Here is a 57,671-nt window from a genome sequence, read left to right on the forward strand (position 1 = left end):
CAACATCACGTTGCTCGTTAGCGGGAGGCGAATTCTACAGCGTTACAACCTGCTGTCAACTGCCTTTTTTCACCGCTTTCGATCAACTTCATCGAAGCCTCTTCCGAGCCAACTGAATCGTCCAACTCATTGATTATCAAGGAGTTTTTCGTTCTGTCTGCGCCAGAAGAGGTGCGAATTATAGAGAGATTAGAGAGGCCGTCAACCCCTAATTCACGCTTTTGTTGGAACTTTTGCCTTCGCACCCATTACACGCGGGATTCGCCTCGCAATCATTGGGATCCTGAGACTCAGCAACAGCACACCGATCACCGCATATAAAGACCACTCCTTCAGATCCGCTCTGACAATCCAGAACATATGCAGCAGGCCCAACCCCAAAATTACATAGATAAGCCGATGAAGTTTTTTCCAGCGACTCCCTAGCCGCCTCTGACTGTAGCGATTGGAGGTCACGGCCAAGGCCAGCAGGCATACAAAGGCAAGGCTGCCGACAATAATGTACGGACGCTTCACCAGCTCCACACCCAACTGCGACCAGTCCAGTCCCAATATGAAAACGGCGTACGCGCTCATGTGCATGAATACGTAAGCAAAGCACCAAAGCCCCAACTGGCGCCTGACAGCAATCCAGCCTGCCCACCCCGTCAATTTTTGCAGTGGCGTCATTGCCAGCGTAATCAGTAGCAATATCAGAGTGCCCAGGCCGAGCCTGTCGACAAGCACCTTCCCAGGATCAGGCCCCAACGCAAAGATCCAGGCCTGATAAAGCCAGAGCACCGGTGCAACACATGCAGCCAAAAAAACGCCGAAGCGCCAGATCGGGTAACGCATCAATAATTCTTCCGCAAATCCAGGCCTGTATATAAGGAGGCAACCTCCTCCCCATACCCATTGAACATTTCGGTCTGTCGCACATTCGGACTGAACAAGCCGCTCGGCAACCTGCGCTCATGTGCCTGCGTCCAACGAGGATGGTCGACGGTCGGGTTCACGTTGGCATAAAAGCCATATTCGTTAGCCGCGATACTTTGCCAGGTCGTCTTGGGCTGCTCACTGACCAGACTGATTCTCACAATGGACTTCACGCTTTTAAAACCGTACTTCCATGGCACGACCAAACGCAGCGGCGCACCGTTCTGGTTAGGCAGCTCACGCCCATACATGCCAACTGCAAGAATCGCCAGAGGATTCATTGCTTCGTCCAGTCTCAGCCCTTCAACATAAGGCCAGTCGATCAATGCAAAACCCGAACGTTGCCCCGGCATGGTCTTTGGGTCCTGCAGCGTTTCAAAACGGATGTACTTCGCCTTGGCAGTAGGTTCGACCTGTTTGAGCAAAGCAGAGATTGGAAAACCAATCCAGGGAATGACCATCGACCAGGCTTCTACGCAACGCAGCCGATAAATGCGCTCTTCCAACTGATAGGGCTTCATGAAGTCTTCGAGCGCATAACGACCAGGCTTGCCGACTTCGCCATCGATGACGACAGTCCACGGCTCGGTTTTCAGCGACCCGGCATTCTGCGCAGGATCGCCCTTGTCGGTGCCAAACTCATAGAAGTTGTTGTAGTGCGTCGCGTCCTTGAAAGGGGTAATCGCTTCCCCCTTTACGTTGACCGCCTGCCACTTGGTGTCGGGAAGCTTCTCGGCAAACCAGCCAGGCGCCTTGCCAGGCTCAACATTCGGGTAAAGAGAAGGATCGGCAGCACTCGCCCAGCGCGGCATGGCACTGACGGCCAACCCGGTAAGGGAAGCGCCCAAGAGGGCACGACGAGAGAGATAAATAGATTCGGGGGTAACGTCCGACTCTTTGCAAGCGGACGCTGTTGGAATTTTGATTAGCATGATGACTCCACAATCCAGAGGAACTAATGCACCAATAGACTGTGGAGTATGGGGGAAATTACATCATTCGCCCGTTTTGTGACGACGCAGGCGTAACAAATATTGAATAGGGCCGGATGCCGCATAAGCGAGGAATATCAGCAGCAAAATGCGCGGCGGGTCGCTGAACACGACAGCGAAGACCAGCACAACTGCCAGAATCGCGACAAACGGCACACGCCCTTTCAGGTCCAGCTCTTTAAAGCTGTTGTACTTGATGTTGCTGACCATCAGCATGCCCGCCGCGGCGACCAGCAAGGCCACCAGAAATGACAGCTTGGAGCCCTGAATGCCGTAATCGCTGAACGCCCAGACCGTACCGGCAACAACGCCCGCCGCAGCAGGACTCGCCAGACCGATGAAATAGCGTTTGTCAGCCTTGCCAACCATGGTATTGAAACGCGCCAGACGCAACGCTGCACCTGCCACATAGATGAAGGCGACCATCCAGCCGACCTTGCCCATGTCCCCCAATGCCCAGCCAAAAGCCAGGAGCGCCGGAGCGACACCAAATGCGACCATGTCGGACAGAGAGTCGTACTCCGCGCCGAACGCACTCTGGGTATTGGTCATGCGTGCCACGCGGCCATCTAGACCGTCGAGCACCATGGCGACGAAAATGGCGATTGCGGCAAAAGCAAAATACTTGCTCGCCCCGGCGCTGTCCCCTGCCGCCAAAGCGCTCTGTGCGCTCATGGAGCTGATAATGGAATAAAAGCCGGCGAACAGGTTCGCAGTGGTAAACAGATTGGGCAGCAGATAGATACCGCGATGCCGGACCTTACGGCCTTCGGCATCATGCCCTTCTTCAATGTGCTCATCGATCGGTAGCAGGCTTTCGGCGTCAGAGGCCTTGTTTGGCTCTTCAGGACGTTCGCTCATAGACTTTACCTTGCAACGGTGTGGAAAGTTTCGACAGATGCTTGCGACGAGTGTTCGTCTGCAAACGATGCAGCTTTATACCAGAAGCGTCTGCGCATAACGAAAAAACGCGGCCAATTGGCCGCGTTTTTTCTAGCGCAGAGCTATGTCGCGGGGACTTAGTTCTTGGCTTTGTCGACGATTTTGTTGGCACCGATCCACGGCATCATCGAGCGCAGTTGCTCGCCGATGATTTCGATACCGTGAGCGGCGTTGTTACGACGCTTGGCGGTCATCGATGGGTAGCCGGTAGCGCCTTCGCTGATGAACATCTTCGCGTATTCACCGTCCTGAATGCGCTTCAGAGCGTTGCGCATGGCCTGACGGGATTCAGCGTTGATCACTTCAGGACCAGTCACGTACTCGCCGTATTCGGCGTTGTTGGAGATCGAGTAGTTCATGTTGGCAATACCGCCTTCGTACATGAGGTCAACGATCAACTTCAGTTCGTGCAAGCACTCGAAGTACGCCATTTCTGGAGCGTAGCCAGCTTCAACCAGCGTCTCGAAACCAGCTTTAACCAGCTCAACAGTACCGCCACACAGAACAGCCTGCTCGCCGAACAGGTCGGTTTCAGTCTCGTCCTTGAATGTGGTTTCGATGATACCGGTACGGCCGCCGCCCACGCCCGAAGCGTAAGACAGTGCAACGTTTTTGGCGTTGCCCGAAGCGTCTTGGTAAACAGCGATCAGGTCAGGGATACCGCCGCCTTTGACGAATTCAGTGCGAACAGTGTGACCTGGCGCTTTTGGCGCGATCATGATCACGTCCAGATCGGCGCGTGGCACAACCTGATTGTAGTGAATCGCGAAGCCATGGGAGAAGGCCAGGGTAGCGCCCTTCTTGATGTTCGGCTCAACTTCGTTCTTGTACAGCGCGGACTGGAATTCGTCCGGGGTCAGGATCATGACCAGGTCAGCAGCAGCAACAGCCGAAGCAACGTCAGTCACTTTCAGGCCATGGGCTTCAGCCTTGGCGACAGTAGCCGAACCTTTACGCAGACCAACAGTGACATCAACGCCGGAGTCTTTCAGGTTGCACGCTTGTGCGTGGCCTTGGGAACCGTAACCGATGATGGCAACTTTCTTGCCCTGGATGATCGAAAGGTCGCAGTCTTTGTCGTAATAAACTTTCATGGAATTCCCCTGTTATCGTGGCCTTCAGGCCATTTTGCAAAATGAGATTAGATGCTCAGCACTTTGTCGCCACGGGCAATGCCCGTCACGCCGCTGCGTACTGTTTCCAGGATTGCGGCAGTGCCGATGGCCTGAATGAAGCTGTCCAGCTTGTCGCTCGTACCGGTCAGTTGCACGGTATAAACGCTGGCTGACACATCAACGATTTGCCCGCGGAAGATATCCGTGGTGCGCTTGATCTCGGCGCGCTGGGCGCCCGTAGCCTTGACCTTGATGAGCATCAGTTCACGCTCGATGTGAGCGCTCTCCGACAGATCAACCAGTTTGACTACTTCGACCAGCTTGTTGAGGTTTTTGGTGATCTGCTCGATCACCTCATCCTGGCCGACAGTGGTCAGCGTCAGACGCGACAGGGTCGGGTCTTCAGTCGGGGCCACGGTCAGGCTTTCGATGTTGTAGTTGCGCTGCGAAAACAGGCCGACGACGCGAGACAGTGCACCCGGTTCGTTTTCCAGCAAAAGGGAAATGATGTGCCGCATGATTAAGTCCGCTCCGTCTTGCTGAGCCACATATCGCGCATGGAGCCGTCTTTGATCTGCATCGGGTAAACGTGCTCGGTGACGTCAACCTGGATATCGATGAACACCAGACGGTCCGTCATGGCGAACGCTTCTTCCATCTTCGGCTTCAAATCTTTCAGATCAGTGATCTTCATACCGACATGGCCATAAGCTTCGACCAGTTTCACGAAGTCAGGCAGCGACTCCATATAGGAGTGCGAGTGACGACCGCTGTAGCTCATGTCCTGCCACTGACGGACCATGCCGAGCACGCCGTTGTTAAGCAGGATGATTTTCACAGGCAGACCGTACTGCAAGCAGGTCGACAGCTCCTGGATATTCATCTGGATACTGCCTTCACCCGTTACACACGCAACATGCGCTTCTGGGAAGCTCAGCTTGACACCCATCGCAGCCGGGAAGCCAAAGCCCATGGTGCCCAGACCGCCAGAGTTGATCCAGCGATTAGGCTTGTTGAAGCGGTAGTACTGCGCAGCAAACATCTGGTGCTGACCAACATCGGACGTCACGAAGGCATCGCCATTGGTCACTTCGCAAAGGGTCTCGATGACTTTCTGCGGCTTGATGACGCTGCCGTCGCCCGGGTTGTACGGGAACAGATCACGATCACCACGCCATTCGTCAATCTGCTTCCACCAGCTGGCAACCAGCGCTTTGTCTGGCAGCTCGCCGATTTCCTTGAGGGTCGCGACCATTTCAGTCAGAACGCTCTCAACCGGCCCCACGATAGGCACATCAGCCTTGATGGTTTTGGAGATGGAAGCCGGGTCGATATCGATGTGAATGATCTTGGCATTCGGGCAGAACTTCGCCGCGCCGTTGATCACACGGTCATCGAAACGCGCGCCAACAGCCAGGATCACGTCAGCGTGGTGCATCGCCAGGTTGGCGGTGTAGCTGCCGTGCATACCCAGCATGCCGACAAACTGACGATCCATGCCTGGATAACATCCAAGACCCATCAGGGTGTTGGTCACGGGAGCGTTGAGCTTTTGCGCCAACTCGGTCAGCGGCTCGGAGCCATTGCCCATGATCACGCCGCCACCGGCATAAATGATCGGACGCTTGGCCGCCAGCAGCATTTCGACTGCCTTGCGGATCTGGCCTGAGTGACCACGAACAGCCGGGCTGTAAGAGCGCAGCTTGGCTTTCTTGGGGAATACGTATTCGAACTTCTCGGCCGGGTTGGTCATATCCTTCGGAATATCGACAACCACGGGACCGGGACGACCGGACTGCGCCAGGTAGAAAGCCTTTTTCAGCACTTCAGGGATTTCCGACGGATGCTTGATCATGAAGCTGTGCTTCACGATCGGCCGGGAAATACCGATCATGTCGGTTTCCTGGAATGCATCGGTGCCGACCAGTGTGCTTGCGACCTGACCGGACAGCACGACCATTGGAATCGAGTCCATATAAGCCGTGGCGATACCGGTGATTGCATTGGTAGCACCTGGACCTGAAGTGACCAGTACCACACCGGCCTTGCCGGTAGCGCGCGCATAACCGTCAGCCATGTGCGTCGCCGCTTGTTCGTGACGAACAAGAATGTGGTTCACGGCAGGCTCTTTGAACAGGGCGTCGTAAATGTGCAGGAGGGCACCGCCTGGGTACCCGTAGATATGCTTAACGCCTTCGTCACGCAAAAAGCGGACGACCATTTCAGCGCCGGATAAGAGCTCCACGTTGTTCACCTCTAAAACGCCAGAATACCGTCCACAAACGAGGACGGGTCTTAATAGGTTTTACTGCCAAGCAGAGCATGAGCGACGGTGGTCGCCGACTACGTCAGCACTGACTGAGCAAGTATTGGGTAACCCCTGAGTGTTTCGGGGCGTTCCCACCCAGCGCGAGGTAACGCGTTGCGGGTGTTACAGGTCGGCGCGGGTGTGCGCCTCATGATCTACCGAGATGGTCTGCTTCTGGCAGTCCCTTCACAGCGAACTTTGGATTGTTGTGATTCGCCTGCCCCAAGTCAAGTCATCCGTGAGCTTTCTTCCAATTAACCGCACCAAAGTGCGCCGGATAAGGTCATGAAGGCGGCCTTGTGATAGTTTTCAGGACAAACGTACCTGGAAGGAAGCAGCATGCGTTGCATGATTATCGCCGCCATAGTTGCGCTGGCTCTCGGCACAACCGCCCAAGCGGCTCAGATTTATAAATGGGTCGACGACCAGGGCGTGACCCATTTCGATGCTCAGCCCCCCGCAGGGCGACAAACCCAGCAGATCGATACCCAGAAACCGCCCGCCGTGCCCACAACCGGCAACTCAAAGGCAGCAATTGACGAAGAGGCAGAGCAGCGGGCTGTCGATGACGTGGTCAAGAAGAAAATCACTCAGGAAGAGGGTCGACGCGCCGAGGATTGCAAGATTCTAAGGACCAATCTTTCCCAGCTACAGAACAATCCTCGCGTGCGGGAACAGGTTGAGGGTGGGCTGAAACGCCTTTCGGAAGATGAACGGCAGGTGCGTATTACCGAGACCCAGCAGGCGATTAAAGATTATTGCCTTTAAACCTGCCGGGCCTGAGGCATGAATTACCGGTTCTGGCTGATCAACTGATCAAACTGCGCAAGCAACTGCTGCAACGGCCGGGTTTCGCGCTGGCGGGTGGCGTAGACCATCTCGGCCATTTCCAGGATGCCTGAGGCATTCGGCAGCGGCAGGTCATTCTCAAGAATGAGCTTCATTCTTGGCAGGAAAATCCATTGCAGCCATTGCTCGAACTCCAGCGTATCGACACAAAACGGTTCGCCACTGGAGAGCGCCTCTTCACTGGGCGGTAGATCGCTCCACCAACCCAATGCCCGCAACTCGCGCTCGATCAGCAGCAAATGCTCGGCCACTTCAGGAAAGCGCTGATCCATCAAGCGCCGACCTTGGCTTTCTGACGAGCCAGGGCTGCACCGGACGCATCGCCCTGCTTCTCACGTGCCTGAGCGATGATCTCCCACAGGCTGGCCTGCAGACTTGGGCGACCATTGGCGTAAGTCAGACCACGACGCGCCAGTTGCTCGGCCTGAGCGGAATCGCCCTGAGCCAGTCGCACTTGTGCCAGTCGATAGATAACTTGCGGCTCCCGAGGAGCAACACGTTGCGCACGCTCAAGGCTCGAAGACGCGCCATTGAGGTCGCCGCCGTTCTGCTGCTGCTGAGCGGTGGTCAACAGCGCCAGGACCGGGCCATCAAGTTGTTCATCGGCAGACAAGCCGCTACCGGAAGACGGGATGCCACTTGGCGCACTGGACGCAGGCATGTTGTAAGTGTTGCTGGTAACCGGTGCGCTGACCGACGAAGTGTCGATCGGCGGACTGACGCTGATCGGAGCCTGCCCAGCCGGAGCAGCATACGTATCGATAGGTGCGGAACTACCGCCACCGCCACCCGGAATCATGACCACGACGCCAGAATCCTGCGGTACGGACTGAGCTTGCGCAGGCGCCTGAGCAACGCTTGCCCGAGAAGCGCCGTTGCGCGACACGCGCTCGCTATTGGAAACCTTCGAACCCGAATCCACCACGGGAATCGAGCCACGTTCTACGCTGGCACAACCATTGAGCAGAGCAACAGCTGTCAACGCTGGTATTAACCACTTGTTCACTTTAGATCCTCTTTGGGGCGCTCAATTAATCTAGTTCAGCCAACCCTTGACCCAATCCATCACTTCCTGGGCCGGAGCCGCAGGCCCACCACAAGCAGCGCCGGGGGCAGGTTCACTGCCGCGAATATACGGCATCTGCACGGCGTTCGGGCAACCGGCATCGGATCCCTCGCCTGTCGCGGCATTGACCCACACCTGCACGACGTTATCAGGCTGCGCCATGTCCAGCGGCAGCGGATCAGCCTTGCTCATGAAACTGGTCCAGACCTGCAACGCACCGGTTGCACCGGTAAACGGCGTTTTGCCGTTGTCATCGCGACCCAGCCACACCACCGCCAGCAGATCCTGACTGAACCCGGCAAACCAGCTGTCGCGGGAATCGTTGGTCGTCCCGGACTTACCTGCAAGATTCAGCGAGCTTGGCAATACGTTGTAGACAGAGCGACCGGTACCTTCGCGCATCACCCGCTGCATCGCATTTTGCAGAAGATAGATCGAGCCCGGATCGAAGCGCTGCTGAATCTGGAACGGGTAACGCTTGAGCGGCTCACCTTCAGCAGTCAGCACGCTGCGGATACCGCGCATCGGCGTGTTGAAACCGCCGTTCGCGATGGTCTGGAACATCGTTGCAACCTGGATCGGACTCAACGCACCGGCACCCAGCAACATCGACGGATACGCAGGCCAATCAACGTCAACACCCAGTTTGCCGATGGTTTTGAATACGTTCGGCACACCGACTTCCAGGCCGATTTTAGCGCTGGACAGGTTGTAGGAATGCGCCAGGCCCTGATACAGGAAAATATTACCGTGAGCCTTGTGATCGAAGTTTTGCGGCTTCCATATCTGGCCGTCGGCACCCTTGACCTGGAATGGCTCATCGGCCACCCAACTGGTCAACGTGTACTTGCTCGGACGCTCAAGGGCGGTGAGGTAGATGGACGGCTTCACCAATGAGCCAATCGGTCGTACTGCATCAATGGCCCGGTTGAAACCGGCATAACCTGCCTTGCGGCTACCGATCAGCGCCTGAACCTCACCTGTTTCCGGGTTGGTCACGACCATGGCAGCTTCAACGTCGTCTACACCCTTACGACCCGACAGACGCTTGAACGTCTCGCTCATGGCCGACTCGGACTTCATCTGCAGGATTGGATCAAAGCTGGTGAAGATGCGCAGACCTTCTTCAGTCAAGTCTTCGTCGCGATAGTCTTCGCGCAGTTGGCGTTTGACCAGATCGAGGAAGCCCGGGAAGGAGCTGTCGGCCAGGCTACCGGTCTTGGTCACGCCCAGAGGCATCTTCTTGGCTGCCGCTACTACTTCAGCCGTGGCCACGCCCTGTTGTTCAAGCAAGTCGAGCACCAGATTACGTCGCTCAAGGGCACGTTCCGGGTTACGACGCGGGTTGTAATAGGAAGGCCCTTTGACCAGACCGACCAACAACGCGACCTGATGCAACTTGAGCTCTGACAACGGCTGGCTGAAGAAATACTGACTGGCAAGGCCAAAGCCGTGCACCGCGCGCTGACCGTCCTGACCGACGAACACCTCGTTGAGGTAAGCCTCAAGGATTTCCTGCTTGCTGTAATGGATCTCCAGCAACACAGCCATCATGGCTTCGGTCAGTTTGCGGGTCAGGCTGCGCTCATTGGTCAGGTAGAAGTTCTTGACCAACTGTTGCGTCAGCGTACTCCCACCCTGACGCATCTGCCCGGCAGAGGCATTGATCCAGAATGCACGGGCAATCGACTTGGGCGACACGCCAAAGTGATGGTAGAAATCGCGATCTTCAACGGTTACAAGTGTATCAAGCAGATACGGTGGAGCCTGATCGAGCTTGATCAGGATCCGGTCTTCGAGATTCTTCGGGTACAGCCCACCGATCATCAGCGGTTCCAGACGGGCAACTGCCAGCTTGGCGCCATTGGCCGAAGAAAGGTCCGCAACATAGTCGCCGGAGAAACGGACACGGATCTGCTGGGCAGGATCGGTGCCTTCATAGAACTGAAAACCCCGGGTATTAAGGTCTACGGTATTGCCGCTCACAGCAGCTGCGCCCGGACCATTGGCAACGCTTTCGCGCCGATAACCCAGCGCATCAAGCTCAATCAGGAAGTCATCCTTGCTCAGCTTCTGCCCGACAAACAGCTCCAGAGGCCGCGCATATACTTTGGCCGGAATCATCCAGCGCTTGCCGGAAAACTTCTCTTGAACGATGGCATCAAGGTAAATGGCGAAGCCAGCCAGCACGACGAGCCCGACAATGCCGAGCTTCAACCCCCAGCCTAACCAGGTACGAAGTCCGCCAGAGGCAGGTTTTTTTGCTTTGCGAGAGGATCGAGTACGAGTCATGGCGGCGGATTATACGCACTTTGCCGGGGTTCGAAAGACACCCTTACCGGAGGTTTGCAGCCTCGCGCCAAGCGGCCATAATGCCCACCTTGAAGCATTTAATGAAACATCACTATTGAAGGATCGTCCGTGAGCCAGTCACTGATTGCAGCCCTGCAGAACCCCGCGCTGTTTCCGCATCCGGTCGAGGGCTTTCAGCTCATCGAAACGCACATTTCGTGGGTACTGCTCACCGGTCCATTCGTTTACAAATTCAAGAAACCGGTCAACTTCGGTTTTCTGGACTTCACGACGCTTTCAGCGCGTGAACACTTCTGCAAGGAAGAGCTGCGTCTCAACCAGCGTCTGACCGAAGACCTGTATCTGGAAGTTATCCCGGTGACCGGCAGTGCCGAGGCACCGCAACTGGGTGGCGAAGGCGAAGTCATCGAATATGCGCTGAAAATGCGCCAGTTCTCGCAAGACGGTTTGTTGAGTACGTTGCAGGCCAATGGCGAGTTGACGTCGACGCACATCGACAACATCGCCACGCAGATCGGCCAGTTCCATATTGATGCGCCAAAGGTGGGTGCTGAAAATGAGCTGGGGTCGCCTGACACCGTCATGGCCCCGGTCCTGCAAAACTTCGAGCAGATTCGCCCGTTAATCAGCGAAAAATCAGACCTGCTGCAACTCGATGCCCTGCAAGCATGGGCTGAATCGAGTTTCGAAAGGCTCAAGCCCCTGCTCGCCCAGCGTAAAGCCGACGGTTTTATCCGTGAGTGCCACGGCGACATTCATCTGGGCAATATGACCCTGATCGATAACAAGGTCGTGATCTTCGACTGCATCGAGTTCAACGAACCGTTCCGCATGACCGACGTCTATGCCGATATCGGCTTCCTGGCTATGGACCTGGAAGATCGCGGTCTGAAATCCCTGGCTCGTCGTCTCATCAGCCAGTATCTGGAACTGACCGGAGACTATCAGGGGCTTGAGCTGCTGAACTTCTATAAAGCCTACCGTGCGCTGGTTCGCGCCAAGGTTGCGCTTTTCAGCATGCCAGCAGGCGCCGATGCGGTTCAGCGCGGCGCGACCCTGCGTCAATATCGCAATTACGCAAACCTGGCAGAAAGTTACAGCGCTATTCCTTCGCGCTTCCTGGTTATCACTCACGGCGTATCTGCTGTGGGCAAGAGCCATGTTGCCAAACGTCTTGTGGATTCCCTGGGCGCCGTACGCCTGCGTTCGGACGTAGAACGTAAACGCATGTTTGCCGGGCAGGACGCCAACCTTTATGACGCTGACGCAAGCCAGGCGACTTATGCACGTCTGCATGAATTGGCCGCAGTCGTCCTGCGTGCCGGGTTCCCGGTTGTTATAGATGCAACGTACCTGAAACAGGCTCAGCGCGAGTCGGCGGCAAAAGTTGCCGAAACCACTGGCGTGCCGTTCCTGATCCTTGACTGTGATGCCCCCGAAGCAGTCATTGCAGGCTGGCTCGCCCAGCGTCAGGCAGAAAACACAGACCCTTCCGACGCAACGCTGGAAGTTATCCGGGCACAGCAGGCTAGCCGTGAACCGCTGACTGCGGAAGAAACCCTGCACAGCAAGCGCGTCGAAACCAACAAAAGCAGCGACCTCGACAACCTGATCGAAAACCTTCGTCAGCGCCTTCCCGCGCTCTAAAACAATGTTTTGAGCCGTTTAGCAGTTAGTGCTTCACGGCTTCAAAATAGTGGCGATATACTGGCGTCATAATTCTAACGGAACGGAAAAGCGAGGCGCTTATGAGTCAGCCCAAAGTACTGGATTCCCCGCTGTACGCGATGCTGCGCAATGATGATGTTGCGGGGTTCAACCAAGAGAAACCCAAGTCAGGCACCATTGATTTCCGGGGTGGCGACTTCCGCGGGCTGGACTTGCGCAATCTCGACACCGACGGCATCGACTTCACCAATGCCTATTTCCGATCCGCTGACTTGCGCGGCCTTGACCTGAGCAGCACCCCACTGGAAGGCGCAAGCATCGCCCACGCACAGATCTCGGGGACATTCTTCCCTCGCGAACTGAGCGCTGACGAAATTCTGATGTCGGTCAACTTCGGTACGCGTCTGCGTTACCGTACGCACTGATTTCAGCGCACGTCCCGCCTCGATCAAGCCCGCATGCGCAATGCATGCCGGGCTGGCTCTGCGCAGCCTCCCGCCCACTGATCACCTGACGCTATCTACCCGATCACCTGCCCTGCACCTTTTCCTCCGAACGCTACAATTCCTTAAGACTTGCCAGGTTTTCACCCACAGTCATAGCTCAGCATCGCACGGAGGCATGATGAACGATGAACTGCAACACCTGAAAAACGTCGGCAAGACTTCAGCCCAATGGTTGCACGCCGTGGGCATACACAGTGCTTCTGATTTACGTCGTATGGGCGCTGTAGATGCTTATCAGGCAGTTCGAAAGCGGGGATTTCGAGCAACCAAAGTGTTGTTGTATGCGATTGAGGCAGCTTTGATGGATATTCATTGGATTGACCTGCCCATAGATCGCAAGGACGCTTTGAACAGACAGGTCAACCACCGCAGAGGTCTTGGAAAGGGGCTGATTGAGCCCGCTCAGAAAATAGATGAAAAGAAGTCATTGACTTGCAAATGAGAATCGATATGATTATCACAACCGGTCGCGAGACTGGCCGATAACTGAAAGACCTTGGTTCGGACTTTCAGATTATCTCCTCATCAGGCTAATCACGGTTTTTGACCCGGCTTTTTGCCGGGTCTTTTTTTGCCCGCGATTTCTTCTCGACGGGCAAAAAAAGCAAACCGTTTATTAGTAGCCGTCACCACGCGAACCCGGTTCAGCAACCCCGAGCTTTGACAGGATGTCGTCCAGCAGGCTCGACCCCACCAGCCTGACGCGTTCATCACTGACCCACTGCGGACCGAAGCGCGCGCGAGCCATTTCGATAAATTGTCTGGCGTCATCGAGGGTCCGCAAGCCGCCACAGAACTTGAGCCCTACCTGCCCACCGACCTCTACCAGACTTTCAAGCATGACTCGCACAGCCTGTATAGTCGGAGGCGTCACCAGCTTGCCGGTGCTGGTCTTGATAAAGTTGGCACCCGCAATGATTGCCGCCAGACAGGCGTCACGAATGATCTGCGGATCGCGCAGATCGCCAACTTCCAGAGTCACTGTGAGCACCATGTCCGGCCCGCACGCTGCACGACATGAAGCAACCATATTTGCCCCGGTCTGCTGATCGCCTGACAGCAGCGTGCGGAACGGATAAACCAGGTCGATCTCGTCGGCCCCGGACATGACTGCGGCGCGCGTTTCCGACATCACAGCTTCTTCATTCGCAGAACCGTAGGGGAAATTGACCACGGCGACTACGCGAATATCGCGGTGCTGAAGTCGATCCAGGGTCGTGCGAGCCAGCAACACGAATCGCGGATACACACAAATTGCCGCGATCGGCCCCAACGGTGTCATCGCCCGATGACACAAGCCAACGATGCGCGACTCGGTGTCGTCAACATCCAGCGCCATCAAATCAAACAGGCTGATCGCCTGGCGTGCCAATTGCTCATCTTCAGTGGAGATGTCCATGCTCATGTGCCGTCCTCGAACGCTTCAAAATGAAAGCGAGAACATATAGGAGCGAGGGGCATGCAGGTGCCCGACAAGGCAGAGAGAGAGGAGTACTACGTGATTACAGGAAATTTCCGAAGTAAAAGTCGGTGTCTGAGTTTGGTATGCGGCATCAGGAGTCTGGATTGAAATGCAGCACCCTGTGGGAGCCGGGTTGATCGCGATAAGGCTGGACGCAATTCACTTTAGACGCGTCCAACCGTATCGTCGGAATGCCGCCCAGACCAAGCACCGCTCCCAGGTTCCACAATCCCGTAGGACCGGCTTTAGCCGGGAGGGCGTCGGTACATTCGCTAAATTTTCTTCGTCAGAAATACCGCTCTCCCGGCTAAAGCAAGTCCTACAAGATCAAGCTTGAAGACAAACATAGATCTCCCACAGCGTCCGCCGCATCTAAAGATATCCCCAACCCCGAAAAGAACTGCCACAATTTGCCGCTTGAGAAACAACGTCACGAGCCCCAACGGAGGCCCAGGTGAAATTGCTCTGCACCGGAGATCAACTGCCGGAAGCCCAAAGCCGCGGGTTTGAAATCAATGGTCGCAAGCTGTTTGCCACAAGGCGTAACGGGCAGGTGTTCGTCTATGACAACCGCTGCCCGCATCGTGGCATACCGCTGGAATGGCAGCCGGACCAGTTTCTGGACCCAAGCGCCAGCCTGATTCACTGCGCCACTCATGGAGCCTTGTTCCTGATTGAAAGCGGCGAATGCGTCGCAGGCCCCTGTGAAGGAAGATCTCTGACCGGAATTACCAGCCACGAAGACCATCAAGGCATCTGGATCGACATACCCGGCGGCAACTGATCAGGCTCTTTTGCCCAGCGAAGCTGCAATGGCCGATCAATGAAGATTTCTTCGGGCGTCAACTGCACGCCATACGCCAAAACTTCAACGCCCGCCGCGACTGCCTCGCGCAATGCAGCGGCGTAGCCTGGGTCAACTTCCTCGGCAGGCCGCACGGCCTCGATGTCGGTCAGGTTCACGCAATACAACAACACGGCACGTACACCCTCGCGCGCCAGGTTCGCCAACTCCCGCAAGTGTCGTGCGCCACGCTGGGTGACCGCATCCGGAAACGCGGCCACCGCTGAGCCATCAAAACCCAGGGTGACACTTTTGACCTCGACGTAGGCTGGACCCTGCGGGTAATCCAGCCGGAAATCCACCCGGCTTTTTTCCTGACCATAGGCCACTTCGCGCTTGAGAGCGGTAAAGCCGTTCAACTCGGTGATCACCCCGGCGCGTAACGCTTCTTCCACCAGGGCGTTGGCACGTCCGGTGTTGACGCACGCCAGACGTCCCTGTGGGGTTTCGCTGATTTCCCAGGTGCCCGGCAACTTGCGCTTAGGGTCATTGGAGCGGCTGAACCACACACGCCCGCCCGGCATCATGCAATTGAACATCGAGCCGGTATTAGGGCAATGGATGGTCAGCAACTCACCGCTGTCGGTTTGAATGTCCGCGAGAAAGCGCTTGTAGCGCACCAACAACACACCTTGTTCAAGATTCGGAGAAAAACGCATCAGCCTTGCCAGCTCCTTAGCCCGCGAGCAATTCGCTCAACCGCCTCCTGCAAACGCGGCAGGCTCTGGGTGTAGGCGAAGCGCACATGGTGCCCCGCCTGGAAGCGCCCGAAGTCCAGTCCCGGCGTGATTGCAACGTGCTCGGTTTCAAGGAAGTGCTGGCAAAACGAGTAGGCATCGCCCCCGAACGCGGTGATGTCGGCATACAAATAGAACGCGCCTTCTGGCTCAACCGCGATACCGAAGCCCAACTCGCGCAAAGCTGGTAACAGATAATCCCGGCGCAAGCCGAACTCGGCACGGCGCTGCTCAAGGATTTCCAGCGTCTGCGGCTCGAAGCAGGCGAGTGCCGCGTACTGCGCCATGCTTGGCGCACTGATGTAAAGATTCTGAGCCAGCTTTTCCAGATCAGCGACCGCATCGTGAGGCGCGACCAGCCACCCAAGACGCCAACCGGTCATGCCGAAATATTTCGAAAAACTATTCAACACGAATGCATCATCGTCGACTTCCAGCACGCTGGCTGCATCGGTGCCGTACGTCAGGCCGTGGTAAATCTCGTCCACTACCAGATGACCGTTCCGCACCTTGAGCGCCGAGGAAAGCCCAGCCAATTCATCGCGACTCAACAATGTACCCGTCGGGTTTGCAGGCGATGCGACCAGCGCGCCGACACTGTCTTTATCCCAATGCCTTGCCACCAGATCCGGGGTGAGTTGATAACGCTCCTGAGGACCGACCGGCACCAATTGCGCCGCGCCTTCAACAAGGCGCAGAAAATGCCGGTTACACGGGTAACCAGGGTCTGCCAGCAGCCAGTGCTTACCGGGGTCGACCAGCAAACTGCTGGCCAGCAGCAGCGCGCCGGAGCCGCCAGGCGTGACCAGAATCCGGCCGGGGTCGACGTTCACGCCATAACGCTGGGCATAAAACCCGGCAATGGCTTCGCGCAATTCAGGCAGGCCGCGAGCTGCGGTGTAACGGGTTTTACCGGCCGCCAACGCAGCCTGTCCAGCCGCAATAATGGGCTCGGCCGTCGTGAAATCGGGCTCGCCAATCTCCAGATGAATCACGTCATGCCCGGCGGCCTGCAGCTCGTTGGCACGCGCCAGCAGCGCCATGACATGAAAGGGTTCGATGGCGCGACTGCGCGCACTGTAGGGCTGAGCCATTGACCTTCCTTTAAATCTGATCGAGGTCGGATGCCTGTCAGGCATGCGAAAAGTGATGAGCGATTCTACCCAAGCACCCGCCCCTACAGGAAAGTTAATAAACCCCGAAAAACAGTGGATGGTGAGCAATAAGCCATTGAAAAGAGTGTGATCCTCTCAAGGCGTTGAACGTTTTAATCAGCCTTGCGTCTGTAGCAACGGCCATTCACCGCCCAGCTCGAATGCACGCTCGACAACCGGGAGTAGCGCGCTCCGATTCGATCTGGTAAGTTCGCCCGCTTGCAGCCGCAGGGCCGGCAGGTGCCGGTGATGGATATTTTCCTGCGCAATGGATTAAAGAGTGAGAGGCGGTCCATTCATGCCCACCCAAGAAAAGCAGCAGACCAACCAGCTGGACGGTGACTTCAAGCCTTACGAAAGCAGTAAGGGTGAGGAGTACATGGGCAAGCCCATGCGCGAACACTTCACAAAAATCCTCACCAACTGGAAACAGCAGTTGATGAAGGAAGTTGATCGCACCATGACTCACATGAAGGACGAAGCTGCGAACTTTCCTGATCCGGCCGACCGTGCCAGCCAGGAAGAAGAGTTCAGCCTTGAACTGCGTGCTCGTGATCGCGAACGCAAACTGATCAAAAAGATCGACAAGACGCTGCAACTGATCGAAGACGAAGAATACGGCTGGTGCGAGTCCTGCGGCGTAGAGATCGGCATCCGCCGCCTCGAAGCCCGTCCGACAGCCGACCAGTGCGTCGACTGCAAGACATTGGCAGAAATCAAGGAAAAGCAGGTCGGCAAGTAACACGACCCGCAACCTTGCATACACAAAGGACGCTCCGGCGTCCTTTGTTGTTTTTGAGCTCAACCAATCCCCCCACCACATCGATTGAATTGGAATGCTCACCCTCTGGGGTTGCGCTCTTCTGTTGGAGCGAGGCTTGCCCGCGAAGAACGATTACTCGGTAAAGCTGATACACCGCAGCGCCTGATTCGCGGGCAAGCCTCGCTCCAACAGGTGAACGGACGCAGGCATATATAAAGTCTCCTGAGGTTTGGCGTCTTTTCAGTCTCGAAGCAAACCCCAATCTCCAGTAACATCCGCCCCATGAAATCCCCCTCCTACATCGGGCGCTTTGCGCCAACGCCCAGCGGTTATCTGCACTTCGGCTCACTGGTCGCGGCGCTGGCGTCTTATCTTGACGCGCGCTCAGTGGGTGGGCAGTGGTTGATGCGCATGGAAGACCTCGATCCACCGCGGGAAGTCGCGGGCGCACAACGGGCAATTATTGAAACGCTCGAACGCTATGGCTTTGAATGGGATGGACAACTGGTTACCCAAAGTCATCGCCACGATGCCTATCAGGAAATCATCAATCGCTGGTTCAGCCACGGTCTTGCCTACGCTTGTACCTGCTCGCGCAAACAGCTTGAACCCTTTCAGGGTGTTTACCCGGGTACCTGCAGAAATGCCGGGCACTCGCCTGATAACGCAGCCATTCGTATTCGCGTACCCGAACTGCTGTACCGGTTTGAAGATCGTGTTCAAGGCTCGTTTCAGCAACACCTTGGCCGTGAAGTGGGTGACTTTGTGATCCGTCGTCGCGACGGGTTTTACGCGTATCAACTGGCGGTCGTCATCGACGACGCCCTGCAGGGTGTGACCGATATTGTCCGCGGTGCCGACCTGCTCGACTCCACGCCGCGCCAGCTGTACCTCCAGGAATTGCTCGGCGCACCACAGCCGCGTTATCTGCATGTGCCGCTCATCACCCAGCCCGACGGTAACAAGCTGGGGAAAAGCTACCGCTCGCCGCCACTGGAGGCCGATCAGGCAATTCCACTGTTGTTGCGAGCCTTGCGCGCACTCGGCCAGGAACCAGAATCGGCGCTCGCTTACGGCACGCCCCAGGAGGTTCTGAAATGGGCAATCGAGCGCTGGAACGTTTCCGCCATTCCGCGCGTACGGAACCTTGAAGAAGCCCGGATAGACTGAGATAGAGCGCTCGCCGCAAACTGGCATGGATGGCAGCTTACGCGACACTTGCAGGTTGCCCGCCATCCGTTACCATGCCGCTCCTCAACTGCCGCAACGCGAATGAATCGTGAAGGAGGCCAAATGTATATTTACCGCTTGGTCCTGTTGCTGGTAGTCGGCATTTATCTGTTTTCGCCGGCCATCATGGATTGGTGGATCGACGCCACCGGCGCGTGGTATCGGCCTTACCTGCTATGGCTGATCCTGATCGTGGTGACCTTCATTCTGCAGAGTCAAAAAGATGCCGATGAGCTTTAGCCTGACCCAGATGATTCTGGTCAGCGCCGCTTATCTGCTTGTGCTGTTTGGCGTCGCGTGGATCAGCGAACGCGGCGTCATCCCGCGCTGGATCATCCGTCACCCGCTGACCTACACCTTGTCTCTGGGTGTTTACGCCAGCGCTTGGGCCTTCTACGGCACGGTCGGCCTGGCGTACCAGTACGGTTATGGCTTCCTTTCCAGTTATCTCGGTGTATCCGGCGCCTTTCTGCTGGCGCCCGTTCTGCTCTATCCGATCCTGCGCATCACCCGCACCTATCAACTGTCGTCTCTGGCGGATCTGTTCGCGTTCCGCTTCCGCAGCACTTGGGCGGGCGCGCTGACCACGATCTTCATGTTGATTGGGGTGCTACCGCTCCTGGCGCTGCAAATCCAGGCGGTGGCCGACTCGATTGGCATCCTGACCCGCGAGCCCGTGCAGGATCGCGTCGCTATCGCGTTTTGTGCGCTGATTACCCTGTTCACGATTTTCTTCGGTTCGCGTCATATCGCCACCCGCGAAAAACATGAGGGTCTGGTATTCGCGATTGCCTTCGAGTCGGTGATCAAACTCGTGGCCATTGGCAGTATCGGTCTATATGCCCTGTATGGCGTGTTCGACGGTCCGCAGCAACTTGAGCTGTGGCTGCTGCAGAACCAGACCGCCCTAGCCGCCTTGCACACGCCTTTGCAGGAAGGTCCGTGGCGCACGCTGCTGCTGGTGTTCTTCGCCTCGGCCATCGTCATGCCGCACATGTACCACATGACCTTTACCGAGAACCTCAACCCGCGCGCACTGGTCAGCGCCAGCTGGGGCCTGCCGCTGTTTCTGTTGTTGATGAGCCTGGCGGTGCCGCTGATTCTGTGGGCGGGGCTCAAACTGGGCGCTACCACCAGCCCCGAGTTCTTCACCCTGGGCATTGGCATCGCGGTCAACAGCAAGTCACTGGCGTTGCTGGCCTATGTCGGTGGTTTGTCTGCCGCCAGCGGTTTGATCATCGTGACGACACTGGCGCTGTCCGGCATGGCGCTGAACCACCTGGTGCTGCCGCTTTATCAACCGCCAGCCGAAGGCAATATCTATCGCTGGCTGAAGTGGACCCGCCGCGCGCTGATTGTGGCGATCATAATGGCCGGTTACGGCTTCTATCTGCTGCTGGGCGCGCAACAGGATCTGGCCAATCTGGGCATCGTTGCTTTCGTCGCGACTCTGCAATTCCTGCCGGGCGTGCTGTCCGTGCTGTATTGGCCCGCCGCCAATCGCAGAGGGTTCATTGCCGGATTGCTGGCGGGTATCAGCGTCTGGATCGTCAGCATGTTGTTGCCACTGATTGGTGACTTCCGGGGCTTCTACATTCCGCTGCTGAACATGATTTACGTACTGGACGACACCAGCTGGCACATGGCGGCCATTGCTTCGCTGGCCGCCAACGTCCTGGTGTTCACTCTGATCTCACTGTTCAGCAACCCGAGCCCCGAAGAAGCCAGTGCTGCCGAGGCCTGTGCGGTGGACAACGTTCGTCGCCCGCAGCGCCGCGAGCTCCACGCCGTATCCCCTCAGGAATTCGCCACGCAACTGGCCAAACCCTTGGGCGCGAAAGCCGCCCAGAAGGAAGTCGAACAGGCCCTGCGCGATCTCTACCTGCCATTCGACGAACGTCGGCCTTACGCCTTGCGACGTTTAAGGGACAGAATCGAGGCCAATCTTTCCGGCTTGATGGGCCCCAGCGTGGCGCAGGACATGGTTGAAACATTCCTGCCCTATAAGTCCAGCGGCGAAAACTATGTCACCGAAGACATTCACTTTATTGAAAGCCGGCTTGAGGATTACCACTCGCGCCTCACCGGTCTGGCAGCCGAACTGGATGCCCTGCGCCGCTATCACCGGCAAACGCTTCAGGAATTGCCGATGGGTGTGTGCTCGCTGGCCAAGGATCAGGAGATCCTGATGTGGAACAAGGCCATGGAAGAACTTACCGGGATTGCTGCCAAGCGCGTCGTTGGCTCTCGGCTCGAGACCATCGGTGAACCCTGGAAAGAATTATTGAGCGGCTTCATTAATTTGCCCGACGAACACTTGCACAAACAACGCCTGCCACTGGATGGCCAGATCCGCTGGCTGAACCTGCACAAAGCTGCGATCGACGAACCATTGGCACCGGGTAACAGCGGGCTGGTGTTGCTGGTTGAGGACCTGACTGAAACGCAGATGCTCGAAGACAAGCTGGTGCATTCCGAACGCCTTGCGAGCATCGGTCGCCTGGCCGCCGGTGTGGCTCACGAAATAGGCAACCCGATCACCGGCATTGCCTGCCTGGCGCAGAACCTGCGCGAAGAGCGCGAAGAAGATGGCGAGTTGAAGGAAATCAGCAGCCAGATTCTCGAACAGACCAAACGCGTTTCACGCATCGTGCAATCGCTCATGAGCTTTGCCCACGCAGGCAGCCATCAGCACTCGGACGAAGCTGTCTGTCTGGCTGAAGTGGCGCAGGACGCTATTGGTTTGCTTGCCCTGAACCGACGTAATTTCGAAGTCCAGTTCTATAATCTGTGCAACCCCGAGCACTGGGTCGATGGCGACCCGCAACGGCTTGCTCAGGTACTGATCAACCTGCTCTCCAACGCCCGTGACGCCTCGCCGGCAGGCAGCGCAGTCAGGGTCAGGAGCGAAGCATCCGAACACACTGTCGATCTGATCGTAGAAGACGAAGGCAGTGGAATTCCCAAGGCAATCATGGATCGATTGTTTGAACCGTTCTTCACCACCAAGGACCCGGGTGAAGGGACCGGACTGGGCCTCGCGCTGGTCTATTCCATCGTTGAAGAGCATTATGGACAGATCACCATCGACAGCCCGGTTGATACCGAGCACGAGCGCGGTACCCGTATTCGGGTAACACTTCCGCGCCATGTCGAAGCGACGTCCGCCGTGAACTGAGCCCGTCGAGAGAATTGAATAAATGCCCCATATTCTGATCGTCGAAGACGAAACCATCATCCGCTCCGCCCTGCGTCGCCTGCTGGAACGTAACCAGTATCAGGTCAGCGAAGCAGGTTCGGTGCAGGAAGCCCAGGAACGTTTCAGCATTCCCTCGTTCGATCTGATCGTCAGCGATTTGCGCTTGCCCGGGGCTCCCGGTACTGAGCTGATAAAGCTTGGCGAGGGCAAACCGGTGCTGATCATGACCAGCTATGCGAGCCTGCGCTCGGCTGTCGACTCCATGAAAATGGGCGCTGTCGATTACATCGCCAAGCCGTTCGATCACGACGAAATGCTCCAAGCGGTTGCGCGCATCCTGCGTGATCGCCAGACCGTGCAAAGCATCCAGGCTGATCGCACCGCGGCCAAAGCGGCAAGCCCGGATAAAGCGGGCGCGGATAACAGCAACGGCGAAATCGGCATCATCGGCTCCTGCGGCCCGATGCAGGATCTCTACAGCAAAATTCGTAAGGTCGCCCCTACCGATTCGAACGTGCTGATTCAGGGTGAATCAGGAACGGGTAAAGAGTTGGTGGCGCGTGCCCTGCACAACCTGTCGCGTCGCGCCAAGGCACCGATGATTTCGGTCAACTGCGCGGCGATTCCGGAAACCCTGATCGAGTCCGAACTGTTCGGCCACGAAAAAGGCGCGTTCACTGGCGCAAGCGCCGGTCGTGCCGGACTTGTGGAAGCGGCCGATGGCGGCACACTGTTCCTCGACGAAATCGGCGAACTGCCGCTGGAAGCCCAAGCGCGTCTGTTGCGCGTGCTGCAGGAAGGCGAAATTCGTCGCGTGGGCTCCGTGCAATCACAGAAAGTGGATGTCCGCCTGATCGCGGCAACCCACCGGGACCTGAAAAGCCTGGCCAAAGTCGGCCAGTTCCGCGAAGACCTTTATTACCGCCTGCATGTCATTGCCTTGAAGCTCCCGGCATTGCGCGAGCGCGGTAACGACGTACTGGATATCGCCCGTGCCTTCCTGACCCGTCAAAGCCTGAAAGCCGGTCGTAACGACCTGCGATTCGCCCCCGACGCAGAGCTCGCCATTCGCCAGTACACCTGGCCCGGTAACGTGCGTGAGCTTGAAAACGCCGTGGAGCGAGCGGTCATTCTGTGTGAAAGCCCGGAAATCTCTGCCGAATTGCTGGGCATCGACATCGAGTTGAGCGATCTGGACGACGACTTCATCGGCCTCGCCCCGCAGCAAGGCTCGTCCAGCTCCACCAGCCATGAGCCCACAGAAGACCTGTCTCTGGAAGATTACTTCCAGCACTTCGTTCTTGAGCATCAGGACCACATGACCGAGACCGAGCTGGCGCGCAAGCTGGGCGTGAGTCGTAAATGCCTGTGGGAACGCCGTCAGCGCTTGGGCATTCCTCGCCGCAAGGGCGTTGCCAGCGAAACCTGACCACAAGGCTCTGGCCTGCGCCTTCCGGTCAGGCCAGAAACTGTTACCTTCACACGATGCACGTAACAAAAGCCGGGGTTTACGGTAACGAAAACCCCGGCTTTTTTGTGTCGGCAAAACAGTAAAACCTCTGCAGCCCCCGTTTTTAAAGGGTTTTCAAAAGTTGGCACAGGTCCTGCTATATATCCAGTACAAGAACAACAAAAACACGCAGTGCTAAACACCATAATAAAAACAATACGAATCGACTCACGCATAACAAGAACAACACGGCGGAGGCGCAGCTAACTGATTCTTTTGGAGAGGCGTTGTATTTGGGGCTTGCCCCGCAACCAGGCTGAGAACAACAAAAACTACCCTTAGGTAGCGCCTGAACTGGTTGGATCGAATGATCATTGCAACACAGCGACCAAAGCAATCCGTTTGCTCTTGACTCCCGATTGGGAGGTTTCACAGATGAAAGTCTCGTGAATGGGCACTCAACAAAAACAAGAAGCCCACAGACAAAATAAAAATAAGAGCACACACTTTGGGGGAGCTTCGGCTCCCCCAGTAGCTTCTGCGATTTATCCCTGCTCGCCCCCCCTCTGAAATCAATGTATCTCCCGTAGGACCGGCTTTAGCCGGGAGAGCGTTATTTCAGACGACGAATTTGTGGCGACTGGGCCCTCTCCCGGCTAAAGCCGGTCCTACGGGTTCTGTTTGCTGATCGCGCAGCTTCCTACACCATCCCCTGACTAAATGCTAGAATCCCCGCCCATCATGCGGTCATTCCTCATTTATGGCCGAATATTCCTTCAAACAGTGCATCCCATGCTGAAGAAGCTGTTCCAGTCATTTCGTACTCCACTGCGTAAACCGCAGCAACATATCCGCAGCACGCCTGAAGTGCTCAACAGCAGCCAACACTCGCTGCAACGCGGCCAATTCAGCCGTTATGCGGTGAATATCGTTGAGCGTCTGCAAAATGCGGGCTATCAGGCTTATCTCGTCGGCGGCTGCGTTCGCGACCTGATGCTGAACATCACGCCAAAGGATTTCGACGTCGCCACCAGCGCCACGCCGGAGCAGGTCCGTGCTGAGTTCCGTAACGCCCGTATCATCGGCCGTCGTTTCAAGCTGGTTCACATCCACTTCGGTCGTGAAATCATCGAGGTGGCGACGTTCCGCGCCAATCATCCCCAAGATGATGAAGAAGAGGACAGCAACCAGTCTTCGCGTAACGAAAGCGGCCGGATTCTGCGTGACAACGTTTACGGCACCCTTGAAGACGATGCCCAGCGCCGCGATTTCACGATCAACGCCCTGTATTACGACCCGGTCAGCGAGCGCATCCTCGATTACGCCAACGGCGTGCACGACATTCGCAATCGCCTGATCCGCCTGATTGGCGATCCGGAGCAGCGTTACAAGGAAGACCCGGTCCGCATGCTGCGCGCCGTGCGTTTCGCCGCCAAGCTGGACTTCGGCATCGAGAAGCACAGCGCCACGCCGATTCGTCCGCTGGCACCGATGCTGCGTGATATTCCGTCGGCACGTCTATTCGAAGAAGTGCTCAAACTGTTCCTGTCCGGCTACGCCGAACCCACCTTCGAAATGCTGGTGGACCTGGAACTGTTCGACCCGTTGTTCCCGGCCAGCTCCCAGTCTCTGGAATACCGTCCGACCTACACCCACACGCTGATCAGCCAGGCGTTGCGCAACACTGACCTGCGTATCAAGCAGAACAAGCCGGTAACGCCGGCATTCTTGTTCGCAGCCTTGCTGTGGCCTGCGCTGCCAGCCAAAGTGCTGCGCCTGCAGGAACGCGGCATGCCGCCGATCCCTGCCATGCAGGAAGCGGCCAACGAGCTGATCATCGAGCAGTGCCAGCGTATTGCGATTCCGAAGCGCTTCACCATGCCGATTCGGGAAATCTGGGACATGCAGGAACGTCTGCCGCGCCGCTCCGGCAAGCGCGCCGACCTGTTGCTCGACAATCCACGCTTCCGGGCCGGTTACGACTTCCTGCTCCTGCGTGAAAGCGCGGGCGAAGAAACCGATGGCCTGGGCGAATGGTGGACTGATTACCAGGACGCCAACGACAGCGAACGTCGCACGATGATCAGCGAGCTCGGCAGCAAGCCCGAAGCGGGTGCCCCGCGCAAACGTCGCCGCAGCAGTGGCGCCAAACGCAAACGTGCCGGTGGCGAACCGGCCGCATCGGGCGAGTAACACGTGGAACGCGTCTATATAGGCATGGGCAGTAATCTGGCTGCCCCCGCCGAGCAACTGCGTCATGCCATAAGGGCATTGGCCCGGTTGCCGCAGAGCCAGTGGGTCGGTGTCTCTTCCTTCTATGTAAGCGACTCGCTGCTGCCCAATCAGCCGCGTTACACCAACGCCGTTGCAGCGCTGGACACCACCCTCGAACCGCTTGCCCTGCTTGACGCGCTACAGGCTATCGAACTGGATCAAGGCCGTGAACGCACCGAACGCTGGGGCCCACGCACACTGGACCTGGACATTCTGGTATTCGGTGAGCGATTGATCGACGAACCCCGTCTCAAAGTGCCGCATTACCACATGCAGGCCCGGGCTTTCGTGCTCTACCCACTGGCCGAACTTGCGCCGGATCTGCAACTGGCCGATGGTCGCTCCCTGAGCAAATTGCTGACCCGCTGCCCGTTTGAAGGCATTGAGCGTTTAGTGCCACAGGCGTAATAGCCAGATGCCCGGTAACACAGTGCTCAACCGGTAACTCACCGGTAACACAGGCAATTGACTTAATCCCCCCTCGTCACGAAGATAGGCGTCCCGCCAGCCTGTTCGCTGGCTTATGGGCGCAAGCCGGCTGCTTTTAAACACCGCACATGACGGTGTGCCTGCCTGAAACGGATGAATTCACGAGCCGCTCGCCGTAGTGTTCACCGCGCCTGACAGAGGACTTTTCCATGCCAGATATCACCGTAACGTCGTTGCAGGCTCTCAAGCAGAAAGGTGAAAAGATCACCATGCTGACGTGCTATGACGCGACCTTTGCCCATGCCGCCAGCGAAGCAGGCGTCGAAGTGCTGCTGGTCGGCGACTCGTTGGGCATGGTCCTGCAAGGGCATGACAGCACACTGCCCGTGACCACCGCCGACATGACCTATCACGTCGCGAGCGTGAAACGCGGTAATCAGGGCGCGCTGATCATGGCCGATCTGCCTTTCATGTCCTACGCCACCCTTGAGCAAACCTACGCCAACAGCGCTGCGCTGATGCAGGCCGGTGCGCACATGGTCAAGATTGAAGGCGCAGCATGGCTAGCGGAGTCGATTCGACTGTTGGCAGACCGTGGTATCCCGGTCTGTGCACACATGGGCCTGACTCCGCAATCGGTCAATGTGCTGGGCGGTTACAAGGTTCAAGGTCGCCTGGAATCCCAGGCACGGCAAATGCGTGCAGACGCCATCACTCTGGAACAGTCCGGTGCGGCAATGCTCTTGCTGGAATGCGTGCCGAGCGAACTGGCTCAGGAAATCAGCCATGCCGTGAAAATCCCGGTCATCGGCATTGGTGCGGGCAGTGCCACTGACGGCCAGGTGCTTGTCATGCACGACATGCTTGGCCTTTCCATTACCGGACGCGTGCCCAAATTCGTGAAGAACTTCATGGTCGGCCAGCCAGACATTCAGGCGGCCTTGCGCGCTTATGTCAGCGCCGTCAAAGACGTCAGCTTCCCCGGCACTGAACACGGATTCTCGGCATGAACACAGTAAAAACCGTACGCGAATTACGCGCTGCCATCGCTCGCGCCCGCAGTGAAGGCAAGCGGATCGGCCTGGTGCCGACCATGGGCAACCTGCACAGCGGCCATGCGGCCCTGGTCACCAAAGCAGCGCAGCGCGCGGACTTCGTGGTAGCGACTATTTTCGTCAACCCCATGCAGTTCGGCCCCAACGAAGACCTGGCGACCTACCCTCGCACCCTGGCTGCCGATCAGGAAAGGCTGCTTGAGGCTGGCTGTCATTTGCTGTTTACGCCCAACGTCGAAGAGATGTATCCCCATGGCATGAAGGATCAGACCGTGGTCAGCGTGCCGGTTATCTCTGAAGGTCTGTGCGGCGCCAGTCGTCCCGGCCATTTCGATGGCGTGTCAACGGTGGTCAGCAAGCTGTTCAACATGGTCCAGCCTGATCTGGCGGTGTTCGGTGAAAAAGACTTTCAGCAACTGGCGGTCATTCGTGCGCTGGTTCGCGACCTGAACATGCCGATCCAGATCATTGGTGAGCCGACCGTGCGCGCCGACGACGGCCTGGCGCTGTCCTCGCGTAACGGTTACCTCAATGAAGAACAACGCGCGATCGCGCCTGTGCTGTACAAGGTCATCCAGCAGATCGGTGCAGCCGTTGATAGTGGCGACAAAAACTTCGTCACTTTGCTGGACGCCGGTAAGCGCCAGCTCGAAGCAGCAGGGTTGCGCCCGGACTATCTGGAAATCCGCGAAGCCACCAGCCTGCGCCCTGCAACGGCTCAGGACGACGATCTGGTTATTCTGGCAGCGGCTTTTCTGGGCAAGACCCGTTTGATCGACAACCTGCATTTGAATCGAGAGCAGCACTAGAGCCATAGCCGGTCCCACGGTTATGAGCCACATTCTCCTGGCGGAGGATATGCGGCGAATGTACCAGTCCGACGGTCATGCGCCATCCGTAGGAGCGGCTTTAGCCGCGAGCACATTGCCCCGACAGAGGATACGTGGCGAATGTGCCGGACCTCTCCCGGCTAAAGCCAGTCCTACGCCTACGCGCCATCCGTAGGAGCGGCTTTAGCCGCGAGCACCTGCCCCGACAGAGGATACGTGGCGAATGTGCCGGACCTCTCCCGGCTAAAGCCAGTCCTACGCCTATGCGCCATCCGTAGGAGCGGCTTTAGCCGCGAGCATGTCAGTTCATATTCGTTATGTAAAAACGGCGGGCTTATAATCAGGCAATGAACTTAGCACCACCCGCAATGCCCTATTCGTACCGGTTTCATCGCGTCTGTTCATCCAACAGACAGCAACATGTGAAATAGTACCGGGCACCGAGCAGTTCAGGCGCAGACACAGCCGCACATAATGTTTAGTCTTGGTGTCACGATTAAAAAGTCTGCTTATCTTCGCTTTCAGTGTTTAGCCAGTTCCAAGTACAAGGAAACCCGCAGCGATGGCGTACTACCGCACCCCTTCTGACGTGACCGCTCTGCCTGCATGGCAAGCGCTCAACCAACACCGCCAAGCCATGCAGGATTTCAGCATGCGCGAAGCCTTCAATGCTGATCCGCAGCGTTTCGACCAGTTCACCCTCAGCAGCTGCGGACTGTTTCTCGATTACTCGAAAAACCTGATCAACGCCGAAACGCGTGACTTGCTGGTCAAGCTGGCCAACGAAGTAGGCCTCAAAGACGCCATCAAGGCGCAATATGACGGCGAACTGGTCAACTCTTCCGAAGGTCGCCCTGCGCTGCACACCGCGCTGCGCCGCCCAGTGGGCGACAAGCTGAACGTCAATGGCGTCAACGTGATGCCGGATGTGCACAAAGTGCTGAACCAGATGACCGATCTGGTCGGCCGCATTCACGATGGTCTGTGGCGCGGTTACAGCGAAAAGCCGATCACCGACGTGGTTAACATCGGCATCGGTGGCTCGTTCCTCGGCCCTGAGCTGGTGTCTGAAGCGCTGTTGTCCTACGCGCAGAAAGGCGTGCGCTGTCATTATCTGGCTAACATCGACGGCAGTGAATTCCACGAACTGACCATGAAGCTACGTGCGGAAACGACGCTGTTCATCGTTTCGTCGAAGACCTTCACTACTCTGGAAACGCTCAAGAACGCCACCGCGGCGCGTGCCTGGTATCTGGCACAAGGGGGTTCCGAGGCCGAGTTGTATCGCCACTTCATCGCTGTTTCCAGCAACAACGCCGCAGCCGTGGCGTTTGGCATCCGCGAAGAGAACATCTTCCCGATGTGGGACTGGGTCGGCGGTCGTTACTCGCTGTGGTCGGCCATTGGTCTGCCTATTGCGCTGGCCATCGGCATGTCCAACTTCAAGGAGCTGTTGTCCGGCGCGTATTCCATGGATCAGCACTTCCTGACCGCACCGTTCGAACAGAACATGCCGGTGCTGCTGGGCTTGCTGGGCGTCTGGTACGGTAATTTCTGGGGTGCGCAGAGCCACGCGATCCTGCCGTACGATCACTACCTGCGTAACATCACGAAGCACTTGCAACAGCTGGACATGGAGTCCAACGGCAAAAGCGTTCGTCAAGACGGTACGCCTGCGCTGACCGACACTGGCCCGGTAATCTGGGGCGGCGTAGGTTGCAATGGCCAGCATGCTTATCACCAGTTGCTGCATCAAGGCACCCAACTGATTCCGGCTGATTTCATCGTACCGATTGTCAGCTTCAATCCGGTGTCCGATCACCATCAGTGGCTGTACGCCAACTGCCTGTCCCAGAGCCAGGCCCTGATGATTGGCAAGACCCGCGCCGAAGCCGAAACCGAATTGCGCGACAAAGGCCTGAGCGAAGAAGACGTGCAGAAGCTTGCACCACACAAGGTCATTCCGGGTAACCGTCCGAGCAACACCCTGGTGGTCGAGCGCATCAGCCCTCGTCGCCTGGGTGCGCTGGTGGCGATGTATGAACACAAGGTGTTCGTGCAAAGCGTGGTCTGGGGCATCAATGCCTTTGACCAGTGGGGCGTGGAGCTGGGCAAGGAAATGGGCAAAGCCGTTTACCAACGCCTGACCGGCGGCACCGAAACGCCAGCCGATGATGCTTCGACTCAAGGTCTGATCAACTACTTCCGCGGCCGTCACCGCGGCTGATCGATCTCAAGCGCCACCTAAACCCGCTGTTCTCGCAAGAGACGGCGGGTTTTGTGTTTTAGGGTGTAAATGCAGATTAACAAGGGCGAAACGCAAGGCCTAACGATTCTGCTTTCATCCCGTAGGACCGGCTTCAGCCGGGAGGACTTCGGGGCATTCACCGAATCTCTTTCGGCAGAAATACCGCCCTCCCGGCTAAAGCCGGTCCTACGAAATCAAAAGCGGAGGATTGCACTCCTGCGCCCGGCTCAGTGCGCCTCCACCCGCGCCAACGAGCGATCCAGTTCGGTTCTGGCCATGCCAATCAAGTGCACCACTGAAAATGCCAGGTCACGTGTCGGGCCATTGAGGCTGTCACCAGACTCGTAAGCCGTGGCAGCAGCGCAACGCAGGAGTTCGCTGACGTGCAGCAGGGATTCTTCCAGAGAGATGTTGGGTGGATCCGGTGTTACTTTTTTCATGCAGGTTGCTCCCGTTAGGGCCACCGGATGTTCGCTGCTAAACAGACAAGAGGTGGCAGCTTTGTCGCGGGTTAGCAGACCGGCGCAACCTACAAAACCGGCGCACTCGAAAGTGCCCCACGCAAAGCCGCCATAAGCGGTAAAGCGCGTCGTAGAAATTGCGAAACAGGCTGCTAAACCCGATCACTGATGAGCAGTGACCGGCGCAGCCTAGAGAGCAAAATTCACCCACGCGAGGGGTCAGGATTTTCTAGGAAACTTCACTCACAGGAAAGAGAGAAGTCTGTCGGAACAGGCCTATATTTGAAGGATTTAGTGAGCGCAGGTAACAGATATCTACGGCATTGCCGACAAAACTTGAATCGGTGACAGAAGCGAGGCATGGTCGCTAAGTCGTGTATAGCCTCAATCCGTAGGACCTGCTTCAGCCGGGAGGGCGCCATTCCAGATCGAAGGAATTCAGCAGTTCTACCGGCCCTCTCCCGGCTAAAGCCTGTCCTGCGTTAATACGCTTTTACTTGCCGAGACCCCATGGAATTCATCCGCAGTCGTATCGAAACCCAGGTCATGAGCCTGACGGGCTTGTCTCTCGGCCAACTCGATCTGGAAAATCCCAAGGGCGATCCGGGTCTGTTCGGGCCAGACGCCGTCTGCTGGCGAGTACACGGGGACTTTCCCTCCATGTTGATTGGCGGCATCAGCGCTCTGATGCTGCAGGCCTTGCACCCACTGGCGCTGGCGGGCGTGTGGGATCACTCCAACTTTCGTCAGGACATGCTCGGCCGGCTGCGGCGCACCGGGCAGTTCATTTCGGGCACGACGTTCGGCTCAACCCACGACGCCAACTGGTTGATCGATAAAGTCAGGACCATCCATTTGCAAGTCACCGGCACCGCGCCAGATGGCCGACCTTATGCCGCAAGCGACCCGGATTTGCTGACATGGGTGCACGTAGCCGAAGTCAGCAACTTCCTCGCGGCGCACCTTCGCTACCTGAATCCTGAACTTTCATTGGCAGATCAGGATAAGTACTACGACGAAACCGCCGTGATCGCAGAGCGTCTCGGCGCCCGGAATGTGCCCCGCTCTGCCCGGGCCGTTGCCGAGTACCTGAAACAGATACGCCCTCAATTACTGTGCGACGAGCGCAGCCGGGAAGTGCTGCGCATCCTGCTCAACGCACCCGCACCAAGTCTGCTGGCCAAACCCATGGGCGCACTGATGATGCAGGCGGGTATTGACCTGCTACCGGACTGGGCAAGCGAGATGTTGGACGTGCAGCAGACCGCACTCCAGCGACACCTGGTCCGCGCAAGCGTAAAGCGCAGCGCGCCAGTGTTGCGCTGGGCTGTTCGCAACGGGTCGATTCATCGGGCGCAGCGGCGGATGGGCCTCTGATCGCCAAAACCAAGACTGCCCAGTTCTCGGTTGGAAGCTCTCCCGCCTTCTGTGCCAACATGTCTTCTGATCAAAACGAATCAGGCCGTCTGCTCTGTGCCTGACGTAAACCCAATAAGAATGAGGATCCGCGCCATGCAAGACGTCGTTATCGTTGCCGCCACTCGTACCGCTGTCGGAAGTTTCCAGGGTTCACTGGCGAATGTCTCCGCAGTCGATCTGGGCGCAGCGGTTATTCGCCAACTCCTGGCGCAGACCGGACTTGAGGGTGCGCAGGTCGATGAAGTCATCATGGGGCAGGTGCTCACGGCCGGTGCCGGTCAGAACCCGGCGCGTCAGACAGCGATCAAGGCAGGCCTGCCGTTTGCAGTTCCGGCAATGACCCTCAATAAAGTCTGCGGCTCGGGCCTCAAGGCTCTGCACCTGGCCACTCAAGCCATTCGCTGTGGCGACGCCGAGGTGATCATTGCAGGCGGCCAGGAAAACATGAGCCTGTCCAACTATGTTATGCCGGGCGCACGAACCGGTCTGCGCATGGGCCACAGCACGCTGGTGGATACCATGATCAGCGATGGCTTGTGGGATGCATTCAACGACTATCACATGGGCATCACGGCGGAGAATCTTGCTGACAAGTACGAAATCAGCCGCGAAGCTCAGGATGCGTTCGCTGCATCCTCCCAGCAGAAAGCCGTTGCTGCGATTGAAAGCGGACGCTTCGTGGATGAGATCACGCCGATTCTGATCCCGCAGCGCAAAGGCGACCCTGTAGCTTTCGCCACCGACGAGCAACCGCGCGCAGGGACCACCGCTGAAACCCTGGGCAAACTCAAACCGGCGTTCAAGAAGGATGGTTCGGTAACGGCCGGTAACGCCTCTTCGCTCAACGATGGCGCAGCGGCGGTCATTCTGATGAGTGCGTCCAAGGCGGCTGAGTTGGGCTTGCCTGTGCTGGCGCGTATTGCCGGGTATGCCAATGCCGGTGTTGACCCTGCAATCATGGGCATCGGCCCGGTCAGCGCGACGCGTCGCTGCCTGGATAAAGCAGGTTGGTCGATTGAGCAACTGGAGCTGATCGAAGCCAACGAAGCCTTCGCCGCGCAGGCGTTGTCTGTCGGTAAAGAGCTGGGTTGGGACATGGCGAAGGTCAACGTCAACGGCGGAGCCATTGCTTTGGGCCACCCGATTGGCGCATCAGGCTGCCGGGTACTGGTTACTCTGCTGCACGAGATGATCAAGCGCGATGCCAAAAAAGGTCTGGCGACGCTGTGTATTGGCGGTGGTCAGGGCGTGGCGCTGGCTTTGGCGCGGTAATCGAAACCTCCACAGGTTAGTGGGCCCTTTCTGTTGGAGCGAGGCTTGCCCGCGAACCAGTCGCCCCGGTATATCAGATAGAACGGGGAACGGCCTTCGCGGGCAAGCCTCGCTCCAACAGGACATGTGAAATGTGATGACAGGTCTTACCTGATAAACTGCCGCGCCTACATCCTGCCTAGGCGCTTTGCATGTCTTCCTTGATTCAGGCGCTCAGCGTCGCCCTCGATAACCGTCAACCGCTGCTTGCTGAGCTGCATCAGCAAGGTACGGACTGTTACCGGCTGTTCCACGGCAGCCAGGAAGGCGCGAGCGGTCTGACCCTCGACCGTTACGGCCCGCAACTGCTGGTGCAAAGCTTCCATACACGTCTGGAGCGCGATGCCTTGCTTGAGCTGCATGCCGCCGTAAACGCCCGGCTTGGCCTGGATCTACTGCTGGTTTACAACGACCGCTCCCAAGGCAACTCGCGGATTGATCGCGAAGACGCCGTCTACAAGGCCGAACCCGCCGCACTGGAAGACCTGATTGGCCACGAATGGGGTCTCAATTACCGTGTGCGCGGGCGGCATGCCGGGCAGGATCCGCTGTTGTTTCTCGACCTGCGAAACACCCGGGGCTGGGTCAAGCAGCACAGTAAAGGCAAAAGCGTACTCAACCTGTTCGCTTACACCTGCGGTGTTGGCCTGAGCGCTGCGGCGGGCGGTGCCAGTGAGGTGTGTAATCTGGATTTCGCCGAAGGCAACCTGGCAGTGGGTCGTGAAAACGGTGCACTTAATCCGCAACTGCCTGGCATGTCGTTCATTCAATCCGATTACTTTCCGGCGATCCGTCAATTGGCAGGCTTGCCCATCACTCAGCGACGCGGTCACAAACTGCCGGATTACGTGAAGCTTGAACAGCGTCAGTACGATCTGGTGCTGCTCGACCCACCTGCATGGGCGAAAAGCGCTTTTGGCACCGTGGACTTGCTGCGCGATTATCAAAGCCTGCTCAAGCCTGCGCTGCTGACCACCGCCGACAATGGCGTATTGATCTGCTGCAACAATCTGGCAAAAGTCAGCATGGATGATTGGCGCGAGCAGGTATTGCGCTGCGCAACCAAGATCGGGCGCCCGGTCCGAGATTGGCAGGTCATGCCGCCCGCTGCAGACTTCCCTTCAATGGACAATCAGCCACCGCTGAAGACCCTGATCTTGCATCTCTGATTGCCGTACAGAGTTTAGGGAAATATCCCACAACATGGAGAGGCGGTGCCTTCGGAACCAGATTGGCATGCCATACTCCAAGGAGCTCCCATAAAGTCCGATAAAGAGAGACGACGCCTCACATGTCCAAAGGATTGATACGCGCGATTGGTACCCTTCTGGTCGTTTTCGGACTCTATAGCATTCTGGGCTTTCTGATTTTGCCCGGTGTTGGTTTGCGCATTGCCAACCAGCAACTGGAGAACTATTCCACCGTTCCGGCACGCCTGGAGCGCATTGAATTCAACCCCTACAGCCTGGAACTGACCCTGTGGGGCCTGAATATCGGCGCACCGGGCAAAGAACAGGTTGGTTTTGAAAAGCTTTACGCCGATCTGCAGATCGATAGTCTGTGGACCCGCGCCCTGCACTTGCAGGCTATTGAGTTGATCAAGCCCAAGACAGAGCTGTTATTCGATAAAAACGGCGCGCTGAACCTGACTCAGCTATTCAAGCTGCCGCCGAGCGACCCTGCTGCTGCCGAGGAACCCGCCAGCAAGCCCTTCCCGCTGCGCATCGATCAGATCAAGCTGGCCGACGGTTACGTGCATTTTCAAGACATGCGCCCCAGCGAACCGATTGAGTTCCTTTACGACAAACTGAACTTTGAGCTGAAAAACCTCAGCACATTGCCTGAAGACAATGCGGATATGACACTGGTCGCCGCAGGCCCGGATGGCGGCCAGATTGATTGGGTCGGACGTATAAGCCTGATTCCAATTACTTCCGAAGGCACTTTGAAAGTCACTGACAGCAAGATGAAGCTTTGGTGGCCTTATGTACGTGACGCCCTGCCACTGGTATTAAAAGACGGCGTACTCAATTTCAGCACGGCCTATTCGCTCAATCTTTCGAAAGAAACCGAACTCAAGCTGACTGACACTGCGCTAAGCATTGCGCCTCTCAGCATTGACGCTCCGGATGGACGCCCACTGGCGCGCTTGCAGCGTCTTGAAGTAACCGAGAGCTCCGTCGACCTGGCTAAACAATTGGTCACTGTCGGAAAGATCCGCAGTACCCGACTGGAAACCTGGGCAGCGCTGGAGGCTGATGGTCAACTGGACTGGCAAAAGCTGTTCGCCAGCCAGCCCGCCAAACCTGCTGCCAAATCAACAGCCTCGTCTGCACAGAAAGTTGCGGTGGACGACAAGGCTGCACCGGCACCTGCTACAGCCGACACTCAACTACCGGCTGCCAAACCCGCTGCGCCTTCCAAGCCGTGGCAAGTACTGCTCAAAGACGTGCAACTGCGTGACTATCAGGTTCACCTTGCAGACCGTAGCCAGAAAGAGCCGGTCGCTCTGGACGTGGGTCCGCTGAATCTGGACATGCAGAACTTCGACAGCCTGAACAAATCACCGTTTACCCTGAAGCTTGATACCGGCGTCGGCAAGCAGGGCAAGCTTACCGCTGCGGGCGACGTTAATCTGAACCCGGTGAGTGCAAAGCTGCAGGTCACCACCAGAGATATCGATCTACGTGTTGCTCAGGCTTATATCAGCCCGTTCATTCAGCTGGAACTGCGCAGCGGTATGCTGGGTAGCGATCTGGCAGTCAATCTTAAAAGCACCGAGCCACTGGCGTTCAACATCAATGGCAAGGCGCAAGTCGAACAGTTGCACACGCTGGATACGCAGAAAAAACGTGACTTCCTCAAGTGGCAAAAGCTCACGCTGGAAGGCCTCAATTATGAGCACGGCGACAGTCTGAACATTGCCAAGGTCAATCTGGAGCAGCCTTACGCCCGCTTCATGATCAACAACGACCGGACGACCAACATCGATGACCTGCTGATCCCGCAACCGGCAGACAAAAAGCCAGTCGCGAAAACCAGCGCTTCGGCCCGTAAGGAAAAGCCGCTGGGCATTCGTATCGGCGAAGTGAATATCAATGACGGCTCGGCCAACTTTGCTGACTTCAGCCTGACACCGAACTTCGCCACCGCCGTTCAACAACTCAATGGACGCATCGGCACGCTGGATAATCGCCAGTCCAATCCTGCCACTGTAAACGTGAACGGTAAGGTTGACCGTTATGCGCCAGTCACCATCAAAGGCAGCCTGAACCCGTTTGACCCGATGTCTGCGCTGGACATCGCCACCAGCTTCAAACGCGTGGAGCTGACCACACTGACACCTTACTCGGGCAAGTTCGCCGGGTATCGCATCCGCAAAGGCCGACTCAATCTGGACCTGCATTACAAGATCACCAAAGGCCAGCTGAAGGCTGAAAACAAGGTAGTGGTCGAGCAATTGGAGTTGGGCGAGAAGGTTGACAGCCCGGATGCCGTGGACCTTCCCCTGCGTCTGGCCGTTGCGCTGCTCAAAGACGTCAATGGACGGATATCCATTGAGCTGCCGGTATCAGGCGATTTGAACAACCCGCAGTTCAGCGTCATGCCGATTGTCTGGCAGACCCTGCGTAACCTGGTGGTACGCGCGGCAGCAGCACCGTTCAACTTCATTGGCGGGTTGGTCAGTGGCGGAGGCTCGGAGGACCTGAGCAGCATCAGATTTGCGCCAGGGGCCACCGACCTCAGCCCTGATACCCAGAAAGCACTGGATAAGCTAGCAGCAGCGCTCAAGGAGCGCCCTACTCTGCGTCTTGAGATTGAAGGCACCAGCGCAGCAAGCAGCGATGGCCCGTTCCTCGCCCAGCAGCGTCTTGAACGCGAATACCAGTACACGTACTACAAGATCCTGCAGCGCCGCGGCGACAAGGTTCCGGCCAGAGCCGCAATGGTTAATGTGCCAGACAATGAAAAAGCGCCGATGCTGGAAGGCATTTACCGCGCCCGCCTGAAGAAGCAGCCGCCGGCGCAATGGGCGGATCTGGGCAAGGAGGAGCGCTCCAACAAGATGCGCGCGGAGATTATTCAGTTCTGGAGCGGCAACGAGGTACTGTTGCGAGAGCTCGGGCAGAATCGTGCCAGCAGTATCAAGGATTACCTTGTGGACAAAGGCAAACTTGAAGACGAGCGCGTCTATTTCGTCGATGCCAGGCTTGGTCAGGCAGAGAAAGATGGCAGCGTGATCAGTCCATTGCATCTGGACAGTGAGTAACTTAACGCTATGCGCATTTATTTGATTTCATGTTTCGCAGTGCTGGCGGCACTGTCGGCTTCAGCTCAGGCTTCTACTTTGCGCTGCGGCAGCCAACTCATTAGCGCGGGTGACCGTGCGTTCGAGGTGCAGCAGAAATGCGGTATGCCCGTCAGCCAGGAAGTCATCGGCACCAAGGAGACCTTCAGCGGTAATTACCGCCAGTCCGAAGAGGTGAAGATTGAAGAATGGATCTACGGGCCGGACCACGGCATGTATCAGTACCTGCGCTTTGAAGGTGGTCGGCTGGTCAGGATAGACAGCAAGCGCGGGAACTGAAGTTGCTACGCAAATCCCCGTAGGACCGGCTTTAGCCGGGAGGACATCACTCAAGACACAATAGATGTGGTGGGTGTATCGACCCTCTCCCGGCTAAAGCCGGTCCTACGATGAAAACATCAGTCATCAAACCTTCAGCAATAGAAAAAGCCCCGACGTTTCCGCCGGGGCTTTTAATGACCACATCCCTGTAGTCCTTCGCATGAACCTTTCCAGAATCAGCGGTTACCCATCCAGGTCACCCGCCAATCCCTTTACTCGTTCAGCGATGAATGTCTGATTACTCAGCTTTCAGGCCTGCAGCCGATACGTCTTTAACACCTTTGATTTTCTTGGTGATAGCGACGGCAGTGTTTTTCTGAGCTTCGGTCACTTTGACCATGGAGGACAGGGAAACCACACCTTTGTTGGTCTCAACCTTGATGTCCGAACCTGGGATGCCTTTTTCAGTCAGCAGGTCAGCTTTGACTTTAGTGGTGATCCAAGTGTCAGAAGTATCTTCTTTCACTTCTTGAGTAGTGGTGTTAGCAGCTACAACCATTGGGGTAGCGGCGGTCTGAGCGAAGGCAGCGTTGGCCATAGTCAGAGTCAGTGCAGTAGCGGTGGCAGCAGCAATAGCGAACTTCTTCATACGAGTAACTCCTGTTTTTCTCAGAAACTGCGCCAGCAAGTGGCAGCAGGGTTACTGGTATATATCGCAAGCGCTGTGCCAAGAATGAAACAGCCTTAAAAGCCAATAAAATCAGACACTTATAAAAACACCTGAATTTCGGAATCGTGCAGATTGCCCGCTCGCCACTACTTTCGCGTGCAAGATGCATGCTTTGCCCGCCTCACAAGAAAGTTCCGTAACTACTTAATTACACACATAAAAAAAGGATCCCGAAGGATCCCTTTTCTGTTACTTGCCGATCGACAGATCAGACGCCCGATGCTTTCGCAGCAGCAACGTCTTTGATCGACAGCTTAATGCGGCCACGGTTGTCGACGTCCAGTACCAGCACTTCGACTTCCTCGCCTTCTTTCAGGATGTCAGTCACTTTCTCAACGCGAGCATCGCTCAGCATGGAGATGTGAACCAGACCGTCCTTGCCAGGCAGGATGTTGACGAATGCGCCGAAGTCGACGATGCGCTCAACCTTGCCCACATAGATCTTGCCGATCTCGGCCTCAGCAGTGATACCCAGAACGCGCTGACGTGCTGCCTCAGCCGCTTCCTTGGTTTCGCCGAAGATCTTGATCGAGCCGTCGTCTTCGATATCGATCGAAGCTTTGGTCTCTTCACAGATCGCACGGATGGTCGCGCCACCTTTACCGATAACATCACGGATTTTGTCGGTATCGATTTTCATCGCGATCATGGTCGGAGCGTTTTCCGACAGCTCGGTACGCGACTGACCAATGATCTGGTTCATCTGACCGAGGATGTTCAGGCGCGCTTCCAGGGCTTGGCCCAGAGCGATTTCCATGATTTCTTCGGTAATGCCTTTGATCTTGATGTCCATCTGCAGCGCGGTAACACCTTTAGCGGTACCGGCTACTTTGAAGTCCATGTCGCCCAGGTGGTCTTCGTCACCCAGGATGTCGGTCAGGATGGCGAACTTCTCGCCTTCTTTAACCAGACCCATGGCGATACCGGCAACAGGTGCCTTCATCGGTACACCAGCATCCATCAGCGCCAGGGAAGCACCGCAAACGGAAGCCATGGAGCTGGAACCGTTGGACTCGGTGATTTCCGAGACGATACGGATGGTGTACGGGAACACGTCAGCGGCAGGCAGCATGGCCTGAACCGAACGGCGAGCCAGACGACCGTGACCGATTTCACGACGACCAGCACCACCCATGCGACCACACTCGCCCACCGAGAACGGAGGGAAGTTGTAGTGCAGCATGAACGGGTCTTTTTTCTCGCCTTCCAGGGTATCGAGCAACTGCGCGTCACGTGCGGTACCCAGAGTGGCAACAACCAGTGCCTGAGTTTCGCCACGGGTGAACAGAGCCGAACCGTGAGTCTTCGGCAGAACACCGACTTCGATGTTCAGCGGACGTACAGTGCGAGTGTCGCGACCGTCGATACGTGGCTTGCCGTTAACGATGTTCTCGCGAACGGTGCGGTATTCGATTTCACCGAAAGCTGCTTTGACTTCGCTGGCAGACGGGCTGCCTTCTTCTACAGCGAGTTTGGCAACGATCTGATCTTTCAGCTCGCCCAGACGCGCGTAACGGTCAGCTTTTACAGTGATGGTGTAAGCCTGAGAAATCGCGTCGCCGAACTCAGCGCGGATAGCGCTCAGCAGCGAAGTGGCTTCAGGCTTCGGCGTCCAGGCCCAGGTAGGCTTGGCAGCTTCGGCGGCCAGTTCTTTAACAGCCTTGATCACCGACTGGAATTCGTCGTGGGCGAACAGTACTGCGCCCAGCATCTGGTCTTCAGTCAGCTCTTTGGCTTCCGATTCAACCATCAGAACGGCTTCTTCGGTACCGGCTACAACCATGTCCAGGCTCGAAGCCTTGAGTTGCTCGTAGGTCGGGTTCAGCAGGTAGCCGGTGCTTTCGTGGAAAGCAACGCGAGCTGCGCCGATCGGGCCATCGAAAGGAATGCCGGAGATTGCCAGAGCAGCCGAAGTACCGATCATCGCAGCGACGTCCGGATCGGTTTTCTTGCTGGTGGAAACGACGGTGCAGACAACCTGCACTTCGTTCATGAAGCCTTCCGGGAAGAGCGGACGGATCGGACGGTCGATCAGACGGGAAGTCAGGGTTTCTTTTTCGGAAGGACGGCCTTCACGCTTGAAGAAGCCACCAGGGATTTTACCTGCAGCGTAGGTTTTTTCCTGGTAGTGCACGGAAAGTGGGAAGAAGCCTTTGCTTGGGTCTGCTGTCTTGGCGCCGACCACAGTCACAAGTACGGTGACGTCGTCGTCAACGGTGACCAATACAGCACCTGAAGCTTGACGGGCAATACGGCCAGTCTCGAGGGTTACGGTCGATTGACCGAATTGAAATTTCTTGATTACCGGGTTCACGGTTTCCTACCTTCTTTGTGGCTCTTGGGGAACTGGTTTCTTGCGAATTCTTGGGCGGTGCGGGGAATCGGCCCCACGACTGTCCAGATACAACTAGAGGCTGGGAGCCTGCCAGCCTTACCGAAAAACGGTAAGACAACGACAGACAACCAACCTCTATCCGAGTCGTTATTAGCGACGCAGACCCAGACGACCGATCAGGGCGCTGTAACGGCTAACGTCCTTACCTTTCAGGTAATCCAGCAGCTTACGACGCTGGTTTACCATACGGATCAGACCACGACGCGAGTGGTGATCTTTACCGTTGGCCTTGAAGTGGCCTTGCAGTTTGTTGATGTTGGCGGTCAGCAGTGCAACTTGCACTTCTGGCGAACCAGTATCACCAACAGCTTGCTGGTAGTCGGTTACGATCTGAGCTTTTTCTTCAACGCTGAGTGCCATGTGGGCAATCCTTTTATCAGGAAACCATTCCGAAGAGCGGTTTCAACAGGCCAAGGGCAAACCCTTGTATTAAAAGATGAGGAATGACCGTGCCTGTTAACAGCCATCCTCTCCCGGATCATTCACATGACCCGAGGTTCGGTCATTCTGACCGAATCAAACGACGTGGCGCGATCCGCCCGTCTTCGCTCACTTCACCGATACCGATGAAGCGACCATTGTGATCCTGCACCCGAACCATGCCGAACTGCGGCGCGTCCGGTGCTCTTACTGGCTGACCATGCAACCAGTAAAACGAACTGTGTTCCGAAAACTGCAATAACGGCCAGTCCTGCAAACCGCTGTCCGATGGCATCAGGAAGCGATCAACCGCTTCGTTACCGCCGTCGGCGTGCACTTGCTCCAACTCTTCCAGGGTGACCGTCTGGGTCAAGCTGAAAGGTCCGGCCTGTGTACGACGCAGTTGCGCGACATAAGCACCGCAACCCAGTTTCTCACCAATGTCTTCTACCAGGGTACGTATATATGTACCTTTGCTGCAATCGACCGAGAAGCGTGCAGTGTCTGCATCACTTTCGAGCAATTCCAGGCGCGCAATAGTAACAGAACGCGGTTCGCGCTCCACTACTTCCCCGGCACGAGCGAGCTTGTAGAGCGGCTGCCCGTCACGCTTGAGCGCAGAGTACATCGGTGGTATCTGGCTGATTTCACCGCGAAATTGCGGCAAAACCGCCTCGATATCGGCACGACCAACGGTCACCGGACGCGTCTGTAAAACATCACCTTCGGCATCGCCGGTAGTCGTGGTTTTACCTAACTGCGCCAGGGTTTCGTAGGACTTGTCTGAATCGAGCAGGTATTGCGAGAACTTGGTGGCTTCACCAAAGCACAATGGCAGGACGCCACTGGCCAAAGGGTCGAGGCTGCCGGTGTGGCCGGCTTTCTCGGCATTGAGCAACCAACGCACCTTTTGCAAAGCCGCGTTGGAAGTGAAGCCCAGCGGTTTGTCGAGCAGGATGATCCCGCTGACGTTACGACGAATGCGCTTGACCTGAGCCACGCCTTATTCCTCGTTGCTTGCTGGCTTGGTGCTTTGCGGCGCGTCACCGGCATGCTGGCCGTCTTCGGCAACTGCACGTTCGATCAGGGCCGACAGGTGCGCACCACGCACGACGCTTTCGTCGTAGTGGAAGTGCAACTGAGGCACGCTGCGCAGTTTCATTTCACGGGCCAACTGCATCCGCAGGAAGCCTGCAGCGGAGTTCAACACCTTGATGGTCTGCGAAATTTCTTCTGCGCTGTCCTGCCCCATGACGGTCATGAAAATCTTGGCGTGACCCACGTCGCGGCTGACATCAACCGCAGTGATGGTGACCAGACCGACACGCGGGTCCTTGATTTCGCGACGGATCAGTTGAGCCAGCTCACGCTGCATCTGATCGCCAATGCGTTGGGTACGGCTATATTCTTTTGCCATGTTTTGCTACCTGATACTGACCGGGGGCGAAACCCTCGCGGTCTGAAAGCGGCAAACGCCCGGCCTGACAGATGTCGGACCGGGCGTTGCGTGTTGAGCCCATGACAGGGTCTGCGGCATTTGCATGCGAAGACCTGCCATGGCTCCTATAGCTCGCGACTTAGAGGCTGCGAGCCACTTGGACCTTCTCGAAGACTTCGATCTTGTCACCGACTTTGACGTCGTTGTAGCTCTTGACGCCGATACCGCACTCCATGCCGGCACGAACTTCGGAAGCGTCATCCTTGAAGCGACGCAGGGATTCCAGCTCGCCTTCGAAGATAACGATGTCTTCACGCAGTACGCGAATCGGACGGTTACGGAAGACAACGCCCTCAATGACCATGCAACCAGCAATCGCGCCAAACTTCGGCGAACGGAACACGTCACGCACTTCGGCAATACCCAGGATATTTTCTCGAACATCGCTGCCAAGCATACCGGTAAGGGCTTTCTTGACGTCTTCGATGATGTCGTAGATCACGTTGTAGTAACGCATATCCAGACCTTCCTGCTCGACGATCTTGCGAGCGCCAGCATCGGCACGCACGTTGAAACCGAACAGTACAGCGTTGGAAGCCAGCGCCAGGTTAGCGTCGCTCTCGGTGATACCACCGACACCGCCGCCGACTACGCGCACTTGCACTTCGTCGTTACCCAGGCCGTTCAATGCGCCCTGCAGAGCTTCCAGGGAACCACGGACATCAGATTTGAGGACGATGTTAAGCGTCTTCTTCTCTTCCTGCCCCATGTTCTCGAAGATGTTCTCCAGCTTGCCAGCGTGAGCACGGGCCAGTTTGACTTCGCGGAACTTGCCTTGACGGAACAGAGCCACTTCACGGGCTTTCTTCTCGTCAGCCACTACGCTCATCTCGTCGCCAGCGTCCGGTGTACCGTCCAGGCCGAGAATCTCGACCGGAATGGATGGACCTGCTTCCTTGATTGGCTTGCCGTTCTCGTCGAGCATGGCGCGAACACGGCCATAGTTCGAACCGACCAGGACCATGTCGCCCTGACGCAGCGTACCGTCCTGAACCAGAACAGTAGCAACTGGACCACGGCCCTTGTCGAGACGGGACTCAACAACAACACCACGGCCAGGAGCCGACGGAGTTGCAGTCAGTTCCAGAACTTCAGCCTGCAGCAGTACCGCTTCGAGCAGCTCGTCAACACCGGTACCCATCTTCGCGGAGACCGAAACGAACGGTGTTTCACCGCCCCACTCTTCGGACGTCACGCCGTGAACCGACAGTTCACTGCGGATGCGGTCCAGGTCAGCGCCCGGCTTGTCGATCTTGTTCACTGCAACTACCAGCGGAACACCGGCAGCCTTGGCGTGTTGCACGGCTTCGATGGTCTGTGGCATCACGCCATCGTCAGCAGCAACGACCAGAATCACGATGTCAGTCGCCTTGGCACCACGAGCACGCATTGCGGTAAACGCAGCGTGACCCGGGGTGTCGAGGAACGTGACCATGCCGCGTTCGGTTTCAACGTGGTAAGCACCGATGTGCTGGGTAATACCACCGGCTTCGCCAGCAGCAACCTTGGCACGACGGATATAGTCGAGCAGGGAAGTCTTACCGTGGTCAACGTGGCCCATTACGGTCACAACCGGAGCACGGGAGAACGTCTCACCTTCGAACTTCAGCGATTCTGCCAGGGAATCTTCCAGGGCGGTGTCGCTGACCAGGGTCACTTTGTGGCCCAGTTCTTCAGCAACCAGTTGGGCAGTTTCCTGATCCAGAACCTGGTTGATGGTGGCTGGGGTGCCCAGCTTGAACATGAACTTGATGATCTCAGCTGCCTTGACCGACATTTGTTGTGCCAGGTCGCCGACAGAGATGGTCTCACCGATTTTCACGTCACGAACCAGAGGACCGGTTGGGCTCTGGAAGCCGTGAGCGTTACGCTTCTTCAGCTTGGCCTTGCCACGACCACCACGACGGAAGCCATCGCTTTCTTCGTCAGTGGTACGCGGTGCAACGCGTGGCGCTGGCGCTTTCTCTTTAACAGAGGCGCGATGCGGGGCGTTCTTGCGATCGCCGTCACCACCACGAGCGTTGCGATCATCGCTGCGCGGTTTGTCCGGGCGACGCTGTTCATCACGCTTGCGCACTTCGGCAACCGGTGCCGGAGCAGGTGCAGCAGGTGCTTCCTGAACAGGCTGGGCAACCGGAGCTGGCGCAGCTACGGCTTCAGAGGCAGCAGGTGCTGGCGCTGAAGGCTGATTACGCGCTTCTTCTTCGGCGCGGCGCTTGGCTTCTTCTTCAGCCTTCTGACGAGCAGCATTTTCTACGGCGCGACGCTCATCAAGCTCGCGCTTGCGCTCGGCCTCGATTTCTTCCGGGCTGCGCTGCACGAATACTTTCTTCTTGCGTACTTCAACGCTGATGCTTTTGCTGCCAGCAACACGCAGGGTGCTGGTGGTTTTACGCTGCAGCGTGATCTTGCGTGGTTCTTCCACTTTCGCCTTGTGACTGCTTTTCAAGTGAGTCAGCAAAGATTGCTTCTCACTGTCAGTCACCTTTTCTTCGGCGGCGGTGTGCGGCAGACCTGCCTCACGCATCTGCTGCAACAGGCGCTCTACCGGTGTTTTGACCTCATCGGCCAGTTGTTTCACCGTGACTTGCGTCATGCACTTCTCTCCTCAGGCCGCGCCTAATTACTCGAACCAGTGGGCTCGGGCGGCCATGATCAACTTGCCGGCACGAATATCATCAATGCCGTCGATGTCGAGCAGATCGTCAATAGACTGCTCGGCCAGGTCTTCGCGGGTAATTACGCCGCGCACCGCCAGTTCCATCGCCAAATCCTTGTCCATACCCTCAAGCGAGAGCAGGTCTTCGGCCGGATGGGCGTCTGCCAGCTTTTCCTCTGTAGCGATGGCTTTGGTCAACAAACGATCCTTGGCCCGAGCACGAAGCTCGTTGACGGTTTCCTCGTCAAAGCCGTCGATGTTGAGCATCTCCTCCACCGGTACATAGGCAATCTCTTCCAGGCTGGTGAAGCCTTCATCTACCAGCACTTGCGCCAGGTCTTCGTCGACTTCCAGCTCGTCGATGAAGTTGCGCAGGATGTCGCCGGTTTCTGCTTGCTGCTTGGCCTGGATGTCCGATTCGGTCATTACGTTCAGGGTCCAACCGGTCAGTTGACTGGCCAGACGCACGTTCTGACCGCCACGACCAATGGCCTGAGCCAGGTTGTCGGCACCGACCGCGATGTCCATTGCATGGGCGTCTTCATCTACGATGATTGCCGCCACTTCAGCCGGGGACATCGCGTTGATGACGAATTGAGCCGGATTGTCATCCCACAGGACGATATCCACTCGTTCGCCACCCAGTTCGCCCGAAACAGCCTGAACTCGCGAACCACGCATGCCAATACAGGCACCTTGCGGGTCGATTCGTTTGTCCTTGGAGCGAACAGCGATTTTTGCACGTGAACCCGGGTCACGAGAGGCAGCCATCACCTCAATCAGACCTTCAGCGATTTCCGGCACTTCAATGCGGAAAAGCTCAATCAGCATCTCTGGCGCTGTACGCGACAGAATCAGCTGCGGGCCACGGTTTTCGGTGCGAATTTCCTTCAGCAGAGCCCTTAGACGGACACCTACACGGAAGGTTTCGCGGGAAATAATGTCTTCACGAGCCAGCAGCGCTTCGGCATTGTTGCCCAGGTCAACGATAACGTTGTCACGGGTAACTTTCTTGACAGTGCCGGAGATGATTTCGCCCAGTCGTTCACGATAGGCGTCAACCACTTGCGCACGCTCGGCTTCGCGAACTTTCTGCACAATAACTTGCTTGGCAGTCTGCGCGGCGATACGGCCGAACTCGATGGATTCGATTTTTTCTTCGATCAGGTCACCGGCTACGGCACCTGGTCTTTTCTCTTGAGCCTGATCGACAGCCAGCTCGTACGCTGGATCGTCAAGATCTTCATCTTCGACTACTGTCCAGCGACGGAACGTCTCGTAGTTACCCGTCTGACGGTTGATCTCTACACGCAGCTCAACTTCATCTTCAAAACGTTTTTTTGTCGCGGTGGCCAGGGCCAACTCAAGCGCTTCAAAAATCACATCTGCCGGAACGCCCTTTTCATTGGACACCGACTCAACAACCAGCAGTACTTCTTTGCTCATCGTACGCCTCGCCTTTCGCAAGCCATTGGATCCGCGGGATCCGCAGTATTTGGCACGTATCAGTCAAACGTGGGAATAATGTTGGCCTTGTCGATCATATCGATCGGCAACAGAAACTCGTGGTCTTCTACCTGCACCACAACGTCCTGCTCTTCTACACCACGCAGAAGGCCCTGAAAGTTGCGTCTTCCTTCGAAAGGCGAACGCAGCTTGATCTTCACTTGTTCACCGGCAAATTTTGCGAACTGCTCAATAGTGAACAGTGGGCGTTCCATGCCAGGCGAGGAAACTTCAAGGGTGTATTCAACGGAGATCGGATCTTCAACATCAAGAACACCGCTGATTTGACGGCTCACGATGGCGCAATCGTCCACCAGCACACCGCCCTCTTTATCGATATAAACGCGCAACATTGAGTGGCGACCTTGAGCCGAAAACTCAATACCCCAGCATTCATAGCCCAGGGCCACGACCACCGGGGCCAGCAAGGCCTGCAACTCTTCTAGCTTGCTCGACACCTGAACCCCCTCGTGCATGTATGTGCATGCTATGCAAAATAAAAAAATGGGCGAAACGCCCATCCTTGAAACGCCGTCGAACAGCGGCGTTGAAAGTGTCCAGCTAACAAAAAGCCCCTTAAAAGGGGCTCCTTAAACTGGTTGCGGGGGCCGGATTTGAACCGACGACCTTCGGGTTATGAGCCCGACGAGCTACCAGACTGCTCCACCCCGCGACAAAGCTGGGGCGGAAGTATACGACCGATCCCTTGCAGGGTCAATGTAACCTTCCACCTACAAGAAAGCCCGCAACAGCGGGCTCTCCTGATAATTGGTACCGAGAAGGGGACTCGAACCCCTACACCCTATGGGCACAACCACCTCAAGGTTGCGTGTCTACCAATTCCACCACCTCGGCAATACATCTTTGGCAGCCTCGAACATCACTGCCTGTTGAAACCTTACTTCTGCTCGGGAGCTTGAGGTACGTCAGCTGGAACAACCGCTGGCTTTTGCCCTTCGAGCACCGGAACATCATCTGCTGCCGGTTTTTGCTTCACTTCCATTACCGCTGGATCTGGCAAACCTTCCTGAGTCAGCTCATGAGCTTTCTCTTTAGCAAAGTAACCTAACCCCAAGCTGGTTATGAAAAAAGCTGCGGCGAGTATACCAGTAAACTTACTAAGAAAGGTAGAGGAACCTTGGCTTCCGAAGACAGTATTTGATGCACCTGCTCCGAAAGACGCGCCAGCGTCCGCACCCTTACCCTGCTGCAGCAGAACCAGGACAACAACGCCCAGAGCGGCCAACAGATGAAAAACGACTACGACTGTTTCCAGCATTTTTTCAGTTTCCCGCGGCGCGAATAATCGCACCGAACTCAGCTGCATTCAGGGAGGCACCACCAATGAGCCCCCCATCGATATCCGGCATGCCGAACAGTTCGACCGCATTGGCCGCCTTCACGCTGCCGCCATAAAGAAGTCGCACGCCTTGTGCGACCTCAGCATTCTCTTTCGCCAACTGTGCACGAATAGCTGCGTGCACGTCCTGCGCCTGTTGAGGCGAAGCGGTCAGCCCGGTGCCGATGGCCCAGACTGGCTCGTAAGCGATTACTGCACTCACGAGAGCATTGACGCCCAGCGCTACGATGATGCTGTCGAGCTGCTGCCCGACCACTTCAAGCGTTTTGCCAGCTTCACGCTCTTCGAGGGTTTCGCCGATACACAGCACCGGCGTAAGGCCGCTTGCCTGAGCTGCAGCGAACTTGCGAATCAGCACATCATCACTCTCGCCCATAATCTGGCGACGCTCCGAGTGACCGACAAGTACCAGCTTGCAACCTGCATCAGCCAATTGACTCGACGAAACTTCGCCGGTCAAGGCACCCTGCCCTGCTTCATGCGCACAGTTCTGCGCACCCACAGAAATTGATTTGCCCTGCAAACCTTCAACCACCAGGCTTACGTGCAGGCTCGACGGAAACACCGCCACATCAACACCGCTTGGGAGGACCTGCTCTGCAAGGCCCTCGATCAGCTCAGCGACGCTGGCGCGGGTACCGTGCATCTTCCAGTTACCAGCTACCATAGGGCGACGCATGCTGTACCTCGTCGGTCAAAGTGGGCGCAGATGTTACCCAACACTTTCAACACTGGCAAGCCGAAATCAGGCGCAAACTTCAGCAACCAGTTTTGCGAGCTCATCGGCGTAACCGCGAACCTGTACTTCGTCCTCGCCTTCAACCATCACGCGGACCAGTGGCTCGGTCCCGGACTTGCGCAGCAACACGCGACCGCGACCCTCCATGGCTGCCGTTACTCGGTCGCAAGCCTCTTTGACAGCGGGGTGCGTGACCGGATCAACACCGCCCGAAAACCGAACGTTGACCAATACTTGTGGGCACTTGCGAAGCGCCTGACGCGACTGCGCAAGGCTTTCTCCGTTGCGACGCAGCGCAAGCAGAACCTGCAGCGCTGCAATAATTGCGTCCCCGGTAGTGGTGTGCTGGAAGCAGACGACGTGACCGGAGTTCTCACCACCGATCTGCCAATTGCGCTCCAGAAGCTCGGCAATCACATAACGATCACCCACGTTCGCGCGAACAAACGGGATATCCAGATCAGCCAGAGCCAGCTCAAGCCCCAGATTGCTCATCAGCGTACCCACGACGCCACCTTGCAGGCGGCCACGCGCATGGAGATCACGGGCAATGATGAACAACAACTCGTCCCCATCAACAACAGCGCCCGTGTGATCAACCATCAAGACGCGGTCGCCATCACCATCGAAACCAATGCCGAGGTCTGCATGCTCGGCGAGCACGGCTGCCTGCAACGCACCCATGTGCGTGGAGCCACAGTCTTCATTGATGTTCAGGCCATTGGGCTGAGCAGACAAAACGGTCACTTGAGCGCCCAGCTCACGGAAGACGTTTGGCGCCACCTTGTACGTCGCGCCATGGGCGCAGTCGACCACCAGCTTGAGGCCGGCAAAATCGGTGCTGGTCGGCACGCTGCTTTTACAGAATTCGATATAACGGCCCGCAGCGTCATTGATACGCGAAACCTTGCCCAGCTTTTCCGACTCAACGACGGTCATCGGCGCATCGAGCAACTCCTCGATCATCAACTCGATTTCGTCGGGCAATTTGGTGCCCTGACCCGAGAAGAACTTGATGCCGTTATCGTAGTGAGGGTTATGCGAAGCGCTGATCACGATGCCGGCTTCCGCATGGAAAGTGCGCGTCAGGTAAGCGATGGCAGGCGTAGGCATTGGCCCCAACAACATCACATCAGCGCCAGCGGCAGACAGACCCGCCTCAAGCGCCGACTCGAACATATACCCGGAGATTCGCGTGTCCTTGCCTACCAGAATTCGGCAGGCGCCGAGACGTCGAAACGCCATGCCTGCTGCCCAACCGAGTTTCAGCATGAATTCGGGAGTAATAGGGAATTGCCCCACTCGACCACGAATGCCGTCGGTTCCGAAATATTTCTTGGTAATCATGGATGCTCCGTATTCTTATTGCGCCGCTTCAACCGCGGCAATCATCCGCACGACATCGACCGTTTCGGCCACATCATGCACACGTAGAATTCTTGCGCCCTTGGTCATCGCCAACGCGGCGAGAGCAAGACCACCAAACAGACGTTCGCCGACCGGACGCCCCAACGCTCCGCCAATCATGCTCTTGCGCGAGACGCCAACCAATAGCGGACGGCCCAGCAGATGCAATTCCTGCATATGCTTGAACAGGCTCAGATTGTGATCGAGGCTTTTGGCAAAACCAAAACCCGGATCCAGAATGATGCGCTCTTCAGCAATACCCGCAACACCACACTGATCCATCCGTTCGCGCAAAAACGCACCGACTTCAGCGACCAGATCGTCATAACGAGGATCATCCTGCATATCGCCAGGCTCGCCACGCATGTGCATCAGGCACACAGGGAGCCCGGTCGCAGCCGCCGCATCCAGCGCACCGTCACGACGCAATGAACGAACGTCATTGATCAAACCTGCACCCAGCCGAGCGGTTTCACGAATGACAGCAGGCGTGGAGGTGTCAACCGAGATGATAACGTCCAGCTCACGATTCAGCGCCTCCACGACAGGGGCCACGCGCTCGAGCTCTTCAGTGGGCGATACCGCACGCGCACCCGGACGAGTTGATTCCCCGCCGACATCAATCAGCGTGGCACCCGCAGCAACCATCGCTTCGGCATGCCGCAGGGCGGCATCGAGATGGGTGTAGCGACCGCCATCGGAGAAGGAATCAGGAGTTGCATTGAGAATGCCCATAACATGCGTACGGGACAAATCAAGAACCCGGTTGCCGCAAGGCAACCGGGTCGGGTACAGCACAGGATTCATGTCAGGCCTTAGTGTTCAGCAGCAGGACCACCGATCGGGGCTTCCGGACGAACATCCGGAGGTGTTACCGGAGTACCAGGAGTACCCGAACCACCTTCCCAATCGCGCGGTTCGCGCGGAGTACGGCCAGCCATAATATCGTCGATCTGCTCAGCATCAATCGTTTCATACTTCATCAACGCATCTGCCATCGCGTCGAGCTTCTCACGATTGTCGGTGAGGATCTGTTTGGCGGTGCCGTAGCACTGATCGATGATGCTGCGAACTTCGGAGTCGATCAAGCGCGAGGTATCAGCCGACAAACCACTGCTTGAGCCACCGCCGCCACGACCCAGGTAGCCCTGGTCTTCGTCTTCACCGTACAGCAGAGGACCCAGCTTCTCGGACAGACCCCACTTGGTCACCATGTTCCGGGCAATCTGACTGGCCCGCATGATGTCGTTGGAAGCGCCAGTGGTAACACCGTCAAACCCAAGGGTCATCTCTTCAGCGATTCGACCGCCATACAACGAGCAGATCTGACTGATCAAAGCACGCTTGGACAGGCTGTAACGATCTTCCTCAGGGAGGAACATGGTGACACCCAGCGCACGACCACGAGGGATGATCGACACTTTGTAAACCGGATCATGCTCTGGCACCACACGACCCACGATTGCGTGACCCGCTTCGTGATACGCCGTGTTGCGTTTCTCTTTCTCGGACATGACCATGGATTTGCGCTCAGCGCCCATCATGATCTTGTCTTTAGCGAGCTCAAACTCTTTCATCTCAACGATGCGCTTACCAGTACGGGCAGCGAACAGCGATGCTTCGTTGACCAGGTTGGCAAGGTCGGCACCAGAGAAGCCAGGCGTACCACGGGCGATAACACCCGCGTTGACGTCGTCGCCCATCGGCACTTTGCGCATGTGAACCTTGAGGATCTGCTCACGGCCACGGATGTCGGGCAAGCCCACCACAACCTGGCGGTCGAAACGACCTGGACGCAGCAAAGCCGGGTCCAGTACGTCAGGACGGTTGGTCGCGGCGATGACGATGATGCCGTCATTCATTTCGAAACCATCCATCTCGACCAGCAACTGGTTAAGAGTCTGCTCACGCTCATCATGACCACCGCCCATGCCAGCACCACGATGACGACCTACAGCGTCGATTTCGTCGATGAAGATGATGCAAGGAGCGTGTTTCTTGGCCTGTTCGAACATGTCGCGAACGCGGCTTGCGCCGACACCCACGAACATTTCAACGAAGTCAGAACCGGAAATAGTGAAAAACGGGACCTTCGCTTCGCCCGCAATGGCCTTGGCCAGCAAGGTTTTACCGGTACCCGGTGGACCCACCATCAGTACGCCGCGAGGAATCCGGCCACCCAGACGCTGGAACTTGCCCGGATCACGGAGGAACTCAACCAGCTCGCCCACTTCTTCCTTGGCTTCATCACAACCCGCGACGTCGGCCAATGTCGTCTTGACCTGATCTTCAGAGAGAAGGCGCGCCTTGCTCTTGCCGAAGCTCATCGGACCGCCCTTGCCTCCCGCACCACCTTGCATCTGGCGCATGAAGAACATGAAGACAGCGATGATCACGAGAATCGGGAAGCTGGCTACCAGCAACTGAGTCCAGATGCTTTGCTGCTCAGGCTGCTTGCCCTCAACAACCACGTTGTTGTTGACCAGATCGCCGATCAGGCCATTGTCCTGAATAGCCGGACGAATGGTCTTGAAGGAGTCGCCATCAGTACGTTTGCCCGTAATGACGTAGCCATCCACTGCAACTTTCTCGACCTTGCCATCCTTCACCTGCTGGATGAACTCGGAATAGTTGAGGGTCTGCGGCTCGTTAGGGCTGGAGAAGTTGTTCATCACCGTCACAAGGACAGCCGCGATGATCAACCACAGGATCAAATTCTTTGCCATATCGTTCAATTAGCTACCCTCTGAAGCAAGCTCCACGCAGAGCGTGCCTCGCATGATATTCACCGGCCTAACTTACTACAGAACCCGCAGATGTGGCAGGCACCGTCTGTAACCCTTTGTGAAACTTTGACTACACGATGCTCGGTGATGCTGCATCGACAAGGCCATTTAAAAAAATCTATCGCTGCGCCTCAAAGGCGCTCAACGCTTGCCGACCCTTCAATTCCGCGGAAACCACGCCCCAGCAAATACTGCTCGCGGGAACGATCACGCGATGAAGAAGGCTTGCGCATCTGAACCTTGTCGAACAGCTTGCGGATGTCCTTGTGGTACATGTCAAAGCCTTCTCCTTGGAAAACCTTGATCAGAAAATCACCACCCGGCCGCAAAACACGCCCTGCAAGATCGAGTGCCAACTCGCAAAGAAACATTGCGCGCGGCATATCGACAGCGCTCAATCCACTCATATTGGGGGCCATATCGGAAATCACAAGGTCTACCTGTGTATTACCGACCGCTTCCAGAATTTGCGCCAGCACTGCATCTTCAGTGAAATCCCCTTGAATAAAGGTGACATCAGGGATGCTGTCCATCTCCAGAATATCTGACGCAATCAACCGACCTTGACCACCAATCAGACGACTGGTCACTTGCGACCAGCCTCCGGGGGCCGCGCCCAGGTCAATTACGGTCATGCCTGGACGGATGATTTTGTCCTTTTCCTGAATCTCGAGCAGCTTGTAGCTGGCGCGCGAACGATAGCCGTCCTTTTGCGCCATTTTGACGTATTTGTCGTCGAAGTGTTCTTTGAGCCAGTTATGGCTTGTCTTGGAACGGGCCACGGGGCACCTCAAAAATAATCGAGTCGTGATTAAGTGGGCGGTCCCGGACTCGCTCGGGTAAACTGGCCGCCGCTTTTTACAAGATCAGACGCAGAGGTCAGATTATGCCGCTCACTCAAGAGCAGAAGAAACAGTACAAATCCATTGGCCACCACCTGAAACCGGTATTGATCGTGGCTGACAATGGTTTGACCGAAGGTGTGCTCGCCGAACTGGAGCGCGCACTGAGCGATCACGAGCTGATCAAGATCAAACTCAACATCCTGGATCGCGAAAGCCGCCTTCAAGCCATTGCCGAACTGTGCAAGGCCGGATCCGCGGATCTTGTACAGGTCATCGGCAAGATGGCGCTGATCTACCGCAAGAACCCAAAGGTAAACAAGCAGCTCTCAAACGTCCACCGCGCAGTTTGATGCAAACAGCCAGGGCCGCGTCAGCGCGCCCTGGTGCTGCTTCCCGGTGCAGGTTGCAAAACCAGCAGCAAGCCGGACACTCCCAACACCAGATAACTCATCAACTGCCAGCTCACTGCACCCGGCAAACAGAGCCGCACGCTGAAATAGCTGACTGCCGACAGTATGGCGACGAACAATAACTGTCCGCGCACATCCCGCCAGATACCTGCAAACCGCTCAACACCCAGCAACACTGCCATCTGCAGGGATGCACATGACGCTGCACCCCCCACCAGCAACGCACCGGACTGACCGGCAAGCTCCTTGATCAACAACGGCGCCAGACCGATTTGGTCCAGCACCGTCAGCATAGCCAGATGCAGCAAGATCATGCCGCCCACCCAAAACGTCTGGGCAAGCTGCCAGATCAATGCGCCCGCCGAAAACGGGCGAATTGCCTCAAACGTGGCGGACTTCAACAATCTCGTACTCAATAATGCCACCCGGTGTTTTCACGGCCACCACGTCACCCTCTTCCTTGGCAATCAAGGCGCGGGCCAATGGTGAACCTACCGAAATCTTGCCGAGTTTGAAGTCAGCCTCATCCTCACCCACGATGTGGTAAGTAACGCGCTCATCGGTCTCGACGTTGGCGATTTCCACGGTAGTGCCGAAAATCACTTTGCCGGTATGCGGGATGGTTGTGACATCGATGATGACCTGATTCTGAATCCGGCCTTCAATGTCACGAATCCGCGCTTCAACCATACCCTGCTGCTCACGAGCAGCGTGGTACTCAGCGTTTTCCTTCAGGTCACCCAGCTCACGCGCAGTACCAATGTCCTGGCTGAGCTTCGGGCGAACCACCTTGGTCAGGTGAGCGTGTTCTTCTTCCAGGGCTTTCGCGCCCTGGACAGTCATTGGATATTTGATCATGCCTTCAATCCTGCATGTAGATCCTGCAAGCGACGCACGGTCTTTTCCGGACCGAATTTCAGCGCTTCGCAGATGGCTTCGCCCGCAGCAATCGTGGTGGTGCAGTAGATTTTGTGCTGCAGGGCATTACGACGGATGGAGTAGGAATCAGCGATCGACTGACGACCCTCGGTCGTGTTGATGATCAGCGTCACTTCATCATTCTTGATCATGTCGACAACGTGCGGACGGCCTTCGGTCACCTTGTTGACGCGACGAACCTTGAGGCCCGCCGCTTCAATCAGCTTGGCGGTACCGGCAGTGGCGACGATTTCGAAACCAAGGCTGATCAGATCACGCGCAACGCCAGCCACCAACGGCTTATCGTCGTCACGCACGCTGATAAAAGCAGTGCCGCCAGTCGGCAATACTTCGCTGGCACCCATCTGGGCTTTGGCGAATGCTTCACCAAACGTATCACCTACGCCCATCACTTCACCGGTCGACTTCATCTCTGGGCCGAGGATCGGGTCAACGCCAGGGAATTTGGCGAATGGGAATACCGCCTCTTTCACGCTGTAGAAGTTCGGGATGATTTCTTTGGTGAAGTTCAGCTCTTTCAGGGTTTTGCCAGCCATGACGCGAGCCGCGATCATTGCCAGGGAAACACCGATGCACTTGGAAACGAACGGCACGGTACGCGAGGCACGCGGGTTCACTTCGATCACGTAGATGTCTTCGCCCTGCAACGCCAGCTGCACGTTCATCAGGCCAACTACGCCCAGCTCCAGCGCCATCTTCTTCACCTGCTCGCGCATCTCGTCCTGGATATGAGCCGGGAGCGAGTACGGAGGCAGGGAGCAAGCCGAGTCACCAGAGTGAACACCCGCCTGCTCAATGTGCTGCATGATCGCGCCGATCACCACGTCAGTACCGTCGCAGACTGCATCGACGTCCATTTCAATGGCGCAATTCAGGAAGTGATCCAGCAGCACCGGGCTGTCGTTGGACACTTGCACCGCTTCACGCAGGTAACGCTTGAGTTCGTCTTCCTGATAAACGATTTCCATGGCACGGCCGCCCAGTACGTAGGACGGACGAACAACCAGCGGATAACCGATTTTTGCAGCTGCGCGAATCGCTTCGTCTTCGCTACGCACGGTGGCGTTAGGCGGCTGACGCAGGTTCAGGCGCTCAACCATTTGCTGGAAGCGCTCACGGTCTTCAGCACGATCGATAGCGTCCGGGCTGGTGCCGATGATTGGCACACCGGCCGCTTCCAGAGCGCGAGCCAGTTTCAGAGGCGTCTGACCGCCGTACTGCACGATCACGCCTTTAGGCTTCTCGACACGGACGATTTCCAGCACGTCTTCCAGGGTTACCGGTTCGAAGTACAGGCGATCAGAAGTGTCGTAGTCAGTGGATACGGTTTCCGGGTTGCAGTTGACCATGATGGTCTCGTACCCGTCTTCGCGCAGGGCGAGGGCCGCATGCACACAGCAGTAGTCGAACTCGATACCCTGGCCGATACGGTTAGGACCGCCACCCAGGATCATGATCTTGTCGCGACCGGTCGGCGCTGCTTCGCACTCTTCTTCGTACGTCGAGTACAGGTAGGCGGTGTCAGTGGCGAACTCGGCTGCGCAGGTGTCAACGCGCTTGTAGACCGGGAATATTTCCAGCTTGTGACGATGAGTACGCAGGTTCTTCTCGGTCACACCCAGCAGCTTGGCCAGACGCGCATCGGAGAAGCCTTTACGCTTGAGGCGGAACATCAGGTTGCGGTCGATAGCCGACAGACCCAGGGTCTTGACCTTCTCTTCTTCCTTGATCAGATCTTCGATCTGCACCAGGAACCACGGATCGATCATGTTCATGGCGAAGATTTCTTCGACCGTCATGCCCGCGCGGAAGGCATCAGCCACGTACCAGATACGCTCGGCGCCCGGCACGGTCAGCTCACGCTTGA

At 56.8% G+C, this 57,671-nt stretch carries 51 protein-coding genes and 2 tRNA genes (1 of these 53 running past the window's edge); 21 read left to right on the top strand and 32 right to left on the bottom strand.

Going from position 1 to position 57,671, the window contains the following annotated elements:
* Window positions 1-213 precede the first annotated feature (213 nt).
* The 6 genes from msrQ to AO242_RS06235 form a co-directional block, all read right to left on the bottom strand.
* Window positions 214-834: a protein-methionine-sulfoxide reductase heme-binding subunit MsrQ gene (msrQ, locus tag AO242_RS06210; RefSeq protein WP_099268090.1), complete on the bottom strand. Its 621-nt coding sequence runs from the start codon at window positions 832-834 to the stop codon at window positions 214-216.
* On the bottom strand, window positions 834-1,847 hold the full coding sequence (gene msrP, locus AO242_RS06215; RefSeq protein ID WP_099268091.1) for a protein-methionine-sulfoxide reductase catalytic subunit MsrP: 1,014 nt from the start codon (window positions 1,845-1,847) through the stop codon (window positions 834-836). Before msrP ends, msrQ begins: the two co-directional genes overlap by 1 nt.
* Window positions 1,848-1,910: 63 nt before the next feature.
* Window positions 1,911-2,768: a CDP-diacylglycerol--serine O-phosphatidyltransferase gene (pssA, locus tag AO242_RS06220; protein ID WP_027897876.1), complete on the bottom strand. Its 858-nt coding sequence runs from the start codon at window positions 2,766-2,768 to the stop codon at window positions 1,911-1,913.
* Window positions 2,769-2,926: 158 nt separating this feature from the next.
* The gene (gene ilvC, locus AO242_RS06225; RefSeq protein ID WP_027900358.1) at window positions 2,927-3,943 is read right to left on the bottom strand and encodes a ketol-acid reductoisomerase; all 1,017 of its coding nucleotides are present in this window, start codon (window positions 3,941-3,943) and stop codon (window positions 2,927-2,929) included.
* A gap of 47 nt (window positions 3,944-3,990) precedes the next feature.
* Entirely contained in the window at window positions 3,991-4,482 is a 492-nt protein-coding gene (gene ilvN, locus AO242_RS06230; RefSeq protein WP_020293234.1) for an acetolactate synthase small subunit, read from the bottom strand.
* A gap of 2 nt (window positions 4,483-4,484) precedes the next feature.
* The gene (locus AO242_RS06235) at window positions 4,485-6,209 is read right to left on the bottom strand and encodes an acetolactate synthase 3 large subunit (RefSeq protein ID WP_095098655.1); all 1,725 of its coding nucleotides are present in this window, start codon (window positions 6,207-6,209) and stop codon (window positions 4,485-4,487) included.
* Between the two features lie 402 nt (window positions 6,210-6,611).
* Between AO242_RS06235 and AO242_RS06240 the strand changes: the two genes are divergently transcribed.
* Window positions 6,612-7,040, top strand: a complete 429-nt coding sequence (locus tag AO242_RS06240; protein ID WP_099268092.1) for a DUF4124 domain-containing protein — start codon at window positions 6,612-6,614, stop codon at window positions 7,038-7,040.
* Between the two features lie 23 nt (window positions 7,041-7,063).
* Here AO242_RS06240 and AO242_RS06245 read toward each other — a convergent pair whose 3' ends face one another.
* Genes AO242_RS06245 through mrcB form a run of 3 tightly spaced genes read right to left on the bottom strand, consistent with a single transcriptional unit; the run spans window position 7,064 to window position 10,479 of the window.
* Entirely contained in the window at window positions 7,064-7,393 is a 330-nt protein-coding gene (locus tag AO242_RS06245; protein ID WP_099268093.1) for a YqcC family protein, read from the bottom strand.
* Entirely contained in the window at window positions 7,393-8,127 is a 735-nt protein-coding gene (locus AO242_RS06250; protein ID WP_099268094.1) for a tetratricopeptide repeat protein, read from the bottom strand. Before AO242_RS06250 ends, AO242_RS06245 begins: the two co-directional genes overlap by 1 nt.
* Window positions 8,128-8,157: 30 nt before the next feature.
* Entirely contained in the window at window positions 8,158-10,479 is a 2,322-nt protein-coding gene (gene mrcB, locus AO242_RS06255) for a penicillin-binding protein 1B (RefSeq protein ID WP_027900353.1), read from the bottom strand.
* Between the two features lie 129 nt (window positions 10,480-10,608).
* On the opposite strand from mrcB, the gene AO242_RS06260 reads away from it, so the two are divergent.
* The 3 genes from AO242_RS06260 (at window position 10,609) to AO242_RS06270 (ending at window position 13,116) form a co-directional block, all read left to right on the top strand.
* Entirely contained in the window at window positions 10,609-12,147 is a 1,539-nt protein-coding gene (locus AO242_RS06260; protein ID WP_099268095.1) for a bifunctional aminoglycoside phosphotransferase/ATP-binding protein, read from the top strand.
* Window positions 12,148-12,248: 101 nt separating this feature from the next.
* Window positions 12,249-12,593, top strand: a complete 345-nt coding sequence (locus AO242_RS06265) for a pentapeptide repeat-containing protein (protein ID WP_099268096.1) — start codon at window positions 12,249-12,251, stop codon at window positions 12,591-12,593.
* A 199-nt stretch (window positions 12,594-12,792) separates the two neighbouring features.
* A complete protein-coding gene (locus AO242_RS06270; protein ID WP_099268097.1) occupies window positions 12,793-13,116 on the top strand; it encodes a TfoX/Sxy family protein in 324 nt (107 codons plus the stop codon).
* A 174-nt stretch (window positions 13,117-13,290) separates the two neighbouring features.
* On the opposite strand, the gene deoC is transcribed toward AO242_RS06270, so the two are convergent.
* Entirely contained in the window at window positions 13,291-14,079 is a 789-nt protein-coding gene (gene deoC / locus AO242_RS06275; protein WP_027900350.1) for a deoxyribose-phosphate aldolase, read from the bottom strand.
* Window positions 14,080-14,590: 511 nt separating this feature from the next.
* Here deoC and AO242_RS06280 point away from each other — a divergent pair.
* Window positions 14,591-14,920 carry a Rieske (2Fe-2S) protein gene (locus AO242_RS06280; protein ID WP_099268098.1) on the top strand — a complete coding sequence of 110 codons (330 nt, stop codon included), beginning with the start codon at window positions 14,591-14,593 and terminating at the stop codon, window positions 14,918-14,920.
* On the opposite strand, the gene sfsA is transcribed toward AO242_RS06280, so the two are convergent.
* Together sfsA and AO242_RS06290 are read right to left on the bottom strand one after the other, a co-directional pair.
* The gene (sfsA, locus tag AO242_RS06285) at window positions 14,884-15,639 is read right to left on the bottom strand and encodes a DNA/RNA nuclease SfsA (RefSeq protein ID WP_099268099.1); all 756 of its coding nucleotides are present in this window, start codon (window positions 15,637-15,639) and stop codon (window positions 14,884-14,886) included. The genes AO242_RS06280 and sfsA overlap by 37 nt on opposite strands.
* Entirely contained in the window at window positions 15,639-16,811 is a 1,173-nt protein-coding gene (locus AO242_RS06290; RefSeq protein WP_099268100.1) for a pyridoxal phosphate-dependent aminotransferase, read from the bottom strand. The genes sfsA and AO242_RS06290 overlap by 1 nt, the downstream gene beginning before the upstream one ends.
* Window positions 16,812-17,169: 358 nt before the next feature.
* On the opposite strand from AO242_RS06290, the gene dksA reads away from it, so the two are divergent.
* The 10 genes from dksA to pgi all read left to right on the top strand — a co-directional run bounded on the left by dksA (window position 17,170) and on the right by pgi (window position 30,328).
* Complete coding sequence (dksA, locus tag AO242_RS06295) at window positions 17,170-17,613, top strand: RNA polymerase-binding protein DksA (RefSeq protein ID WP_027900346.1); 444 nt, start codon at window positions 17,170-17,172, stop codon at window positions 17,611-17,613.
* A 303-nt stretch (window positions 17,614-17,916) separates the two neighbouring features.
* Window positions 17,917-18,804: a tRNA glutamyl-Q(34) synthetase GluQRS gene (gluQRS, locus tag AO242_RS06305; RefSeq protein ID WP_099268101.1), complete on the top strand. Its 888-nt coding sequence runs from the start codon at window positions 17,917-17,919 to the stop codon at window positions 18,802-18,804.
* 123 nt (window positions 18,805-18,927) lie between these two features.
* Entirely contained in the window at window positions 18,928-19,104 is a 177-nt protein-coding gene (locus AO242_RS06310; RefSeq protein WP_003176118.1) for a hypothetical protein, read from the top strand.
* Complete coding sequence (locus AO242_RS06315; RefSeq protein ID WP_027900344.1) at window positions 19,088-22,042, top strand: sensor histidine kinase; 2,955 nt, start codon at window positions 19,088-19,090, stop codon at window positions 22,040-22,042. Before AO242_RS06310 ends, AO242_RS06315 begins: the two co-directional genes overlap by 17 nt.
* Before the next feature lie 22 nt (window positions 22,043-22,064).
* A complete protein-coding gene (locus AO242_RS06320) occupies window positions 22,065-23,492 on the top strand; it encodes a sigma-54-dependent transcriptional regulator (protein WP_099268102.1) in 1,428 nt (475 codons plus the stop codon).
* 813 nt (window positions 23,493-24,305) lie between these two features.
* A complete protein-coding gene (locus AO242_RS06325; RefSeq protein ID WP_099268103.1) occupies window positions 24,306-25,706 on the top strand; it encodes a polynucleotide adenylyltransferase PcnB in 1,401 nt (466 codons plus the stop codon).
* A 24-nt stretch (window positions 25,707-25,730) separates the two neighbouring features.
* Entirely contained in the window at window positions 25,731-26,195 is a 465-nt protein-coding gene (folK, locus tag AO242_RS06330) for a 2-amino-4-hydroxy-6-hydroxymethyldihydropteridine diphosphokinase (protein WP_080238132.1), read from the top strand.
* 230 nt (window positions 26,196-26,425) lie between these two features.
* Window positions 26,426-27,226 carry a 3-methyl-2-oxobutanoate hydroxymethyltransferase gene (gene panB, locus AO242_RS06335; protein WP_099268104.1) on the top strand — a complete coding sequence of 267 codons (801 nt, stop codon included), beginning with the start codon at window positions 26,426-26,428 and terminating at the stop codon, window positions 27,224-27,226.
* Window positions 27,223-28,080, top strand: coding sequence for a pantoate--beta-alanine ligase (gene panC, locus AO242_RS06340; protein ID WP_099268105.1), 858 nt, complete (start codon window positions 27,223-27,225; stop codon window positions 28,078-28,080). Before panB ends, panC begins: the two co-directional genes overlap by 4 nt.
* Before the next feature lie 583 nt (window positions 28,081-28,663).
* Entirely contained in the window at window positions 28,664-30,328 is a 1,665-nt protein-coding gene (gene pgi / locus AO242_RS06345) for a glucose-6-phosphate isomerase (RefSeq protein WP_027900338.1), read from the top strand.
* A 248-nt stretch (window positions 30,329-30,576) separates the two neighbouring features.
* Here pgi and AO242_RS06350 read toward each other — a convergent pair whose 3' ends face one another.
* Entirely contained in the window at window positions 30,577-30,789 is a 213-nt protein-coding gene (locus tag AO242_RS06350) for a DUF6124 family protein (protein WP_099268106.1), read from the bottom strand.
* 531 nt (window positions 30,790-31,320) lie between these two features.
* Here AO242_RS06350 and AO242_RS06355 point away from each other — a divergent pair.
* The 5 genes from AO242_RS06355 (at window position 31,321) to AO242_RS06375 (ending at window position 38,128) form a co-directional block, all read left to right on the top strand.
* Window positions 31,321-32,187: an oxygenase MpaB family protein gene (locus AO242_RS06355; RefSeq protein WP_099268107.1), complete on the top strand. Its 867-nt coding sequence runs from the start codon at window positions 31,321-31,323 to the stop codon at window positions 32,185-32,187.
* A gap of 135 nt (window positions 32,188-32,322) precedes the next feature.
* On the top strand, window positions 32,323-33,501 hold the full coding sequence (locus AO242_RS06360) for an acetyl-CoA C-acetyltransferase (protein ID WP_099268108.1): 1,179 nt from the start codon (window positions 32,323-32,325) through the stop codon (window positions 33,499-33,501).
* A 191-nt stretch (window positions 33,502-33,692) separates the two neighbouring features.
* Window positions 33,693-34,709, top strand: coding sequence for a class I SAM-dependent rRNA methyltransferase (locus AO242_RS06365; RefSeq protein ID WP_099268109.1), 1,017 nt, complete (start codon window positions 33,693-33,695; stop codon window positions 34,707-34,709).
* Window positions 34,710-34,831: 122 nt separating this feature from the next.
* The gene (locus AO242_RS06370) at window positions 34,832-37,810 is read left to right on the top strand and encodes a DUF748 domain-containing protein (RefSeq protein WP_099268110.1); all 2,979 of its coding nucleotides are present in this window, start codon (window positions 34,832-34,834) and stop codon (window positions 37,808-37,810) included.
* Between the two features lie 9 nt (window positions 37,811-37,819).
* A complete protein-coding gene (locus AO242_RS06375; RefSeq protein ID WP_099268111.1) occupies window positions 37,820-38,128 on the top strand; it encodes a DUF2845 domain-containing protein in 309 nt (102 codons plus the stop codon).
* Window positions 38,129-38,408: 280 nt separating this feature from the next.
* Here the strand turns inward: AO242_RS06375 and AO242_RS06380 are convergent, their stop codons facing one another.
* The 16 genes from AO242_RS06380 to rlmE all read right to left on the bottom strand — a co-directional run bounded on the left by AO242_RS06380 (window position 38,409) and on the right by rlmE (window position 54,392).
* Entirely contained in the window at window positions 38,409-38,759 is a 351-nt protein-coding gene (locus AO242_RS06380; protein ID WP_099268112.1) for a BON domain-containing protein, read from the bottom strand.
* A gap of 289 nt (window positions 38,760-39,048) precedes the next feature.
* Entirely contained in the window at window positions 39,049-41,154 is a 2,106-nt protein-coding gene (gene pnp, locus AO242_RS06385) for a polyribonucleotide nucleotidyltransferase (protein ID WP_027900330.1), read from the bottom strand.
* Between the two features lie 171 nt (window positions 41,155-41,325).
* Window positions 41,326-41,595 carry a 30S ribosomal protein S15 gene (rpsO, locus tag AO242_RS06395; protein WP_002555121.1) on the bottom strand — a complete coding sequence of 90 codons (270 nt, stop codon included), beginning with the start codon at window positions 41,593-41,595 and terminating at the stop codon, window positions 41,326-41,328.
* 142 nt (window positions 41,596-41,737) lie between these two features.
* Window positions 41,738-42,655 carry a tRNA pseudouridine(55) synthase TruB gene (truB, locus tag AO242_RS06400; protein ID WP_099268114.1) on the bottom strand — a complete coding sequence of 306 codons (918 nt, stop codon included), beginning with the start codon at window positions 42,653-42,655 and terminating at the stop codon, window positions 41,738-41,740.
* 3 nt (window positions 42,656-42,658) lie between these two features.
* On the bottom strand, window positions 42,659-43,072 hold the full coding sequence (rbfA, locus tag AO242_RS06405; RefSeq protein WP_027900327.1) for a 30S ribosome-binding factor RbfA: 414 nt from the start codon (window positions 43,070-43,072) through the stop codon (window positions 42,659-42,661).
* A gap of 160 nt (window positions 43,073-43,232) precedes the next feature.
* On the bottom strand, window positions 43,233-45,749 hold the full coding sequence (gene infB / locus AO242_RS06410; RefSeq protein WP_027900326.1) for a translation initiation factor IF-2: 2,517 nt from the start codon (window positions 45,747-45,749) through the stop codon (window positions 43,233-43,235).
* 27 nt (window positions 45,750-45,776) lie between these two features.
* A complete protein-coding gene (gene nusA, locus AO242_RS06415; protein ID WP_027900325.1) occupies window positions 45,777-47,258 on the bottom strand; it encodes a transcription termination factor NusA in 1,482 nt (493 codons plus the stop codon).
* Window positions 47,259-47,317: 59 nt separating this feature from the next.
* A complete protein-coding gene (rimP, locus tag AO242_RS06420) occupies window positions 47,318-47,776 on the bottom strand; it encodes a ribosome maturation factor RimP (RefSeq protein ID WP_027900324.1) in 459 nt (152 codons plus the stop codon).
* A gap of 138 nt (window positions 47,777-47,914) precedes the next feature.
* Window positions 47,915-47,991 (bottom strand) — tRNA-Met (locus tag AO242_RS06425).
* Window positions 47,992-48,087: 96 nt separating this feature from the next.
* A tRNA-Leu gene (locus tag AO242_RS06430) sits at window positions 48,088-48,173 on the bottom strand.
* A 43-nt stretch (window positions 48,174-48,216) separates the two neighbouring features.
* A complete protein-coding gene (secG, locus tag AO242_RS06435) occupies window positions 48,217-48,597 on the bottom strand; it encodes a preprotein translocase subunit SecG (protein WP_027900323.1) in 381 nt (126 codons plus the stop codon).
* 4 nt (window positions 48,598-48,601) lie between these two features.
* Window positions 48,602-49,357, bottom strand: a complete 756-nt coding sequence (gene tpiA, locus AO242_RS06440) for a triose-phosphate isomerase (RefSeq protein WP_099268115.1) — start codon at window positions 49,355-49,357, stop codon at window positions 48,602-48,604.
* A 66-nt stretch (window positions 49,358-49,423) separates the two neighbouring features.
* A complete protein-coding gene (glmM, locus tag AO242_RS06445) occupies window positions 49,424-50,761 on the bottom strand; it encodes a phosphoglucosamine mutase (protein WP_049826944.1) in 1,338 nt (445 codons plus the stop codon).
* An 18-nt stretch (window positions 50,762-50,779) separates the two neighbouring features.
* Window positions 50,780-51,631: a dihydropteroate synthase gene (gene folP / locus AO242_RS06450; protein ID WP_099268116.1), complete on the bottom strand. Its 852-nt coding sequence runs from the start codon at window positions 51,629-51,631 to the stop codon at window positions 50,780-50,782.
* Between the two features lie 8 nt (window positions 51,632-51,639).
* Window positions 51,640-53,550: an ATP-dependent zinc metalloprotease FtsH gene (gene ftsH / locus AO242_RS06455; protein WP_027900319.1), complete on the bottom strand. Its 1,911-nt coding sequence runs from the start codon at window positions 53,548-53,550 to the stop codon at window positions 51,640-51,642.
* 191 nt (window positions 53,551-53,741) lie between these two features.
* Entirely contained in the window at window positions 53,742-54,392 is a 651-nt protein-coding gene (rlmE, locus tag AO242_RS06460) for a 23S rRNA (uridine(2552)-2'-O)-methyltransferase RlmE (RefSeq protein ID WP_027900318.1), read from the bottom strand.
* Window positions 54,393-54,496: 104 nt separating this feature from the next.
* Between rlmE and AO242_RS06465 the strand changes: the two genes are divergently transcribed.
* Window positions 54,497-54,805 carry a YhbY family RNA-binding protein gene (locus AO242_RS06465; RefSeq protein WP_027900317.1) on the top strand — a complete coding sequence of 103 codons (309 nt, stop codon included), beginning with the start codon at window positions 54,497-54,499 and terminating at the stop codon, window positions 54,803-54,805.
* A 20-nt stretch (window positions 54,806-54,825) separates the two neighbouring features.
* On the opposite strand, the gene AO242_RS06470 is transcribed toward AO242_RS06465, so the two are convergent.
* The 3 genes in view from AO242_RS06470 to carB are tightly spaced (each overlapping or abutting the next) and all read right to left on the bottom strand, a layout consistent with a single transcriptional unit that may run on beyond the window.
* Window positions 54,826-55,269 carry an MFS transporter gene (locus AO242_RS06470; protein WP_257153387.1) on the bottom strand — a complete coding sequence of 148 codons (444 nt, stop codon included), beginning with the start codon at window positions 55,267-55,269 and terminating at the stop codon, window positions 54,826-54,828.
* Entirely contained in the window at window positions 55,247-55,723 is a 477-nt protein-coding gene (gene greA, locus AO242_RS06475) for a transcription elongation factor GreA (protein ID WP_099268117.1), read from the bottom strand. Before greA ends, AO242_RS06470 begins: the two co-directional genes overlap by 23 nt.
* Window positions 55,720-57,671, bottom strand: the 3' portion of a protein-coding gene (gene carB, locus AO242_RS06480) for a carbamoyl-phosphate synthase large subunit (protein WP_099268118.1). The gene runs 1,270 nt beyond the window's last position; the window shows 1,952 of its 3,222 coding nt (coding positions 1,271-3,222); the start codon falls outside the window, past its right edge — the gene reads right to left on this strand; its stop codon occupies window positions 55,720-55,722. Before carB ends, greA begins: the two co-directional genes overlap by 4 nt.

Source organism: Pseudomonas sp. ICMP 561 (assembly GCF_002699985.1).
In the GTDB taxonomy this organism is placed as follows: Bacteria; Pseudomonadota; Gammaproteobacteria; order Pseudomonadales; family Pseudomonadaceae; genus Aquipseudomonas; species Aquipseudomonas quasicaspiana.

Bases quoted from the DNA above. Each gene is read 5' to 3' on its own strand.
- msrQ (WP_099268090.1), bottom strand. From the start codon at position 834: ATGCGTTACCCGATCTGGCGCTTCGGCGTTTTTTTGGCTGCATGTGTT.
- msrP (WP_099268091.1), bottom strand. From the start codon at position 1,847: ATGCTAATCAAAATTCCAACAGCGTCCGCTTGCAAAGAGTCGGACGTT.
- pssA (WP_027897876.1), bottom strand. From the start codon at position 2,768: ATGAGCGAACGTCCTGAAGAGCCAAACAAGGCCTCTGACGCCGAAAGC.
- ilvC (WP_027900358.1), bottom strand. From the start codon at position 3,943: ATGAAAGTTTATTACGACAAAGACTGCGACCTTTCGATCATCCAGGGC.
- ilvN (WP_020293234.1), bottom strand. From the start codon at position 4,482: ATGCGGCACATCATTTCCCTTTTGCTGGAAAACGAACCGGGTGCACTG.
- AO242_RS06240 (WP_099268092.1), top strand. From the start codon at position 6,612: ATGCGTTGCATGATTATCGCCGCCATAGTTGCGCTGGCTCTCGGCACA.
- AO242_RS06245 (WP_099268093.1), bottom strand. From the start codon at position 7,393: ATGGATCAGCGCTTTCCTGAAGTGGCCGAGCATTTGCTGCTGATCGAG.
- mrcB (WP_027900353.1), bottom strand. From the start codon at position 10,479: ATGACTCGTACTCGATCCTCTCGCAAAGCAAAAAAACCTGCCTCTGGC.
- AO242_RS06265 (WP_099268096.1), top strand. From the start codon at position 12,249: ATGAGTCAGCCCAAAGTACTGGATTCCCCGCTGTACGCGATGCTGCGC.
- AO242_RS06270 (WP_099268097.1), top strand. From the start codon at position 12,793: ATGAACGATGAACTGCAACACCTGAAAAACGTCGGCAAGACTTCAGCC.
- deoC (WP_027900350.1), bottom strand. From the start codon at position 14,079: ATGAGCATGGACATCTCCACTGAAGATGAGCAATTGGCACGCCAGGCG.
- sfsA (WP_099268099.1), bottom strand. From the start codon at position 15,639: ATGCGTTTTTCTCCGAATCTTGAACAAGGTGTGTTGTTGGTGCGCTAC.
- AO242_RS06290 (WP_099268100.1), bottom strand. From the start codon at position 16,811: ATGGCTCAGCCCTACAGTGCGCGCAGTCGCGCCATCGAACCCTTTCAT.
- dksA (WP_027900346.1), top strand. From the start codon at position 17,170: ATGCCCACCCAAGAAAAGCAGCAGACCAACCAGCTGGACGGTGACTTC.
- gluQRS (WP_099268101.1), top strand. From the start codon at position 17,917: ATGAAATCCCCCTCCTACATCGGGCGCTTTGCGCCAACGCCCAGCGGT.
- AO242_RS06310 (WP_003176118.1), top strand. From the start codon at position 18,928: ATGTATATTTACCGCTTGGTCCTGTTGCTGGTAGTCGGCATTTATCTG.
- AO242_RS06315 (WP_027900344.1), top strand. From the start codon at position 19,088: ATGCCGATGAGCTTTAGCCTGACCCAGATGATTCTGGTCAGCGCCGCT.
- AO242_RS06320 (WP_099268102.1), top strand. From the start codon at position 22,065: ATGCCCCATATTCTGATCGTCGAAGACGAAACCATCATCCGCTCCGCC.
- AO242_RS06325 (WP_099268103.1), top strand. From the start codon at position 24,306: ATGCTGAAGAAGCTGTTCCAGTCATTTCGTACTCCACTGCGTAAACCG.
- folK (WP_080238132.1), top strand. From the start codon at position 25,731: ATGGGCAGTAATCTGGCTGCCCCCGCCGAGCAACTGCGTCATGCCATA.
- panB (WP_099268104.1), top strand. From the start codon at position 26,426: ATGCCAGATATCACCGTAACGTCGTTGCAGGCTCTCAAGCAGAAAGGT.
- panC (WP_099268105.1), top strand. From the start codon at position 27,223: ATGAACACAGTAAAAACCGTACGCGAATTACGCGCTGCCATCGCTCGC.
- pgi (WP_027900338.1), top strand. From the start codon at position 28,664: ATGGCGTACTACCGCACCCCTTCTGACGTGACCGCTCTGCCTGCATGG.
- AO242_RS06350 (WP_099268106.1), bottom strand. From the start codon at position 30,789: ATGAAAAAAGTAACACCGGATCCACCCAACATCTCTCTGGAAGAATCC.
- AO242_RS06355 (WP_099268107.1), top strand. From the start codon at position 31,321: ATGGAATTCATCCGCAGTCGTATCGAAACCCAGGTCATGAGCCTGACG.
- AO242_RS06360 (WP_099268108.1), top strand. From the start codon at position 32,323: ATGCAAGACGTCGTTATCGTTGCCGCCACTCGTACCGCTGTCGGAAGT.
- AO242_RS06365 (WP_099268109.1), top strand. From the start codon at position 33,693: ATGTCTTCCTTGATTCAGGCGCTCAGCGTCGCCCTCGATAACCGTCAA.
- AO242_RS06370 (WP_099268110.1), top strand. From the start codon at position 34,832: ATGTCCAAAGGATTGATACGCGCGATTGGTACCCTTCTGGTCGTTTTC.
- AO242_RS06375 (WP_099268111.1), top strand. From the start codon at position 37,820: ATGCGCATTTATTTGATTTCATGTTTCGCAGTGCTGGCGGCACTGTCG.
- AO242_RS06380 (WP_099268112.1), bottom strand. From the start codon at position 38,759: ATGAAGAAGTTCGCTATTGCTGCTGCCACCGCTACTGCACTGACTCTG.
- rpsO (WP_002555121.1), bottom strand. From the start codon at position 41,595: ATGGCACTCAGCGTTGAAGAAAAAGCTCAGATCGTAACCGACTACCAG.
- rbfA (WP_027900327.1), bottom strand. From the start codon at position 43,072: ATGGCAAAAGAATATAGCCGTACCCAACGCATTGGCGATCAGATGCAG.
- infB (WP_027900326.1), bottom strand. From the start codon at position 45,749: ATGACGCAAGTCACGGTGAAACAACTGGCCGATGAGGTCAAAACACCG.
- nusA (WP_027900325.1), bottom strand. From the start codon at position 47,258: ATGAGCAAAGAAGTACTGCTGGTTGTTGAGTCGGTGTCCAATGAAAAG.
- secG (WP_027900323.1), bottom strand. From the start codon at position 48,597: ATGCTGGAAACAGTCGTAGTCGTTTTTCATCTGTTGGCCGCTCTGGGC.
- tpiA (WP_099268115.1), bottom strand. From the start codon at position 49,357: ATGCGTCGCCCTATGGTAGCTGGTAACTGGAAGATGCACGGTACCCGC.
- folP (WP_099268116.1), bottom strand. From the start codon at position 51,631: ATGAATCCTGTGCTGTACCCGACCCGGTTGCCTTGCGGCAACCGGGTT.
- ftsH (WP_027900319.1), bottom strand. From the start codon at position 53,550: ATGGCAAAGAATTTGATCCTGTGGTTGATCATCGCGGCTGTCCTTGTG.
- AO242_RS06465 (WP_027900317.1), top strand. From the start codon at position 54,497: ATGCCGCTCACTCAAGAGCAGAAGAAACAGTACAAATCCATTGGCCAC.
- greA (WP_099268117.1), bottom strand. From the start codon at position 55,723: ATGATCAAATATCCAATGACTGTCCAGGGCGCGAAAGCCCTGGAAGAA.